Origin of the sequence: Methylobacterium crusticola, assembly GCF_003574465.1 — a bacterium.
Classification (GTDB): Bacteria; Pseudomonadota; Alphaproteobacteria; order Rhizobiales; family Beijerinckiaceae; genus Methylobacterium; species Methylobacterium crusticola.
The window spans coordinates 1-55,395 of the sequence record NZ_QOWC01000015.1; the positions used below are offsets into that span (position 1 = coordinate 1).

Below are 55,395 nucleotides of genomic sequence, written 5' to 3' on the forward strand. Positions count from 1 at the left end.
GGCCGTTCGGGCGAGACTGATCGGGGATCCGAGCTAACGCGCAACTGCCATTTGGCACCTTCCGGCTGAACCGCCGCTACCCACCCCGAGCGGTCATTCCTCTGAGAGAAGTGGGGCCGGCCCCACGACTACCCGATGGTGGCAGCCACCTACGCCGCCTCCCGCTCCGAACTCGCCAAGAGCATTGGTCTCGGCCAGAGCCGCCAGCAGGCCGCGGCGAAGAATGCTGCTCGCGATCCCAAGGTGGTGGAGAGGAAGCCAGCGGGTCGCGGGCGGCCTCGTAAGGGTGGGGCAGCCCCGGAGAAGTAGGGGTACCCACCCGGGGGTATTCGCCGGGCAGCCCTCGCGGGCAACTTGCGGCACCTCCAACTCCATCAAGGTCGCTTCAAAATGTCCGGGCCTTGCGCCTCAGGGCACGATCGCCACGTCACGGCGCGCGTCGTCGATGACAGTCTCTGAACGGTTCTCTCTGGATCCCTGTGCAACGGCGAGTGGGCCGGAGGGTGTGCCCACCGGGAGCTCGCGCGCACCTTCGGGTAGGAAGCCTGCGGTGGGGCAGAAGACCGTGCCGCGCCCGTGGGGAGTGTCGTTTGTTTCGGGTATACCCGGGCGAGACGGTGGCGTGAGACATCGAATGTGGTCAGGTGCCGAACACAGGTCGGTCCCGCAGCACCTCCTCAGGTCCTCATCTGGACCTGTACGAGACACAGCGTCGGCGCCACGCCGTTTTCGCTCGATGCGACAGTCGAGTTCATGCAGCTTTGGGCGCGAACCCTCAATGGGAGTCTCGTATGGTCGCGCTGCTTCGTCGACTTCCGCTCCTCCTTGTTCTCCTGTGCTCCGCTCCGCAACACCTCCACGCCCAGACCGTGCCGGCGCAGATCGCCCCCACAGGCACTCTGCGCGTCGGTGTCTACCCGGGAAGCCCCCTGTCGATGGTCCGCGACAAGGCAACCGGTGAGGCGCGAGGCATGAGCGTCGAGCTTGGAGACGAGGCGGCGCGTCAACTCGGACTGCCGGTCCGGCGGATCGAGTATCGCACCGTCGCCGAGATCGTAGCCGCGATCTCCGCTGGAGAGGTGGATTTCACGGTGAGCAACGCCTCACCCGCCCGGGCCAAGGAAGTCGACTTCAGCCCGACCGTGCTGTCCCTCGAACTCGGCTATCTCGTTCCCGACGGCTCTGCCTTGGCGTCCGCCGTGGACATCGATCGGGCCGGCATTCGGGTCGGGGTCACGAGAGGAAGCACGTCTGAGCGCACGCTTCCGGACATCCTCAAGAACGCTCGCATCGTGACCGTACCCGCAGTCGGCGAGGTCGGGTCGATGTTCGAGCGTGGAGCGATCGATGCCTACGCGACCAACAAGCCGATCCTCTTTGAGACCGCGGACACGATCCCGAAATCCCGCGTCCTGCCGGGCCGCTGGGGTGTCGAGCATGTCGCGATCGCTATCCCGAGGGGGCAGGTGCTGGCGATGAGTTGGCTGCGAGAGTTCGTCGAGAAGGCGCGTTCCGGCGGTCTGATTGCCCGCATGGCGGAGCGAGCAGGGCTCAGGGGTGCCGCGATGGAGTAGTCGGGATCCGAGCTGCGCGTTGCAAATCGCCTGGTCGCGTCAGCATGTCAACAAACGACCGGTTTCCTGACACCCCTGAGGCCCGCCTCAGTTGCCGCGCTTGACGCGAGAGCGCAGCACGACCGCCGATGTCAGGAAAACACGGAAGGAAAACGACTGCCAGGAATAACCCTGCTGCGGCGCGATCCTGACAGGCTCATCGGCTACAGGCGGACCTGGCTTCGCTCCGGCTCGGCCGTGACGACCTCGACGCCGAGCAGGGCCGTGAGCGCCAATGAGGCCGGATGTGCGCAAGGTCCCATGCCGCCGCCCGCGGGCTCATGCGGGGCTCCTCTCCCCACGAGGCTTGGTCGACAGGCGCTCGACGAGGGCATCGACGTGCGCCTGGGCGATCTCGTCGAGGTCGCAGCCCAGCATCCGCAACCGGCCGGCCTGGTGCACGACCAGCGCCCCGATCAGGAAAGCGAACAGGGCCGCCGTCTCGGCCCGCGCCGACCCGGCCTTGTCGACGCCCATGTCCCGCAGGCTCGCCTCCAGCACGCCCAGCGACGCCATGAGCCGCGCGTTCAGCTCGGCATCGAGCTCGCGGGAGAGGCCGCGGGGCCGTACCCCGTTCCAGAGATAGAGGCCGAGCGCGACCTCGTCGGGCCGGGCGCGATAGTAGTCCAGGAAGGCGAAGGCGCCGGCGCGCAGCGCCGCGTCCGGCTGCGCCTGGGCCCGGGCGGCCTCGGTCACGGCAGTCTCAAGCCGCGCCAGCGACTCGGCCAGGAGGGCGGCGTAGATCGCCTCTTTCGAGGGGAACAGCGGGTAGAGCGCGCCCGTGGTGCAGCCGCTCGCCGCCGCGATGGCGCGCATGGTCGCGCCGTCGAGGCCGACGCGGGCGAAGACCCGCCAGGCCCCCTCCAGAACAAGGCGGCGTCGCGTGTCGCGCAGGGCCGCCTCGCGCTCGTCGCGAGCCGCCCGGAGCGCCGCGTTCCCCTGTGTTCCGGTCACCTTCGCCTTGCCCTCCTGCCACGTCCGTATCATAGTGAGGTCAGCATAACAACGTTATGGGAGATCAGGATGGCCGTCTACGTCGAGAAGTCCGGTCCCGTGACGACGGTGATCAACGACCGCCCGAATGCTCGCAACGCGGGCGACCCCGAGACCGCCGACGCGCTCACCTCAGCCTTCCTCGCCTTCGAGGCCGACCCGGACGCCAGAGTCGCGGTGTTCTGGGGCGCGGGCGGCGCCTTCTGCGCGGGCTGGGACCTCAAATATGCCGCGACGCTGGCCGACCGCGACCGCTTCCAGGCCGAGATCGTGGAAGGGCTCGCCTTCCCCCCGGGCTCCGCGCCCTCACCGCGCGGTCCACTAGGTCCGTCGCGGCTCGAACTCTCCAAGCCCGTGATCGCGGCGGTCGAGGGCCCAGCAGTCGCCGGCGGCATGGAACTGGCCTTGTGGTGCGACGTGCGCGTCATGGCCGAGGACGCCTATTTCGGAGTCTACTGCCGGCGCTGGGGCATCCCGCTCCTCGACGGCGGCACGGTGCGCCTGCCGCGGCTCGTGGGCCAGGGCCGGGCGATGGAAATCATCCTGACAGGCCGCAAGGTGCCGGCCGAGGAGGCTTACCGCATCGGGCTGTGCGAGACGGTGGTGCCGAAGGGACAGGCGCGAACAGCCGCCGAAGCCATGGCGCAGGAGATTGCCCGTTTCCCGCAAGCAGCCGTTCGCGCCGACCGCGCCAACGTCCACGAGACGTATGGCCTCACCGTCCGCGAGGCGCTCAAGCGCGAATGGGCGAACGGCTTGGATGCGCACCACAAGGAAGGCGCGGAGGGGGCGGCGCGCTTCGCTTCCGGCAAGGGTCGGCACGGCGACTTTGCGAACATCGCATGACCGCGAGCGAGCTTGGCCGCTTTCGTGAGAGCCGTGCCCGTGGCGGCCAGGGGGTGAATGGCGAGCATCCGCGGGCCCGCCTGGCAGCAGGGCGGCGCACACCCTCGAACCGCGAGGCACAGGCTTTGATTGCCCAGCCCACCGCATCCCGACGACGCTCCACAACCAAACACTCCGACCGATTGCGGATCATCCGCCCCCGTCCGCACCGCACCCGCTTCGACGTCATTCAAGGGGTTGCCGCTTCGAACGATCGGGTGTGAGGTGCGCCCCTCGACGCCCCAAATCAGCTGGATGCAGACCGCACATGACTCAGGAACGGATCACCGTGGAAGCAACGGCTCCCGCACCGGTCGAGGTCGTCTGGCATGCCTACACGTCGCCGGATCAGATCACGCAGTGGAATTTCGCCTCGGACGACTGGCATTGCCCGACTGCGAGTGTCGATCTTCAGGAAGGCGGCAAGTTCACTTCGCGTATGGAGGCGAAGGACGGCAGCATGGGCTTCGATTTCGAGGGTGTCTACACCAAGATCGTCCCAAAAGAACGGATCGAATATGCGTTCGGGGATCGTAATGCGGTGGTCGAATTCATTCCGCTGGGCGACGCGACGAGCTTGAAGGTCTCGTTCGATCCCGAGAACCAGTTTCCCATCGAGCAGCAGCGCAGCGGATGGGAGGCCATTCTCAACAACTTCTGCAAGCATGTCGCGAGGCGCTGACCAGCGCCGACGCGCGGGCGAGGGGTCCGGCCGCGTCCCACCCCTTGCGGCCCCGGCGCGCAGGCACCAGGCGCTGGATCCGGGCTGCCGGGAGGCCGGCGCGCCGGGGCCGCCGGCGAGGGATCCGCGCGCCGCGTCCCGGGGCCGGTGGGGCGTTTCGACCCCGGGCGGGGGGCCGGGGCGCCGGGGCGATTGACGCGGGCGGGCGCGCCTGCCATCCGCGGGCGCCACATCGCGCCGCAACCGCGGCCGCCGCAGCGCCCGAGGCCGCATGACCGACCTGTTCGAGACGATCCGCCGCGTCCTGGTGCCGATCCACAAGGAGGGCTACCCCTTCATCGCGATCGGCATCGTGCTGACGGTGCTGGCCGGCAGCTTCGTGCAGTTCCTCGGCTGGGTCTTCCTGCTGCTCACCCTCTGGGTCTGCTACTTCTTCCGCGACCCCGAGCGGATCGTCCCGGTGGGCGAGGGCCTCGTGGTGTCGCCGGCCGACGGGCGGGTGAACCTGATCAGCACCGTGGTGCCGCCGGTCGAGCTCGACCTGCCGGCCGAGCCGATGCTGCGCATCTCGGTGTTCATGAACGTGTTCGACTGCCACGTGAACCGGGTGCCGGTGACGGGGCGGATCGGCCAGATCCACTACACGCCGGGCCTGTTCCTCAACGCCGAGCTCGACAAGGCGAGCGAGGACAACGAGCGCAACGGCCTCGTGATCGAGACGGTGCAGGGCGGCCGGGAGATCCGCGTCGGCGTGGTGCAGATCGCCGGCCTCGTGGCGCGGCGGATCGTCGACTGGGTCAAGGCCGGCGACGCCCTCGTGGTCGGCGACCGCTTCGGCCTGATCCGCTTCGGCTCGCGGGTCGACGTCTACCTGCCGGCCGAGACCCGGGTGCTGGTCGGCCTCGGCCAGAAGGCGGTGGCGGGCGAGACGGTGCTGGCCGACCTGCGCGGCACCGGGCCGGTGCGCCAGTTCCGGCGGGTGTGAGGGGAGGGCGGCATGGACGACCTCTTCCCGCCCTTCGCGCCCGAGCCGAACGAGCCGAAGCCGCGCCGGTTCAAGCCCGTGCCCGTCCGGATGATCATCCCCAACATGATCACCCTGATGGCGGTCTGCCTCGGCCTCACGGCCGTGCGGCTCGCCTTCGAGGGACGCTTCGAGCCCGCCGTCATCGCCATCGTGGTGGCGGCCGTGCTCGACGGCATCGACGGCCGGGTGGCGCGCCTGCTCAAGGGCACCTCGCGCTTCGGCGCCGAGCTCGACTCCCTCGCCGACTTCGTCAATTTCGGCTGTGCCCCGGCCCTCATCCTCTACAGCTTCACGCTGCACCACCTGAAGTCGCTCGGCTGGATCGTGGCGCTGATCTTCGCCATCGCGATGGCCCTCCGGCTCGCCCGCTTCAACGTGATGCTGGACGATCCCGACCGCCCGGAATGGCGGAAGGACTTCTTCGTCGGCATGCCGGCCCCGGCCGGGGCGCTCACGGTGCTGCTGCCGCTCTACCTGCACTTCCTGGGGCTCAACTTCGGGGCGGGCCTCGCCCCGGTGGCCCTCGCCTACATGCTGATGATCGCCCTCCTGGTCATCTCCACGGTGCCCACCTTCTCGGGCAAGACCATGGGCAAGCGCGTGCCGCGGGAGTACGTGCTGCCGATCTTCGTGGTGACGGTGGCGGGGTTCGGGCTGCTCATCAGCTTCCCGTTCGAGACCCTGGCGCTCCTCAGCCTGGCCTACCTGTGCGTGATCCCGCTCGGGGCAAACCAGTACCGCCGCCGCGCCAGGGCGGAGGCCGCCGCCGAGGTCGCGGCCGCGCCGGGAGAGACGCCGGCCGGGTAAGGCGCGCCGGCCCACGGCCCGGGCGGCGCCCGCACACGAAAAAGCCGGGCTGTGGCCCGGCTTCCATTCCACTGCTCCGAGGTGGCCCGGCCGCGGCCTCAGCCGAGATTCAGGCGGTCGACCAGGGTGCCGGCGCTGCGCAGCGTCTCGGGGATCGCGGCGAAATCGGCGTAGCCGGCCTCGCGCGCCATGGCGTCGAGGGCCTGCTCCTCGCTCTCCGCGCCACCGGTCCACAGAACGGCGCCCGTCGCGGGCTGCTTGATCTGATAGATGGCCATTAACCGTTCCCTCACCCTTCAGAACTCACGATCCGGTCATTAACGCACGCCGGACGCTGCAGGTTGCACCAGATCGGCCGTTGCGTGAAGCCCCCAATCGGGGTAGAGAATGAACGTTCATTCTCAGGAGGTGATTCGTGTCCGCCGTCCCCCTCCCGGCCCGCCTCGATCCCGCCGAGGAGCGCCGCGGCCGCATCCTCGACGCGGCCGAGCGCTGCTTCGTGCGCGGCGGCTTCCACCGCACCACGATGCAGGACGTGGCCGCCGAGGCGCAGATGAGCCCCGGCAACCTCTACCGCTACTTCCCCTCGAAGGACGCGATCGTGGCCGGCCTCGCGGAGCGGGACCGGGCCGCGGTGGCGGAGGATTTCTCCGCGCTCCCGGCGGGCGCCGACCTGTTCGGGGCCTTCGAGGCCCTCGCCCGGCGCCACCTCTGCGACACGCCCGCCGACAAGGCGGTGCTCTGCCTCGAGATGTGGTCCGAGGCCACCCGCAACCCCGCCATGGCGGCGATCTGCCGGGACTTCGAGCGGGAGATCAGCGGGCGTCTCGCCGGCATCTTCCGCGACGCGCGGGGGCCCGCCGCGGCCGGCCTCGACCCGGAGGCGCTCGCCCGCCTCGTTCTCGCCATGGCGGACGGCATCATGGTGCGGCGGGCGCTTGCCCCCGACGCCCCGCCCGGCCCGGCCGTCGACGCCCTCCTGGCGATCGTCGCGGCCGCCCTCGCCGGACGCTTCGACCCGACGGGCGCCGCTCCGTCCAACCGGGATACCGCCTGATGCCCCGCCTCTCCCGCCTCGCCGGCATCCTGGCCGCCCTCGCGCTGCCGCCCGGAGCGGCGCTCGCCGCCGAGGTGGCCGTGCCCCTCGCGGCGGCGGGGGCGCCGGCGCCCGCCGTCACCGTCGTGGTCGCGGCCGAGCGCGAGCTCGTCGAGCGCGCCGTCGTGACCGGCACCCTGGTGCCGCGCGACGAGATCCTGGTCGCGCCCGAGATCGAGGGCTGCCGCATCACGGAGCTCCTGGTGGAGGAGGGCGACCGGGTCGCCAAGGGCGCCGTGCTGGCGCGCCTCTCGCGCGAGCTGCTCGACACGCAGCTCGCCCAGAACGCCGCCGCCATCGCGCGGGCCGAGGGCGCGGTGGCGCAGGCCCAGAGCACCATCATCCAGGCCGAGGCCGCGCAGGTCGAGGCCTCCCTGTCCCTCGAGCGCGCCCGCACGCTGATGCGGTCGGGCAACTCCACCGAGGCGGTGCAGGAGCAGCGGGTCTCGGCGGCGCGCTCGGCCGAGGGGCGGCTCGCCGCCTCGCGCAACGGCCTCGCGATCGCGGAGGCCGACCTCGCCCAGGCCCGGGCCCAGCGCACGGAGCTCGACCTGAAGCTCGCCCGCACCGAGATCCGGGCGCCGCAGGCCGGCATCGTCAACCGTCGCACCGCCCGCGTCGGGGCCACCGCCACGGCCTCCGGCGAGCCGCTCTTCCGGCTGATCGCCCGCGGGGAGATCGAGCTGGAGGGCGAGGTGACGGAGACCGGCCTCGCGCGCCTGCGGGCCGGCGCCCCGGCGAGCCTCGACCTCGACACGGCCGAGGGCCCGGTGGCGGTGCCGGGACGCGTCCGGGTGGTGTACCCCGAGATCGACCGGGCAACGCGCCTCGGCAAGGTGCGCATCCGCCTCGAGGCCGATCCGCGCCTGCGCATCGGGGCCTTCGCCCGCGGCCAGGTCGAGGTGGCGCGCCGCACCGGCGTCGCGGTGCCGCTCGCCGCCGTGGTCTACGGCCCGGGCGGCGCCACCGTGCTGGTGGTGACGGGCGAGCGCGTCGAGGCGCGCGCGATCCGGACCGGCCTCTCGGCCGAGGGCTTCATCGAGATCCGCGACGGCGTCCGGGCCGGCGACGCCGTGGTGGCCCGGGCCGGGAGCTTCCTGCGGGACGGCGACCGGGTGCGGCCGATCTTTCCCGCCATGCAGGCCACCGCCGAGGCCGGGCGTCCCTGACGCCCCGCTCCCGGCCTCGAGGACCGAGCCCCACCGATGCGCCTGAACGTCTCCGCCTGGGCGATCCGCAAGCCGATCCCCTCGATCGTGCTGTTCCTGGTGCTCGGGCTCCTCGGCATCGTGAGCTTCCGCAGCCTGCCGATCACCCGCTTCCCCAACATCGACGTGCCGATCGTCGCCGTCACGGTGACGCAGGCCGGCGCCGCGCCCTCCGAGCTCCAGACCCAGGTCACGAAGTGGGTCGAGGACGCGGTGGCGGGCGTGAAGGGCGTCAAGCACATCACCTCCTCGATCACCGAGGGCACCTCCGCCACCACGATCGAGTTCCGGCTCGAGGTCAACACCGACCGGGCGGTGAACGACGTCAAGGACGCCATCTCCAAGATCCGGACGAACCTGCCCCGGACGATCGACGAGCCGATCATCAACCGGGTCGAGATCGCCGGGCTGCCCATCATGGTGTACGGTGCCTCGGCGCCCGCCATGACGCCCGAGGACCTGTCGTGGTTCGTCGACGACGTGGTGGCGCGCCAGATCCAGGGCCTGCGCGGCGTCGGCGGCGTCGAGCGCCTCGGCGGCGTCGCCCGCGAGGTCCGGGTGACGCTCCGGCCCGACCGCCTGCTCTCCCTCGGCATCACGGCGGCCGACGTCAACCGGCAGCTGCGCCTCACCAGCGCCGACATGGCCGGCGGCCGGGCCGAAGTCGGCGGCCAGGAGCAGTCGATCCGCACCCTCGCGGCCTCGGCCAGCCTCGACACCCTCGCGGCGACCTCCATCGTCCTGCCGGGGGGCCGCAAGGTGCGGCTCGACGAGCTCGCGACCCTGACCGACGGCGCCGAGGAGCCCCGCTCCTTCGCCCGCCTCAACGGCGAGCCCGTCGTCGCCTTCGCGATCTCGCGGGCGAGCGGGGCAAGCGACGCCTCCGTGGCCGAGGTCGTGGAGCGCAAGATCGCCGAGCTCGGCCGCGCCAATCCCGGCATCCACTTCGACCGCATCGACACCTCGGTCACCAACACGGTGGGCAACTACCACTCCGCCATGCACGGCCTGATGGAGGGCGCCGCCCTCGCGGTGCTGGTGGTGTTCCTGTTCCTGCGCGACTGGCGCGCCACGCTGATCGCCGCGGTGGCGCTGCCGCTCTCCGTGCTGCCGACCTTCTGGGCGATGAGCGCCCTCGGGTTCTCCCTCAACGCGGTCAGCCTGCTCGCCATCACGCTCGTCACCGGCATCCTGGTCGACGACGCCATCGTGGAGATCGAGAACATCGTCCGGCACGTCCGGCTCGGCAAGTCGCCCTACCGGGCCGCCATCGAGGGCGCCGACGAGATCGGCCTCGCCGTCATCGCCATCACGGCGACGCTGGTGGCGATCTTCGCGCCGGTGAGCTTCATGGGCGGCATCGCCGGCCAGTACTTCAAGCAGTTCGGCCTCACCATCGCCATGGCGGTGCTGATGTCGCTCCTGGTGGCGCGCCTCATCACCCCGATGATGGCGGCCTACTTCATGCGCGACCACGGCCACCGGCCGGAGCGCGAGGGGCCGGTGCTGCGGGCCTACAACCGCCTCGTGGTCTGGTCGGTGCGCCACAAGTACGTGACGCTGGTGGCGGGCCTCGCGCTGTTTGCCGGCTCCATCCTGTCGACGCGCCTCCTGCCCTCGGGCTTCCTGCCCAAGGAGGACGCCGCGCGCACCCTCCTCGTGGTGGAGCTGCCGCCGGGCGCGCGCCTCGACGACACCATCGCGGTCACCGACCGGGTCACGGCGCGCATCCGCACCCTGCCCGAGGTCTCCTCCGTCTTCGTCGACGGCGGCCGCCAGCTCCCGGGCAAGAAGGAGGTCCGGCTCGCGACCCTGACCATCAACCTGACGCCGAAGGCCGACCGGGCGCGCCGGCAGGCCGACGTCGAGGCGGCCATCATGGACGTCCTCAGGGACGAGCCCGACATCCGCTACTGGTCCCTGCGCGAGGGCGGGCAGCGCGACTTCACCCTGATCGTCGCCGGCGCCGACACCGCCCAGGTCACGGACGTGGCCGAGCGGATGCAGCGCGAGGTCGCGAGGCTGCCGAACCTCGTCAACGTGATGTCGACGGCGCCCCTCGACCGCACCGAGGTGCGCATCCGCCCCAAGCCCGGGGTCGCGGCCGACCTCGGCGTCTCCACGGACACCATCGCGGAGACCGTGCGGGTCGGCACCATCGGCGACATCGGCCCCAACCTCGCCAAGTTCAACGCCGCCGACCGCCAGATCCCGATCCGGGTGCAGTTCCCGGCGACGCTGCGCGGCGACCTGTCGGCGCTCGAGAACCTGAAGGTGCCGGCCAAGGGCGGGGCCTCGGTGCCGCTCTCGGCGGTGGCCGACATCAGCCTCGGCCGCGGGCCCACCGCCATCGACCGCTACGACCGCGCCGTGCGCGTCGCCCTCGAGGCCAACATGCAGGGCTCGGACGCCCTCGGCAGCCTGATCGAGCAGGCGATGGGCGTGCCGGCGGCCAGGAACCTGCCGCCCGGCGTCTCCCTGCGCCAGACCGGCGACGCCGAGGTCATGGCCGAGGTGTTCGAGGGCTTCGCGCTCGCCATGGGCGCCGGGCTGATGATGGTGCTCGGCGTGCTGATCCTGCTCTTCGGCTCGTTCCTCCAGCCGCTCACCATCCTGTTCTCGCTGCCGCTCTCCATCGGCGGCGCCATCCTGGGCCTCCTGGTCTGCAACCGGCCGATCTCGATGCCGGTGGTGATCGGGATCCTGATGCTGATGGGCGTGGTGACCAAGAACGCCATCATGCTGGTGGATTTCGCCGTCGAGGAGATGGCCCGCGGCGTCGACCGCATCACCGCCATCACGGAGGCCGGCCGCAAGCGCGCCCGGCCGATCGTCATGACCACCATCGCGATGGCGGCCGGCATGGTGCCGAGCGCCATGGCCCTCGGGATCGGCGGCGAGTTCCGCTCCCCGATGGCGATCGCGGTGATCTCGGGGCTGATCGTCTCGACGCTCCTGTCGCTGCTCTTCGTGCCGGCGATCTTCATCCTGATGGACGATCTCTCGCGCCTGTTCGGGCGCCTGCTCGGCCGCTTCCTCGGCGCCGTGGACGAGCCCGACCTGCCCGCGCCGACGCCGGCGCGTCCCGTGCTGGTGCCGCCGCGCGTGGCCGCGGAGTAGGGGGCACCCACCGGGCGGGCCTTACCGCCCGCGGCGGGCTCACGCCCCTCATGGATACCGCACGCCCGTCGCGGGCCGTCTGCGCGGAGCCTCTCCTCGCGGGGCAGCGCCCGCCGCTCGCCCGGCCCGGCGCGACCGGACCGGGAGTCCGGGCCGCCGTAACGCCAAGATTCGCGCGTCGCGGCCTGCGTCATTAATGGGAACCTTACGATGTTCCGGCAAATTGAGGAAAGCCTTGGAAACACCGAAGGTCACCACTCGCTTGATGAGGGTGTGGATCGGGTCGCGGGAGCACAACCGTGGCGAACGCGAAGGACGAACGAGCAGTGCCCCTGATCCAAACCCGCTGGGTCGACGTCAGCAAGCCGAACCTGATCCCCCGTCATCTCGGCTCCCACCTGCGCGCGATGTACGACCGGATGCCGGTGCAGCCGGCCGACGACCGCATCGCCGATCTCGTGCGCCAGCTGGACGCCGCCCTCGGGGGCGACGAGCCGCCCGAGGGCGCCTGAGCGGCGCGGGCTGACGCGGGCGGCGGCGGCGCTTACCGTCTCCCCGGCAATCCTCGCACGGGGCCGGCAGCCCTCAGCGTCCCCGCGAGGGGGCGTCCTCGGCCTGGAGGCCGCTCAGCGGCGCCGTGATCGTGCACACGACGCCCGTCGCCCGGTACTCGAGCGTCGCCGCGCCGTCGAAGTTGCTGGCGAGGCCGCGGCAGATCAGGCGCGTGCCGAAGCCCGTGCGGGTCGGGGCCGCCACCAGGGGACCTCCCGCCTCCGACCAGCACAGGTGCAGCCGGGTCTCGCCGTCGCCGGGGCGCAGCGACCAGACAACGGAGACCTGCCCGGTCGGCAGCGAGAGGGCGCCGTACTTGGCGGCGTTCGTCGCGAGCTCGTGCAGCATGAGCGACAGCGACAGGGCGCATTTCGGCCCGACCGCGAGGTCGGGCCCCTCGAGGAGGAAGCGCTCGGGCCGGTCCCGGTGCAACTCGACGGCGCTCGCGACGAGCGCCGTGAGGCCGGTGCTGCCGATCGCGCCGCCGAGGAGGAGGTCGTGCGAGCGCCCGAGGGCGACGAGGCGGGCGGCGAGCACGTTCCGCGCCGTCTCCACGTCGGTCGCCCCCCGCATGGTCTGGTTGGCGATGGATTGCACCATCGCCAGCGTGTTCCTCATCCGGTGGCTCAATTCGAGGTTCAGGACGCGCTGCTGCTCCTCGGCCTCGAGCCGCGCCACGGCGGCCCGGGCGCGGTCGGCCACGTTGCGCAGGAAGGCGACCTCCTCGGGCGCCCAGGCGTGCGGCACGCTCTTGAGCGCGAAGAACAGCGTGACGAAGCGGCCGCGCTCCAGGATCGGCATGTTGACGAGGGACACCACGTCGATGGCGGCCATGCGCGCCCGCTCGCCCTCCGTGCGCGGGTCCTGCCTGACGTCCTCGATGAGGACGGTCGTCCCGGCCTTGAGGTCGTCGACGTAGGAGCCGTACTCGCGCAGGTGGTGGAGCCCGGTCAGGCTCGTCAGGCCGGGCGCCGTCCATCCCTGCGCGACCGTGACGGTCTCGCGCTCGGGATCCACCGCGGCGTAGCCGGCGTGGGAGAGGTCGAGGGTGCGCCCGAGGATCTCCCCGACGATCGGCCCGATCGCGGCCGCGTCGCTCACGTCGCGCAGGCGGTCGCCCAGGGCGATCATCGCGGCGCGGCGGGTCTCGGTCCGCTTGCGGTCCGTGATGTCCAGGAACAGGCAGGTGAAGCGCTGCCCGGCATCCTTGCGCGCCCGCACCTCGAACCAGCGGTGCAGTTCCGGCACCTGGACCTCGAACAGCCGCGGCTCGCCCGTGTCGACGATGCGGGCGTAGGTGTCGATCAGCCAGAGCGGGATGTCGGGGACCAGGCTGCGCATCGTCCGGCCGATGCTGTCGACCGGCAGGCCCGACTGGGCCGCGAAGGCGGGATTGATCTCGAGGAAGCGGTAATCCACCGGCCGGCCCCCGGCGTCCCGCACGATCTCGCCGAGGAAGAAGCCCTCCTGCATGCCGGTGAACAGGTCGCGCCAGCGCTGCCCGCTGGCCACGACGTCCTGCTCGGCGGCCTTCTGCACCGTGATGTCGCGCGAGACGGACAGGAGCCTCTCCGGGCGTCCCTCGGCGTCGCGGATCGGCGTGACCTGCACGTCCCACCAGCGCAGGTGGCCCGCCATGGTGCGGGCCGTGCCCTGGAAGCGCCCGACGCCGCCCGCCTTCGCGGCCGCCACCGCCGCCCTGGCGTCGCGGTTGCCCTGCGCCTCCCAGAAGTCCGGCCAGGGGCAGCCCCGGATCGCGCTGAAGTCGCTGACCTCCATCACGCGCAGGCCGCCCTCGCTCATGAAGGTCAGGTTGGCGTCGAGGTCGAGCACTTTGATGCAGTCGTTGCTGCTGGCGAGCACGCCGCGCATGAACGCGGCATCGGCGCGCTGGCGCTCGGCCGCGAGGCGCTCCGCGGTGCGGTCGCGCAGGATCTTGATGAAGCCCTCGGGCGTGCCGTGCGCGTCGCGCAGCGGCATCATCTCGCCGCTCGCCCAGAAGGTGCTGCCGTCCCGGCGCTTGTGCCAGCGCTCGTCGCTGCCGCGCCCGTGCAGCAGGGCGGCGCCCATCTCCCGCTCGGCGACCCCGTCGGCCTCGTCCCGGCTGGTGAAGAACACGTTCGCGTGGCGGCCGATCATCTCGGCCTCGGTCCAGCCCAGGATGCGCTCGGCGCCCGCGCTCCAGCTCGTGACGTGGCCGGTGAGGTCCATCGCGATGATGCCGTAATCGACCGCGCTCTCCAGGATGGCGGCGTTGCGCCGGTCGCTCTCCCGGCGCTCCTTGAGGGCGCGGCGCAGCTCGAGCTGGGTCATGACCTGGCGCGCCAGGGTCCGCAGGGTGAGGGCCTGGACGGGCGTCAGCGCGTTGGGCTTGGTGTCGAGCACGCACAGCGTGCCGAGCGCCGTGCCGTCCGGGGTCTCCAGGGGCATGCCGGCGTAGAAGCGGATGTGCCGCTCGCCGGTGACGAGCGGGTTCCCGGCCGTGCGCGCGTCCTTGGTCGTGTCGGGGATGATGAACAGGTCGCGCTGCTCGACGGCGTGGGCGCAGATCGAGGAGGAGAGCGGCGTCTCGTTGCGGCCGAGCCCGGTCTCCGCCTTGAACCATTGCCGGTGGCCGTCGAGGAGGGAGATCAAGGCGACGGGCATGCCGCAGGCCGCGGAGGCGAGCGCCACGATGTCGTCGAAATCGGCCTCCCGGGGCGTGTCGAGGATGGCGTAGCGCGCCAGGGATTCCCGGCGGCGCCGGTCCTTCTCCTGGCCCGGGAACGTGAGGACCTTGCGTGTCATGGAAAGCCGCCCTCGCCGGGTTCGCGCACCGGGCCGGCGAGCAGGGGTGTCATGCGCCGAAAGACGCGATGCTGCAACCGCGGGCGCGCTCACCCGCGCCTGAGCAGGAACACGCCCTGCGCGCCGGCGAGGTTCCACACCCACCAGGGCAGGGCGAAGCGCATCGGGTTGCCCGCGGCGTCGAGGGCCGAGGCGCGCTCGATGCGGGCGCCGACCAGCCGGCACAGGCCGACGAAGTCCCGGATGGTGCAGTGGTGGATGTTGGGCGTCTCGTACCAGGCGTCCGGCAGGATGTCGGTCACCGGCATCCGGCCGCGCAGCAGCAGCTCGGTGCGCACGCGCCAGTGGCCGAAGTTCGGGAACGACACGATGGCGTGCCGGCCGATGCGCAGGAGCTGCTCGAGCACCACCTTCGGCTCGCGCGTCGCCTGGATGGTCTGCGACAGGATCACGTAGTCGAAGGCGTGGTCCGGGTAGGCGGCGAGGTCCGTGTCGGCGTCGCCCTGGATCACCGCGAGCCCCCGGGTGAGGCAGGCGTTGACGCCGCCCCGCGAGAGCTCGATGCCGCGCCCGTCCACGCCGCGCCGGTCGCGCAGGAGCGCGAGCAGCGAGCCGTCGCCGCAGCCGATGTCGAGGACCCGGGCGCCGGGCTCGACGAGCCCCAGCACCACGAGGTGGTCGACCCGGGCCTGGCCGAGGCCCGGCTCGTGCGGCAGGCCCGCCGGGGCGAGGTCCCCGTCGCCGTCCGCCTCGGCGGCGGGGGCGCTCACAGGCCCCGCTCCCGGGCGGCGGCCTCGATGAAGCCCTTGGCGGCCGCGAACATCGTCGGCTCGTGGAGCAGGAAGGCGTCGTGGCCCTTGTCGCTCTCCACCTCCACGAAGGCGACGGGCGCCGCCGCGGCGTTCAGCGCGTGCACGATCGCCCGGGAATCCGCGGTCGGGAACAGCCAGTCGGAGGTGAACGACATGAGGCAGAACCGGGTCTTGGTGCCCCGGAAGGCGTTGGCCAGCACCCCGCCGTGGTCGGCCGCGAGGTCGAAATAGTCCATCGCCCGGGTGAGGTAGAGGTAGGCGTTGGCGTCGAAGCGCTCCACGAAGGTGATGCCCTGGTGGCGCAGGTAGCTCTCGATCTGGAAGTCGGCGTCGAACGAGAAGGTCGGCGCGTCGCGGTCCTGGAGCCGGCGGCCGAACTTGCGGTGGAGGGCCGGCTCCGACAGGTAGGTGATGTGGGCGCCCATCCGGGCGACCCCGAGCCCCTTGGCGGGCCGCGTGCCGACGTCGAGGTAGCGCCCGCCGTGCCAGTTCGGATCGGCCAGGATCGCCTGCCGGCCGACCTCGTGGAAGGCGATGTTCTGGGCCGAGTGGCGCGCCCCGGTGGCGATGGGCATCGCGGAAAAGACCCGCTCGGGGTAGCTCGCCGCCCATTGCAGCACCTGCATCCCGCCCATGGAGCCGCCGATGCACAGGAAGAGGTCCCGGATGCCGAGGCGGTCGAGCAGCATCGCCTGCCCCCGCACCATGTCGCGGATGGTGACGAGGGGGAAGTCGAGGCCGTAGGGCCGGCCGGTCTCCGGGTTGATCGAGGCCGGGCCGGTGGTGCCCATGCAGGAGCCCACCACGTTGGCGCAGATCACGAAGTAGCGCTCGGTGTCGATGGGCTTGCCCGGGCCCACGAGGCTCTCCCACCAGCCCGGCTTGCCGGTGACCGGATGGGTGCTGGCGACGTGCTGGTCGCCCGTGAGCGCGTGGCAGACGAGCACGGCGTTGCGCCGGTCCGGGCTGAGCCGCCCCACGGTCTGGTAGGCGATCTGCCAGGGCGCCAGCGCCACGCCGGCATCCATCGCCAGGGGCTCGTCGGCGCCGAAGCGGGCGACGGGGCTCGTCGGCTCCACCGCCTGCGCGGCGGTCTCGACCCCGGCTCTGAGGAGAGGTGTGGCCATGCTGCTCGTGGGGGCTCGGGCGGGCCGCCTGCTTCCGCTGCGCGGCGGTCCGGGATGACGCGGGATGTCCGGCCAGCGGCTCGTTCTCCAAACCGGACCGACCGATAAAGCGGCCAAAAATTCCGCTTCTCCGGACGACAGAGGTAGGCCGTCGCCGCTGGCGCGTCAATCGAGGGAAGCCGAATCTCCCGCACGGCTGGCCGCGGGCGCGCCCCGGTCGTAAGAGTGCGAACCGTCCTCGCCCGACCCGAAGCTCGCCGCGCATGCCCGAATCGCCCGCCGACCTCGCCGCCCTCCGGGCCGACATCGACCGCATCGACGCGTCGATGCACGACCTCCTGATGGAGCGCGGCCGGATCATCGACCGGCTCATCGCCGTGAAGAAGACCTCGGCCTCCGGCTCGGCCTTCCGGCCCGGGCGCGAGGCCTCGATGATGCGGGCCATTGCCGAGCGCCATGCCGGGCTGCTGCCCCTCGACACCGTCGAGGGGATCTGGCGGGTCATCATCGCGACCTTCACGTACGTGCAGGCGCCGTTCGCGGTCCACGCCGACATCTCGGGCGGCGACGCGCCGATGCGCGACTCCGCCCGGTTCCACTTCGGCTTCACGGTGCCCTACCGGCCCCACCCGAGCGCCGCGGCGGTGATCGCCGCGGTCGCGGCCTCGCGGGGCGACCTCGGCATCTTCCGGCTCGACCAGGGCGTGACCGCGGGCGCGTGGTGGCGCTCCCTCGCGGGCCCGGGCCGCCCGAAGGTGATCGCCCGGCTGCCCTTCATCGAGCGGCCCGGGCACCCGGCCGGCACCCCGGTCTTCTGCGTCGCCCGGCCCCTCGACGACCCGGGCGCGGCGCAGCGCGACTGGGTGCTGTACGCCGCCCGCTTCGAGCGCTGGCACGAGGAGGCCGGCGACGCCGTGGAGGCCCTCGGGGCCGAAATCGTCGCGAGCGCGGGCGTCAGCGGCGGCCTGAGCCAGCTCCTGGCCCTGCCCGGCGCCGTGACGGCGGAGGTCGCCCGCGCCGCCCTGGCGGAGGCCGGCGCCCCGCCGGCGGCCTTCGACGAGATCGGCAGCCACGCGGCGCGGTTCCGGGTCCCCGCACCTTGAGGGCCCGGAGCATTTTCCCGCGAAGTGGCTCCCGGCTCGTCGGACAATGCGGCAACGACACCGACGCCTCGGGGCAGCGTCCGATCGCGGCGCGACCGGGCGCTGCTCCAGGCTCCATCAGCGTCGCCGTGCGAGGGGCCGCGTCCGACCCGTCCCAGACCGGCGCCGGTGCGTGATCACGGGACGGCGAGACCCTCGATCAGGGTCGCCGCCACGGCATCGATCATCGAGCCCTCGACCGCCCCGCCGGCCTTGCCCGGCACCTTGCCGTCGAGCAGCAGCATCGCGAGCCCGTGGACGAGCGACCACGCCGCGAGGGCGTGCGCGCCGTCGCGATCGGCGCGGATCCGGCCCGCGGCGACGCCGCGCGCGATCAGGTCGCGCAGGACCGCGAAGGCCTCCTCGCCCGCCGCCCTGAAGGCCGCGTCCTCGCAGGCGACCAACTCGCCGCTGAACATCAGCCGGTAGCGTGCCGGATGGGCCACCGCGAAGGCGACGTAGGCGCACCCCGTCGCGCGGATCCCCGCGCCGACGTCGCTCGCCTCGACCTCGCGCAGAGCCCCGCGCAGGGCGCCGGTCAACGCCCCGAACCCCCGCGCCGCCACCGCGGCCAGCAGAGCGCGCCGATCGGCGAAGTGATTGTAGGGCGCGTTGTGGCTGACGCCCGCCGCCCGCGCGACCTCGCGCAGGGTGAAGGTCCAGCCCGCCCGCTCTGTCATCAGGCGCTCGGCGGCAGCCAGCAGGGCGTCGCGCAGGTCGCCGTGATGGTAGCCGCGCGCGGGTGACGACGTGCTCACGCACCACCTCTACGGCCGCGATGTTGACGCCGTCCAGATCCCCCGGCATGTTGCTGGCGTCAACATCCCGGAGGGGTCCCGGCCATGAGCGCGATCCTGCGAGAGCGGACCTGTGCGGAGATGCCCGGCGACGTGGTCGTGTTCGCGATCGGCATGCGCATCAACACGCTCTGGAAGGTCTGGCGCTGGCTGCCGGTGCTGATGGAGATGCCGCCGATGCTGCGGGAGCAGGAGGCCGATCCGTCGATCGGGCTGCTGTCGAGCCGTCCGACCTTCGGGCTGCGCAACATCGGCGTCCTTCAGCATTGGCGCAGCGTCGAGGACTTGCACGCCTACGCTCACGCGGCGGGCGGCCTGCACTCCGCCGCCTGGAAGCGGTTCAACGCGCGGATCGGCGCGAACGGAGATGTCGGCATCTGGCACGAGACCTACGTCGTCCCGGCCGGACGCATGGAATCCATCTTCGTCAACATGCCGCGCTACGGCATGGGGCTCGCGGGCCAGGTGTTCCCCGCCCGGGGAGAGAGGGCCAGCGCGGCCGGGCGCCTGGCGCGGAGCAGAGCTTGACGGCGGGACGCCGGACCGTCCGCCGGCGTCCCGTCCGCGCACGTTCGCAAGGTCTGCGCGCGGGTCGCCCGGTCGAATGTCGACGGCGCATCCCGCGGAAATGGCATCGACGGCGTTCCGGCGCCATGGCCGCAGGACGAAAGGTTCCCGGGAGCAGACTAACCTCTATCGAGTACGAGAGGCTCGCCGATCGTTGAGCCGGGATGCTGGGTCGCTCTGGCGTACACGGCCCCGGAGGGCGCGAGTTCAGATCGGTTGCGCCCGCCAATGGTTGACTCGGGCGAGAAGACGACACATCGTGCACTGTGTCTCGGCGATGAGATTCAGTAATGCTATCGCGCCTGTACTGTTATCTCGGAGCCTTGGCGTTCTTTGCTGTCCCGACGGCTGCCGGCAGCCAGATGTCTTCCGGGCCCGAGGCGCTGGTGAGGGCCTTGATCGAGCGGGACCGCGACGCCAAGCTGGCAACCCTGCTTCCCGAGAGGCCGGACGACGACATGCGGCGGCATTTCACCGAGGCGTTCAACGCCTCGTGGGCGAACGCCATGTCCCACAGCAAGGATGAGCCCGTTCTCGACGGCGACATCATCACCGGCCGGCAGACCGTCACGCGTGTCATCATGAAGTCGGCTCATGCGGCTGAGACCGGCGACGTCGCGATGGTCAATACCAATGTCGTCTACTTCGATGAAGCTGGGTCCAGAAAGCCGCATAGGACGGTAGTCCGGTTCTTCCTGAAACGGGAAGCTGGCTTGTGGAAGGTGGACGACATCAGTTCCGGGGACGAACCCTCGATACGGACGTATTTCAAGACGTCCTATGGCCGCTGAGAACGGGGCGGATCATGCGAACAGCGATCGTCATTCTGGCTCTTGCATGGGTTCCCACATCGGCTCTCGCGGCGAGCCTGCCGCTTGACGATGGAGATTACACGCGCGGACAATGCAACAACGGATCGTCGGACTACCTCGAGTCCTTCGACATCCAGACGGTCAGCGAAGGCCCGCAGAGAGGCCGCCGCTTCCTCTATCCCGAAGCCGAAGGCCAGGAGGGGAGTTGTATCACGGGGACTATCAGCGTGTCGGGCGCGAGGTTTTTCGGGGCGGCGAAATGTGAGGGCGGCGGCTCGCGGATCCGCTACAGCACTGGGACTTACAGATTCTCACTCGATGTCCTGAACAAACGAAGTTTCATGTCGAAGGGAAGGAAGTATGTCTGGTGTGCCTCGCACCGTTAGGAAGGCTCGCCGGTTCGCTGCTCCATTCGGGCAACGCGCCCGCGCGACGACGTCGCCTTCGCGACGCCCCTCGGACCGCCCGCTTCCGGGCAGGGGCCGACTTCCGCCCTCGACCCCTCCCGGGCCGTCGCACGGCCGGGCGGGCTGTGTTCGGACCCGGGAGCCACGGCGGACGATGGGGACGCCGGTTGCGTCGCCGACGTTGCGACACGACCGGGACCGGGATCTGCGCCCCTCGGGCCGGCGCCGGGTCAGGACGCCTCCGGCAGCGACAGCCGCACCCGGCGGTTCTGCCTGCCCTTCTTCTCGATGGCGGTGACGAGGGCGGCGCCGATCTCGCCGGTGCGCCGCACGTGCGTGCCGCCGCAGGGCTGGAGGTCGAGCCCCGCGATCGCCACGAGGCGCACGCGCCCGCTGCCCATGGGCGGCTTCACCGACATCGTCTTGACGAGGCCCGGATCGGCCAGGAGCTCCGCGTCGGTGATCCAGCGCTCGGTGACGGCGGCGTCCGTCGCGATCATCGCCCGCAGCCGCGCGGTCACCGCCTCCCGGTCGAGCCCCGCATCCGGGATGTCGAAGTCGAGCCGGCCCTCGCCGTCGCCGACCGCCCCGCCGGTCACCGGGTAGGGCAGGGCGACCGAGAGCAGGTGCAGGGCGGTGTGGGCCCGCATCCGGGCGTAGCGCAGGGGCCAGTCGAGGACGAGCCGGACGGGCTCGCCGGGGGCGGGCAGGGCGGCGCCCGCCTCCGTCCGGTGCAGGACCGCGCGGTCGGGGCCGTAGCTCGCGTCGAGGATCGCCAGCGTGCGGCCGTCCTCCCGCACCAGGGTGCCGCGGTCGCCGGGCTGGCCGCCGCCGCGGGCGTAGAACAGGGTGCGGTCGAGCCGGAGGCCGGTTTCGTCCGCCGCGACGACGCGCGCGCCGACCTCGCGCAGGTAGGCGTCGTCGCGAAAGAGCAGCTCGGTCGTCATCGTGTCCCTGCGCCCGGGTGGTCCCAAGAGGGCGCGGAGCGTGCGCGAGACGGGGGCCGGCGTCGAGGCCGGATGCACCACACCTTAACCAATCGCGTTAGCGAAGCCGCAGCCGGCGGCCGGCTAGGCTACCCCGGAGCGCGAGGCCCGACCGCCCCCGATGATCGCCACCCCGACCTTCCCGGACCTCTCGGCCCTCGTCGTCGACGAGAGCCTCTACATCCGCCGCATCGTGCGCGACATGCTGATGCGGGTCGGGATCAAGCGCGTGCTCGAGGCTCCCGACGGCGCCGAGGCCCTCGGCGTGCTCGCCGAGAGCAAGCCCGACCTCGTGGTGCTGGACTGGGACCTCGCCATTCTGTCGGGCGAGGAGTTCATCCGCCTCGCCCGCACGCCCGCGACCTCGCCGGCCCCGACCGTGCCGATCATCCTGATGCTGGCCCAGCCGCGGCGCAACGTGATCGACCGGGCGATCAACCTCGGGGTCAACGAGATCATCGCCAAGCCGTTCTCGCCCAAGACCCTGTGGTCCCGGCTCGACGAGGTGATCAACCGCCCGCGGCCCTTCTCGCAGGTCAAGAGCCTGCTGCGGCCCCAGCCCCGCCTCGCCGCGGCCGCGGCGATCAAGAGCGTCGCCTGAGCCGTCCGGGCGCCGTCGCGGGCATCGGCCGGGACCGGGGCGGCTACGCGGCGGCGCCGGGCCGCGGGGGCGCCGGGACGGGGCGGGGCCGGGACGGGGCGGGGCCGCGGCGCCCGCGCGAGAATTCCGGTGCGTCGCGGCGGGCAAGCCGGCCGCGCGGCACGATCGCTGCTTTGCGTTCCGCCCGGAGCCACGTAAGCTCGCGTCATCATGGGAAAGCCCGCGGCCCTGCGAGGCGGGCGTGAGGGATGTCGGCAGCGCCGATGAGGGACGAGACGGCTGCCTCCGTGCCGGCGCGCGCCGCGGAACGGGCCGAGCCAGCGCGCGTCACCACCTCCCCGCCGCGCGAGCCCGCGGCGGCCGGGTATGCCGGCCCGCGCCGGGCCGAGCGGCGCGCCTACGCGGCCCTCGACCTCGGCACCAACAATTGCCGGCTGCTCATCGCCGAGCCGGCGCCCTACGGCTTCCGGGTCATCGACGCCTTCTCGCGCATCGTGCGCCTGGGCGAGGGCCTGGGCAGCACCGACCGCCTGAGCGAGGACGCCATCGAGCGCACCGTGGAGGCGCTCTCGGTCTGCCTCGCCAAGATGAAGTCCCGCGGCGTCGTGCGCGCCAAGACCATCGCCACCGAGGCCTGCCGGCTCGCCGTCAACGGCCCCGCCTTCGTGGAGCGGGTGCGCCGCGAGGTCGGGCTCACCCTCGACGTGGTCGACCGGCGCACCGAGGCCTACCTCGCCGTCACCGGCTGCGCGGCCCTCGCCGACCGGCACGCCGAGTCGGTGGTGATCTTCGACATCGGCGGCGGCTCCACGGAGATCGTCTGGCTCGACGGCAGCGCGGCCCTCGCCCGCAGCGCCGATCCGACCGTGCGCATCCGCGCCTGGGATTCCCTGCCGGTGGGCGTCGTCACCCTGGCGGAGCGCTACGGCGGCGCCGACGTCACCCGCCCGATCTTCGAGGGCATGGTGGAGGAGGTGGCCGGGCGGCTGACGAAGTTCGCCCTGACCGCGGGCGCGGCCGCGAGCGCGCCGCACTTCCACCTGCTCGGCACCTCCGGCACCGTGACGACCCTCGCCGCCATGCACCTGCGCCTGCCGCGCTACGACCGGCGCCGGATCGACGGGCTGTGGATGCAGGACCGCGAGGTGACGCAGGCCATCGACGGGCTCCTCGCCACCCGCCTCGCCGAGCGGGCGCAGAACCCCTGCATCGGCCGCGACCGGGCCGACCTCGTGCTCGCCGGCTGCGCCATCCTGGAGGCGATCCGCCGCGCCTTCCCGTCCGAGCGCCTGCGCATCGCCGACCGCGGCCTGCGCGAGGGCCTGCTCATGAACATGATGCGCGAGGACGGGGTCTGGCGCCGGGGCGGCCGGCCGGCCTGATCGGAGCCCGCCGGCCCGCGCCCGCGTCCCGGCGCCCCCGGGGCTTGCGTTCCGGGCCCGGCGGCGTCATCTGCCGGTCTTCTCTGCGCGGGGTGTTGGGCATCATGAGCGATCGTCGCGGCGGCGGCGCGCGGGGCGACCTGAAGCAGCGGGTCAAGACCGGGCGCGGGCGGACCGTCTCGTCCAAGCGCTGGCTGGAGCGCCAGCTCAACGACCCCTACGTGGCCCAGGCCAGGCGCGAGGGCTACCGCTCCCGCGCGGCCTACAAGCTCCTCGAGATCGACGACCGCTTCCGGCTGCTGCGGCCCGGCCAGCGGGTGATCGACCTCGGCGCCGCCCCGGGCGGCTGGTCGCAGGTGGCGGCCGCCCGGGTCGGCAGCCATCCCGGCGCCGGCGGGCCCCGGGGCCGGGTCGTCGGCATCGACCTCCTGGAGCTCGAGCCCATGCCGGGCGTCGACTTCGTCACCCTCGACTTCCTCGACCCGAGCGCGCCGGGCCTCCTCACCGAGATGCTGGGCGGGCCGGCCGACATCGTGATGTCCGACATGGCCGCCAACGCCACCGGCCACCGCAAGACCGACCACCTGCGCATCATGGGCCTCGCCGAGACCGCCGCCGCCTTCGCGCGCGAGGTCCTGGCCCCGGGCGGAGCCTACCTCGCCAAGGTGCTCCAGGGCGGCACCGAGGGCGGGCTGCTCGCCGACCTCAAGCGCGACTTCGCGGCCGTGCGCCACGTCAAGCCGGCGGCGAGCCGGGCGGATTCGAGCGAGCTCTACGTGCTGGCCACCGGCTACCGCGGCGCCGCCGGGGCCGGCGACGCGGGGCAGGAGGGCGACGCGCCGGGCGACGCGCCGGGCGACGGACCCGCCTGGCAGCCCTGAGGGCCTGGCGCCGTGCCGCCCGCCGCCGCGATCGCGCTCGCCCGCGCGCTCCTCGTCGCGGAGGGCTTCCTCGAGGTCGCCCGGGGCGCGCGCAGCGACAGCGTCTACCTGCGCGGGCCCGGCACCGGCGGGCAGGTCCGGGTCGCCGGCCACGCCCGCACCCCGCGCAGGCGCCGGCAATACCCGGAGGTCGTCGCGAGCCTGGTGATCACCGGGCCGCTCTCGGAGGCCGGCGTGCGGGCCCGGGTCGCCGCGACGCTGCGGGATTTCCGGGCGCGGCGGGGGAGGCCGGGCGCCGGCGCGGGGGCGCCGCCCGGCTGAGGGGCCGCGGCGCTCAGACGGCCCGCTTGGCGGCCTCCGCCACGAACTCCGCGATCGCCTCCACGAAGGGCTGCCCGTAGGCGTCGCGCTTGCGCTCGCCGACGCCGTGGACGGAGCGGAGCGCCCAGAGGTCCACGGGCTTGGCCCGCGCCATCTCGATCAGGGTGCGGTCGGGGAAGATCATGTAGGCGGCCACGCCCTCCTGGCGGGCGAGCGTCGCGCGCAGGCCCCGCAGGTGCTGGAACAGGGCCTCGTCGCCCTCCGACAGCCCGAGGGTGTCGTCCCGCTCGGCCGCGGCGCCGCGGCGGCGCTCCTTCGGGGGGCGGGGCTCGGGATCGGGGCGCAGCTGCACCGGCTCGCGGCCGAACAGGATCGCCTCCCCCTTCGGCGTCATGGCGAGGCCGCCGTAGCCGTCGGCGTTCTCCGCCACGGCGCCGGCGGCGAAGAGCTGGCGCAGGATCGAGCGCCAGGCCGCCACGGGCTTGTCCGCCCCGACCCCGAAGGTCTTGATCTGGCCGTGGCCGTTGCGGCGGATCTGGTCGCTCTCCTTGCCGTGGACGAGGTCGCAGATGTAGGCGGCCCCGAAGCGCTGGCCGGTGCGGACGATCGCCGACAGCACCTTCTGGGCCGCCACCGTGCCGTCGACGAGCGAGACGCCGCCCCGGCAGAGGTCGCAGCGGCCGCAGGCGGCGCTCTCCTCGCCGAAATAGCCGAGCAGCGACTGGCGCCGGCAGCTCGCGCCCTCGCAGAGCGCGATCATCGCCTCGAGCTTGCGGCGCTCGACCCGGCGCCGGTCGTCGGGCACCTCCTTCTCGTCGATCTGGCGGCGGCGCAGCGCCATGTCGTCGAGGCCGTAGAGCGTCAGGGTGTCGGCCGGCAGACCGTCGCGGCCGGCGCGGCCGATCTCCTGGTAGTAGCTCTCGATGGTGGAGGGCATGTCGGCGTGGCAGACGAAGCGCACGTCGGGCTTGTTGATGCCCATCCCGAACGCCACGGTGGCGACCACCACGACGCCGTCCTCCTGCAGGAAGACGTCCTGGTTGCGCATCCGCACGCCCTGGTCGAGGCCGGCATGGTAGGGCAGGGCGTTGAAGCCGTCGCCCTGCAGCATCTCGGCGAGCTGCTCGGTGCGCTTGCGCGACGAGCAGTAGACGATGCCGCTCTCGGCCTTGCGGGTCCGCAGGAAGCGCGAGAGCTGGCGCGTCGGCTGGTCCTTCGGCGCGAAGGTCAGGCGGATGTTCGGCCGGTCGAAGGAATGCACGAACAGCGCGGGCGGGCGCCCGCGGGGAAACAGCCGCTCGGAGATGTCGGCCCGGGTGGCGGCGTCGGCGGTGGCGGTGAGCGCCAGGGTCTGCACGTCGCCGAGCGCCTCGCGGGCGCGGGCGAGGTCGCGGTACTCGGGCCGGAAGTCGTGCCCCCATTGCGAGACGCAGTGCGCCTCGTCGACGGCGAGCCGCCGCACGCCCGCGCCCCGCAGGGCCTCGATCAGCCCCTCCATCAGGAGCCGCTCGGGCGAGACGAACAGCAGGCGCAGGCTGCCGGACCGGATGCCGCGCCAGGTCTCCCGGGCACTCGCCTCGCCGATCGTGGAGTTGAGCGTGGCGGCCGCGACGCCGAAGCCCTGCATCTGCTGCACCTGGTCGTGCATCAGGGCGATCAGCGGCGAGACCACGACGGTGAGCGACTGCTCCACCAGGGCGGGGAGCTGGTAGGTCATGGACTTGCCCGAGCCCGTCGGCATCACCGCGAAGACGTCGCGCCCGTCGAGCACCGCGCCGATGACCTCGGCCTGGCCCGGGCGGAAATCGTCGTAGCCGAAGGTCGTCCGGAGCGCGGCGCGGGCCTCGTCGAGGCGGTCAGTCATCGGGGTCTGCTTCGGCTCTGGCGGGAAGGGGTGCGGCGGCCCGCGAGTCGGCGGGCGGGAACGGGGACCGGTCGTGTCTACACGCAGGCCCCGATGGGGCTCAACCGTCCCCGCAGGGGCAGTTCGACCCGCTCGCCCCCCGGGCCCGCCGCGCCGGCGGGGAGGCGCCCCGGTGCGAGCCCGCATCCCCGGCGCCCGGAGCGCGGCCGGGCCGGCGGGTTGCCGGCGCGTCGCGACATCACATGGTCGAAAGTAGGTGCTTCGACCTAAGTGGAAATACGGCACTGTGTAAGCTTGATAGTAACTCAAACTCCTCCTACACCTCGCCCGTCGCAATACGCGGGGAAGTTTCATGCGGGTGTTAGTGGCCGGGGGTGCCGGCTTCATCGGTTCGCATCTCGTCGACCGCCTGCTGCGGCGGACCGACCTGGATGATCTGACCGTCGTCGACAATTTCTGGACGGGGCGCCGCGCCAATCTGCACCACATCGCCGACCCGCGCGTGCGGATCATCGAGTCGGACGTCGAGCGGCTCGCCGACCTCGGCCAGTTCGACGAGATCTACCACCTCGCCTCCCCGGCATCGCCGCCCTGGTACATGGCGGAGCCGATCCGGACCATCCGGGCCAACGTCCTCGGTGCGCTGCGGCTGCTCGACGCGCTGCGCCCCGGGGGCCTGTTCGGGTTCACCTCGACGTCCGAGGTCTACGGCGATCCCCACGTGACGCCCCAGCCCGAATCCTACCGCGGCTCCGTGGACTGCACCGGGCCGCGCTCCTCGTACGACGAGAGCAAGCGCTGCGTCGAGGCCATGCTGTTCGAGGCGCGGCGCGTGAACCGCGTGCGCATCAAGGTCGTTCGCCTCTTCAACGTCTTCGGCCCGCGCACCCGCCCGGACGACGGGCGGGCCGTCTCCAACTTCATCACCCAGGGCCTCAGGAAGCAGCCGATCACCATCTACGGCGACGGGTTGCAGACGCGGAGCTGGGGCTACGTCGACGACATAGTCGACGGGCTCGCGCGCTTCTTCTGGTTGCAGCCGAGCGAGTATCCCGGGCCGCTCAACATGGGCAACGACCGCGAGATCTCGGTCATCGACGTCGCGCGCTACGTCCAGCGCAGCTTTCCCGACAGCGCGATCGTGCACCTGCCGCCGGCGCCGCAGGATCCGACGAACCGCCGGCCCGACCTGACGCTCGCCTACCGCACGCTTCCGGGTTGGTCCTGCGCCGTGCCCTACGAGGTCGGGGTCGATCGCGCGATCGCCTGGTTCCGCGCCAACGAGCACTCCTTCATCGCGGATGCGGACGGCTACCTGCCGCCGGCCCCGGTGCTGGGCAGCGCGTGATGGCCCGGTCGCGGCGGCCCGCCTCAGATCGCCAGTCTCCCGGTCATCTGCCGGTAGGCGGCGAGCGTGGCCAGGGGACCGCTCTCCACGACGACGCCGTCCTCGATCACGACGCCCGCCTCGCAGGCCGCGAGCGTGCTCGCGCGGTGGCTCACGACGATGATCGTCATGCGCCGGCCGGTCGTGCGGATGAGCGTCATGATGCCCGTCTCCGACAGGCCGTCGACCGCGTTCGTCGCCTCGTCGAGGATGAGCAGCTCGGGCTTGCGGGCGAGCGCGCGGGCGAGCCCGATCCGCTGGCGCTGGCCACCCGAGAGGTTCAGGCCCCGGCCGCTGACCTTCGTGTCGTAGCCGTGCGGCAGCAGCCGGATGAAGTCGTGGGCGTCGGCGATCCTGGCGACCTCGGCGATCTCCGCCGCGCTGAGATCGGGCGCGCCGTACGCGATGTTCTCGGCGACCGTGCCCTCGATCAGGTCGATGTCCTGGCCGGCGAGGCCGATCCGGCCCCGCCACGAGGCCAGATCGATCGACGCGAGGGGGTGCCCGTCGACCAGGATGGCCCCGCTCGTCGGATCGAGCAGCCGGCAGATCAGGTTGACGATCGTTGACTTGCCGGACCCGGAGGCGCCGAGGATCGCCGTCGTCTGGCCGGCCGGGATGGTGAAGCTCGCCTGCGCGAGGGTGGGGCGCGCAGGCGCGCGGGACTCGTAGCGCAGTTCCACGTTCTCGAAGCGGATCGCCTGCTCGAGCCGCGTGAAGGGCCGGGTGCCCCGCGTCGCCGGCGCCGTGCGGCCCGCGTCGAGGAGCCACTCGACCTCCCCGACCGGCCCCGCCGACGCGGCCAGCTTGACGCGGGCTCCCTCCAGCATGGCGATATGGGGTTGCATCCGTTGCAGCAGGACCAGGAAGGTGACGAGGACCGGGACCGAGACGCCGCTCGCGTACAGGCCCGCGCCGAGGAGCAGCACCGCGAACAGCCCGGCCTGGAGCACCTCGTTCACCGGCCCGGCGCGCGCCGAGCGGGTGTCGATCTGGAGGATGATCCGGCGCACGGCCTCGGAGGCCTCGTCGAACCGCGCCTGCTCGCGCTGCTCCTGACCGAAGACGCGGATCAGGCGCCCCGCCAGGACGGACAGCAGCATGCGCTCGTGCAGCACCTGGTTGAGGTCCGACATCTGCCGGCTGAGCGCGTGGAGCGCGGTGAACATCCGCCAGCGCACCAGGCGGATGAGGATCATGCCGCCGGCGACGACGAGCGACAGCCGCCAGTCCACGATCAGGAGCAGCGTGGCGAAGATCGCGAGCGAGCCGACCGCCGCGACGGCCGAGAACAGGGCCCGGATCGCCTCGGACGCGCGCCACGACTCGGTGGTGATCACGTTCAGCAGCCGGGCCGAGTCCTCGGCCAGGAGGAACGGGTAGGCGACCGACAGCAGCTGCGCCGAGAGGGCCGACCGGATCCGGTGGCTGGCATGCCCGTCCACGGCGGCCGCGAACAGGTTTGTGACGTAGACGACGACGTTCTTGAGAACGATCAGGGAGAAGATGGTAGCCGTGAGCGTCACCAGGCGGGTTTCGGGCGAGAAGCGGTTGGCGAAGGTCGCCAGCACCTTGAGCGGCCCGCCCAGGGTCATGTCGTCGCCCGCCATGAGTGTCACGAGGAGCGGGATCAGGAGCCCTATCCCGATCCCCTCCAGCGCGGAGCCGGCCAGGCCCAGCACGGCGACGATCGGCACGGTCCAGGCGTAGCGACGCGCGATGCCGGCGAGCGGGCCATGCAGGTTGAAGGGGAGCAATGATCTCATGGGTGCGCCAGTCGCCACTCCGTCCAGGGACACGCCGATCCGGCCGACGGACGCGGCGTCCGTCACGGTCGTCGTCACCACCTATAACCACGCCCACTTCCTGAACGAAGCACTGGCGAGCGTCGCCGCCCAGACGCGGGCGCCGGAGGACGTGGTCGTCGTCGATGACGGCTCGAGCGACGACCCGACGGCCGTCGTCGCCCGGTGGCCGGGCGTGCGCCTGATCCGCCAGCCGAACCAGGGACTGTCGGCCGCGCGCAACACCGGGCTCGCGGCCGCGGCGACGACCCACGTCCTGTTCCTGGATGCGGACGACAGGCTGCGGGCGTCCGCCGTCGCCCAGGGCCTCGCCGCGTCCGCCCGCGCGCCGGACGCCGCCCTCGTGTACGGCGCCCACCAGATGATCGACCGGGACGGCGGGCGGATCGGGGAGGCCGTCTACCGGGCGGCGGGCGGCGATCCCGTCGCGGCGTTGCTGCACCACAACGTCATCGGGATGCACGCGACGGTGCTCTACCGCCGCGAGATCCTCGCCGCCGCGGGCGGCTTCGATCCCGCGCTGAGGCGATGCGAGGATTACGACGTCTACCTGCGCCTCGCCCACCGGCACGGCATCGCCTCGCATCCCGCGGTCGTGGCCGACTACCGGTGGCACGAGAGCAACATGTCGTACGATTTCGGTGCGATGCGGGACGCCGCCCTCGCGGTCCACGCCCGCTACCGGCCGGGGCCGGAGGCGGACCCGGCCTGGAGGCGGGCCTGGGCCGAGGGGCGCCGCTTCTGGCGCGGCTACTACGCGGAGCGGGCGCTGCGCTCGGGCGGGCTCTCGCTGCGGGGCCTCACCGCCGCCGCCCGCCTCGGGCCCGCCTGGACCGCGGGCGAGGTCGCCCGCCGGGCGGCCATCCGCCTCGGCGGCGCGGTCTCCGGCCGCGCGGGCTTCCGCCTGCGGCGCCGGCTCGTCGGCCGAGGCGCCCCCCCGATCGGCCGGATCGATTTCGGCGATTTCGGCACGCCCTGGCCGGTGAGCCCGGATTTCGGCTGGGACCGGGGGCTGCCGGTGGACCGGCACTACATCGAGCGCTTCCTCGAGGGGGCCGCCGCCGACATCCGGGGTCGGGTGCTCGAGATCGGCGACGACGCCTACTCGCGCCGGTTCGGCGGCAGCCGCATCGAGCGGCAGGACATCCTGCACGTCCAGGCGGGCCATCCCGGCGCGACGATCATCGGCGACCTCAGCCTCGCGGGGACGCTGCCGCGCGACGCCTTCGACTGCATCGTCCTGACCCAGACGCTCCACCTCATCTTCGACATGGGGAGAGCCTTGCGGCAGCTCCACGACGCGCTGAAGCCCGGCGGCGTGCTGCTGCTGACGGTGCCGGGGATCAGCCCGGTCGACCGCGGCGAGTGGAGCACGACGTGGTTCTGGTCGCTGACGCCCGCCGCGCTCGCGCGCCTGCTCGGGGACGCGTTCGGCCCCGGCGCGGCCCTCGTCGAGCATCACGGCAACGTCTACGCGGCGACGGCCTTCCTCCAGGGACTCGCCCTCTCCGAGGTCGACCCGCGCAAGCTCGACATCGTGGACGAAGCCTACCCGATGATCGTCTCCGCGCGGGCGCGGCGGGAGCGCTGAGATGGGGCGGCTCGGCTCACTCAAGCGACGTCTGCGCCGGTTCTGGCCGGGGCGGGCGGGCCCGCGGCCGGTGATCCTCATGTATCACCGCGTCGCCGACCTCCCCTACGATCCCTGGCAGCTCGCCGTCACGCCGGCGCATTTCGAGGCCCAGCTCGAGGAGATCCGGCGCACGCGCACGCCGCTGGACCTCGCGACCTTCGTGGCCCGGCTCGCCGCCGGCACGCTGCCGCGCGACGCGGTGGCGCTCAGCTTCGACGACGGCTACGTCGACAACCTGCGCGCCGCCGAGCCGCGGCTCGCCGCGGCCGGCATCCCGGCGACCCTGTTCCTCACGACCTCGGCCGTCGGCAGGCCGGAGCCGTTCTGGTGGGACGAGCTCGCCCACCTGATCCTGGACCGGACGGACGGAGCCGACCTCGACCTGACGGTCGCGGCGGAGCCCTGTCGCCTGCGCTTCGCAGAGCCCGAGCCGCCCGATCGCGACCGGCGCGGCTGGCGCGCGTGGGAGGCGGCGCGCACGCGGCGCGAGGCCGGCTACCAGGCGCTCTGGCGGCTGATCCGCGACGCGCCGCCCTCCGAGCGCGAGCGAGCCATGACGGTGCTGCGCACGGCCCTCGGCGGGGCCGGCCCCGCGCGGGCCGACGAGCGGGCGATGACGGCCGAGGAGGTGCGCGGGATGGCGCGGCGCGGCACCTTCGCGATCGGCGGCCACACGGTCAGCCACCCGGCCTTGCCGACGCTCGCTCCCGCCGCGCAGCGCCGGGAGATCGCGGACGGCAAGCTTGCCGCGGAGGCGCTGGCCGGGCGGCCGGTCGAGGGCTTCGCCTACCCGTACGGCGCGATGGACGAGAGCGCCCGGCGCGCGGTCGCCGAATCCGGCTTCGCGTGGGCCTGCTCGACCGTCGGCACGGCGGTGAGCGGCCGGCGGTTCGAGCGCTACGCCCTGCCGCGGATCGCGGCGCCCGACGGCGACGGCGGCGCGCTGGCGCGCGCCCTCGCCGCCGGCTGAGGGGCTCGCGCGGCGCGGGAGGGAGCGTGATCCCCCCCGCGTCCCGTCGCGGCCGGGCAACAGAGTGCCGAAGCTTGGACAATCGCTCCGGCTTGGTGTTATCTGCCCTCGGCGTGCCGAACGGAACAGAGCTGTGAAAACCGATGCCCGGTCTCCTGTCTATCCTGCGGACATAGTTTGATAGATGTCCTATAGTAATCTGCCTTCAGGCTTGTTTCCGTTTGTTTCCATAGTAGTGCCGGCCTATAACGCGGAACGATTCATTGCGCGCACGCTGGATTCTGCTCTCGCTCAGGATTACGCCTCGACGGAGATCATCGTGGTGGACGACGGCTCGACCGACCGGACGGCCGAGATCGTCGAGAGCTACAGGGCGGCCGACGCGCGCATCCGGCTGATCTCCACCGAGAACCAAGGCGTGGCGGCGGCGCGCAACACCGGCATCGCCGCGAGCCGAGGCAGCCTCGTCGCGTTCCTGGACGCGGACGACCTCTGGGCGCGCAACAAGCTCCGGTTGCAGGTCGGCGCGCTCCAGGACAACCCGGCGGCCGCTGCCGCCTACGTCTGGAGCATCGCCATCGACGAGGACGACGGCGTGATCGCGCCGCTGCCGAACTGGCAGTTCGACGGGTTCTCGTTGTGCCGGCATCTCCTGACATGGCCGGTCGGAAACGGCAGCGCGCTGCTGGTCAGAAAGGAGGCGGCGCTCGCCGTGCGCGGATACGATTCCGAGTACCGGCGGGTGAAGTGCGGAGGTGCGGAGGATCTGGACTTCGAATTGCGCCTCGCGGAGCTGTTCCAGATGGTCTGCGTGCCGCAGGTCCTGGTGGGGTACCGGAACTACCCGGGCAACATGTCGAGCGATCGGGAGCGCATGGCGCGCGCCGGCATCATGGTGATCGAGAGGGCCCTGGGGCGGAACCCGAACATACCGGCGCGCTACGCGAACTGGATCCGGGCGAAGGTCTTTCGCTACGCGGCCGAGAGCCTCCGCGACGAGCGCGCGCTGCGATCCGCCTACCACTACCTCGTGATGGTCTGGCTGGACGGTCGCCTGGGACTGGAACTGGCGGCCGGCTTCGGACGCAAGATCATCGGTCGCCTGAAGCGCCTGACGGCCGGGCGTGAGGCGCGCCTGACGGTCGCGCGTGCCCGCGACGGGATCGTCCCCGTTCCGTTCTCCGCCTGGATCGACGCCAATCGGGAGCGCGCCACCCGGCTGGAGCCCGACCGGCGCGTCGCGATGCTCGAGACCTGCGACCGCCGGCTCGGAGGGCGCCGCGATCCCCTCGCGCACGCGTCCCGGGAGCCCGGGCGCGAAGTGAGTGCGAGCCGGGGCGGCCACGCCGCTCCCTAGCGGCGCGCGGCCCGTCCCGCCGCCGCCGATGACGGCCGCGGCTCGACCTGCGGCCGCCGCGGCGCCGCCCGCCTCCCCGGCCGCAGCGGGAGCGCTCCCCGCCGCAGCGGATTCCGGCCCGGCGCGCGGGTGCGGGTCACGACATCGACGAGGCGGACTTCGCCTCCAGGGTGCTGCGGGCCTGCTCCATCGCGTCCTCGATCAACTCGTGGCGGTGCTCGGCCTCGCCCGAGAGGCCCACGGCCTCGCAGCGGCTCGTCAGGTTCGCCCGCAGGTCGTCCAGGGCCGCGACCTGCGCCTCGAGGCCGGGCAGCGTGGAAATGTAGGCGATGATCGTGCCGGCCGTCGTCCCGGCCTGTTCGACGTCGCCGCTCTGCACGAACTCGAAGAGGAGGCGGAGGCATTCTGCTCGGTCTGTCATGCCCGAGTGTCGCACGAGTCCGTGCCCGTTGCACGCGGGCCGCGCCGTGCACCTCTCCGTGACCGCCAGGATCCTCCTCCGGCGGGCGCCGCGCCGCGCCGTGGAGCCGTCAGGCTTCCAGGCGGGCCAGGACCCGGCGCACCTGCACGGCCGACCACTTGCCGCCGAAGGCCGTCGGGATGCAGCGGCCGTTGAGGCCCGCCGCGATCTCCCGCAGCGAGCGCGCGCCGCCCGCCCGGATCTCCGCCAGGACGGGCGCCAGGTCGGCCGCGCGGCTGTCCGCCTTCGCCCTCATGACCGCGCCGCCGTTCCACGGGGCCGTGACGATAGGAACCGGGTCCACCAACACCCTCCTGGTCAACCGGCCGGCAACGCGCAGCGGCCGCCCACGCGCCGGGCTCAGGCCCTGCGAGTAGCGGCCGCGGCAGGCCGGGGGCAAGTCGGTATTCCTTAATGAAGTGTAGCTATGACAAGAGATCTCGAGCTTGCTGCCATTCTGCAACACTGATGCGTACAGCTCAGCACCTCGCGCTCCGGGCTGCCGGCAGTCTCCGGATCTCCAGGATGTGTCGAGGCCAGTCCGGGTCGTGCGCCAGCGGCCTGCTGTGCTTTTCCAGCACTTTTCCGAACTTGGCTGGACAGTCTACGTTCCGCGGGCGTCCTGTGATCCCCCGGTCCCAGGTGTCCGGCTCCAGGCGGGCGACGCTCACCTCACGGCTCGCCTGGAGCCGCTATCCTGCCCGGCGGCCGCGCAGATCGGCAGCGTCGGCGAGCGGCGGGGCGATGCCGCTCAGGGAGGCGGCGGCGCCGGGGCAGACGATGCGGGCCGGCCTGCTGGGGGTCGTGATCACGGGCGGCGCCTCGGGGCGGCCGTGCCGGCCATCGGCGTTCCGGGTCAGGCCGGGGCGGCCTCCCGCGCGGGGCGGCGCCAGCGGGCCGGGCCGTCCCGGTGGATCGAGGTGCCGGCCGCGTCCACCGCCACCGTCACCGGCATGTCGGCGACGACGAATTCGTGGATCGCCTCCATGCCGAGGTCCGGGAAGGCGAGCACGCGCGCCGAGCGGACCGCCTTCGAGACGAGGTAGGCGGCCCCGCCCACCGCGATGAGGTAGGCGCAGCCGTTGCGCGCGATGGTCTCGACGGCGGCCGGCCCCCGCTCGGCCTTGCCCACCATGACGAGGAGGCCGGTCCGCGGCAGCAGCGGCTCGAGGAACGTGTCCATCCGGGTCGACGTCGTCGGCCCGGCCGGGCCGACGGCCTCGTCGCCGACGGCGTCCACGGGGCCGACGTAGTAGATCGCCCGGTCGCGCAGATCCACCGGCAGCGGCTCCCCGGCCTCCAGCATCCGGGTGAGGCGCAGGTGGGCGGCGTCGCGCCCGGTCAGGAGCCTCCCGGAGAGGAGCAGCGTCTCGCCCGCCCGCCAAGTGGCGACCTCCTGGCGGGTCAGCCGGTCGAGGTCGACGGGCCGCCCCGCCGGCCCGGCCGCGCTGATCGCGGCGGGCCAGAGGTCGAGGGGCGGCGGCGCGAAGGCCGCGGGGCCGCTGCCGTCGAGCACGAAGTGCACGTGGCGGTCGGCGGCGCATTGCGGGATCAGGGCGACCGGCAGCGAGGCGGCGTGGGTCGGGAAGGTCCTGAGCTTCACGTCGAGCACGGTGGTGAGCCCGCCGAGCCCCTGCGCGCCGATGCCGAGGGCGTTGATCCGGTCGCACAGCGCCAGGCGCAGTTCCTCCTCCGGGGAGGCGGGCCCGCGGGCGCGGATCTCCGGCAGGTCGATCGGGTCGAGGAGGGAGAGCTTGGCGAGGGTCATGGCCTTGTCGGGCGAGCCGCCGACGCCGAGGCCGACGAGGCCCGGCGGGCACCAGCCCGCGCCCAGCCCCTCGACGGTCCTCACCACCCAGTCGGCCACCGAGTCGCTCGGGTTGAGGACCGCGAACCTGGCCTTGTTCTCCGAGCCGCCGCCCTTGGCGGCGACGTGGACCTCGAGGGCGTCTCCCGCCACCATCTCGACGTGGAGCATGGCCGGCGTGTTGTCGCCGGTGTTGCGGCGCGCGAAGAGCGGGTCGCGGACCACCGAGGCGCGCAAGGGATTGCGCTCCGTGCGCCAGGCCTGCCGGACGCCCTCGTCCACGATCTCCTGGAGGGAGCGCGCCGAGGCGATGCGGGCGCCGAGCCCGATCCGGACGAAGACCTGCGCGGTGCCGGTGTCCTGGCAGATCGGCCGCCGGCCGAACGCTGCCATGCGGGAATTGACCAGGATCTGCGCCATGGCGTCCCGGGCCGCCGGGCTCTCCTCGCGCCGCCACGCCTGCGTGAGGTTCCGGACGTAATCCTCCGGGTGGTAGTACGAGATGAACTGCAGGGCGTCCGCGATCGAGACGACCAGATCCTCTTCGCGAATGGTTGCCAACGCGCCCTCCTCTCGAGCGATGGTCCGACGACGTGGAAACCGGGCCCTTGCGGGGATCGCGGCCGGGACGAGGACCCGGCGACGAAACACGGACCGGGAGCCGCGCCCTCCGGTCGAGCGCCGCGGCAGGTCTCGCGTCGTGACGCACCCCGCGCGCCGAAGACGCGCTCCCGCGCGCTGGACCGGCGTCCTCGTCGGCGGGGCGCGCTTCAGCGCGCGCCTCAGCGCGCGCGCAGGTAGCCGAGCATCGTGCTCGCGTCGGAGACCTGGAGGCCCACGCCCGGCGGGTCGTCGCGGAAGCCCGGCTCCGCGAACAGCCTGCGGATCGCGCCGTCCTCCACGTGCATCGCGTAGCGCCAGCTCCGCATGCCCATGCCCTGCTGGCCGCGCTTGACGAGCATGCCCATCTGGCGCGTGAAGTCGCCGTTGCCGTCGGGCAGCATGAACACCTTCCGGATGTCCCGGCTCCTCGCCCACTGGTACATGACGAAGGCGTCGTTCACCGACAGGCAGATCACCTGGTCGATGGCGAGCGCCGCGAAGTCGTCGGCGTGCTGCTCGTAGCCCGGGAGATGCTCGTCGGAGCAGGCGGGCGTGAAGGCGCCCGGCACCGCGAACAGCACGATGTTCCTGCCGCCGAAGATCTCGGCGGAGGCGAGGCTCTTCCACTCGAAGGGATTGGGGCCGCCCAAGCTGTCGTTCCTGACGCGGATGTGGAAGATCACGTTGGGAACGGAGGCGGGCTGCATGAAGATGGACCTCGCGGCACGGTCGGCGCGGAGCGGGACGCCCGATCCTAGCTGCGTGGTTCGATCGCCGCCACGCCGGAAATCGGGGCGGATCCCGGCGAGAGGGCATGCGGGCCGGAGGGTACGTGATGAAGGGGGGCTCGCACGCACCTTCGGCTCGACGTTCGCACCTCCGGGCCTGAGCCTGCGGTGGGACGCAGCCGTCATACCGCACGCGAGGATTGCGGGGCACGGGGCAGATCACGTAGGCGGCCGTGGAACGGCGCAGCGCCCGGACGGCCGCCTGCCCCGGGGCGCGGGCTCAGCGCACGCCGGCGCCGGCCGCCGCGGCCGCGTGCGCGAGCGCCGCGGTCAGCGGCGAGGGGTCGCCGGCCCGGAACGCGACACCGAGGGTGAGGCTCGGCGCCGGCCCGGTCAGCCGGCGGTACACCGCCATGGGCCGGCGGAAATGCTGGACGTCGGACGCGATGAACCCGACGCCGAGATCGCAGGCCGCGAGCGCCACGATGGATTGCGCCGGGAACGCCTCCGTGACGGCCTCGGGGCTGAACCCCGCCTCGCCGCACATGGTCAGGATGCCGTCGTACAGGCGCGGCCCGATCCGCCGCGGGAACAGGATGAACCGCTCCCGCGAGAGGTCGGCCAGGGCCAGGTCCTCCTTCCCGGCCAGGGGGTTGCGGTGCGACAGCACGAGGTCGAACGGGGTTCGGGCGATCTCCCGGCAGACGAGCGCCTCGTCGACGAGCGGCGGGTGGAGGATCCCGACCTGGATCTCGCCCTCGCGCAGGGCCTCCTCCTGCTCGAAGGTCGTCATCTCGCGGGGCACGAGGCGCACCTGCGGCTGAAGCCGCGCGAACTCCGCCACGATCTCCGGGAAGACGATGTAGAGCGCCGGTGCCGTGACCCCCACGACGATCTCGCCGATCTCGCCGTGCTCGATCCGGCGGGCGAGCTCGGCCGCGCGGTCCATCTGTCCGACGATGCGGCGGGCCTCGGTCAGGAAGGCCTCGCCGGCCCGGGTGAGCGAGACGCTCCGCTTGGTGCGGTACAGGAGCTTCGCCCCGAGCTGCTCCTCGAGCTGGCGCAGCTGCTGGCTCATCGCCGGCTGGGTCACCCGGCAGCGGCGGGCCGCGCGGTCGAAATGGAGCTCCTCGCCGAGCGCGATGAAGGAGGTGAGCCGCCGTCGGTCCATGGCGGGTGATAAGGTTTCCTTCTTACACGATCAAGATTAATCATTGGACTTGGGTCCGCGGCGGGCGTCCTCTCCGGCCAGGGAGAACGCCGTCGTGAAGATCATCATGATCGGCGAGGCCGCGAACCACCAGGGCACGCTGCGAGCCTCGCTGAGGGACCCGATCGAGATCGTGACGCTGCCGCGGGAGGCGGCGTCGGACGCCGCGCTGGACGGGGTCGTGGCGGGCGAGGACGTCGTCGTGTCGCTGCGCTTCCAGCGGGCCGGGCCGGGCCCCGCCTTCCGGCTCCTGCACGTGCCGGGCGCGGGCCTCGACGGGATCCACCTGCCGTCGCTCGCTCCCAGCTGCGCGGTCTGCAACGTCTACGAGCACGAGATCCCGATCGCCGAGTACGTGCTGGCGGCGATGCTCGAGTGGCGGATCGGGCTCGCCGCGATGCGGCGGAGCTTCACCCCGGAGACGTGGTCGGACCTCTACCGGAACCGTGCGCCGCACGGCGAGCTCCACGGCCGCACGCTCGGCATCCTCGGCTTCGGCCGGATCGGGCGCGCCATCGCGACCCGGGCGCGCGCCTTCGGCATGCGCGTCCTCGCGCTCAGCGCCTCCGCGTCCGACCCCGACGGCCTCGCCGACGCGGTCCTCGCGCCCGAAGGCCTGTCCCGGCTGCTCGCGGAGGCGGATTTCGTCGTGATCGCCTGCCCGCTGACGGAGGCGACGCGCGGCCTGATCGACGCCGACGCCATCGGCCGGATGAAGCCGGACGCCGTGCTCATCAACGTGTCCCGCGCCGAGGTCGCCGACGAGGAGGCGCTCTACCGCGCGCTCCGCGAGCGCCGCATCGGCGGCGCCGTCCTGGACGTCTGGTACCGCTACCCGGCGGGCAGCACCGAGGTCGTGCCCCCGGCCCGCCGGCCGTTCCACGCCCTGCCGAACGTCCTGGCGACCCCGCATTCCTCCGCCTGGACGGAGGCGCTGCCGCGGCGCCGCTACGCGGTGATCGCCGAGAACGTGCGCCGGCTCTCGGCCGGCGAGCCGCTCCTCAACGTCGTCCGCCCGGCGGCCTGAGCCGCCCTCCCGCAGCCCCCTGGCCGAGCCCCGCCATGTCGTTTCCGATCAAGATCACCGGCGTGAAGACCGTCGTCGTCAATGCCGAGCTGCGCAACTGGATCTTCGTCAAGGTCGAGACCGACCAGGACGGCCTCTACGGCTGGGGCGAGGCATCGCTGAACTGGAAGACGCGGGCGGTCACCGGCACGGTGGAGGACCTGACGCCGCTGGTCCTGGGGCAGGATCCCCGGGACATCGAGCACATCCTGCGCATCCTCAACAAGCACAGCTACTACCGCCTCGGCATCGTCGGCGCGACGGCGATCAGCGGCATCGAGCACGCGCTCTGGGACATTTTCGGGAAGAGCGTCGGCCTGCCCGTCTGGCGGCTGATCGGCGGCAGGACCCGCGACAAGGTCCGGGTCTACACGCATCTCGGCCTCGGCGACATGCGGTCGGTCTACGAGACCTTCGACGAGGGCGCGCTGCGCGACAAGGCGCTCGCCGTGGTCGAGAAGGGCTACGACGCGCTCAAGGTCGTGTTCATCCCCTACTCGGGCTTCTCGGTCGACATCCCGTCCCGGCGCCACGTCGGGCGCCTCATGCGCGTCCTGCGCGAGGCCGTGGGCGACCGGGTCGACATCATGATCGATTTCCACGGGCGCCCGGCCTCGATCGCGGCCGCGCTGCAATTCATCGAGGAGCTGGCGCCCTACGCGCCGATGTTCTGCGAGGAGCCGGTGCTGCCGGGCGACACGGAGGCGCTGCGCCTCGTGACGGAGCGCGCCGGCTGCCCCATCGCCTCGGGCGAGCGCCTGATCGGCTTCAAGGAGTTCGAGCCGCTGTTCCGGCAGAACGCGCTGCACATCGTCCAGCCGGACCTGAACCACACCGGCGGCATCCTGGAGGGCAAGCGGATCGCCGCGGCGGCCGAGCAGGCCTTCATGGGCGTGGCGCCCCACAACCCCAACGGGCCGATCGCGGGCGCGGCGGCCCTCCACTTCGACGTCTCGACCCCGAACTTCGTGATCCAGGAGGAGATGAGCGGCGCCGTGCCCTGGTACGACGACGTCGTGTCCGTGCCGATGCGGCGCACCGGCAGCTACTGGGCCGTGCCGGAGGCCCCGGGCCTCGGGGTCGAGATCAACGAGGCGGAGGCGGCCAAGCACCCCTTCGTGCAGGAGCCGTTCCACACCCAGGGCGCCGTCCTGCCCGACGGCACCATCGCGGATTGGTGAGCGAGACGATGGCGAGATCCCCCTTCCGCCTGCCGGGCGGCGTCTACAACGCGGTGCCGCCCCGCATCGTCTTCGGGCCGGGCGCGGTGGCCGAGGTCGCCGACGCGGTGGCGCGGCACGGGGCGAGGCGCGCCCTCGTCCTGTCCACCCCGGGCCGCGGCGCCCTCGCGGAGCGGGTCCGCGACCTCCTCGGCGCGGCTTGCGTCGGGATCCTGCCGGAGGCGGTCTCGCAGGTCCCGATCGAGCTCGCCCGGCGCGGCCGGGAGCGCGCCCGGGCGATGGGGGCCGACTGCCTCGTCACGGTCGGCGGCGGCGCCGCGATCGGGCTCGGCAAGGGCATCGCCCTCGAGCTGCCCCTGCCGATCGTGGCGATCCCGACCACCTACTCGGGCTCGGAGATGACGGGGTTCTGCGGGATCACGATCGACGGCGTGAAGCGGATGCACGCGAGCCTCAACATGCTCGCCGGCACGGTGATCTACGATCCGGAGCTGTCGCTGCCGCTGCCCCTCGACGTCAGCGCGGCGAGCGCCCTGAACGCCCTCGCCCACTGCATCGACGGGATCTACGTCCCGACGGTGAGCCCGGTCATGGCGCTCGCGGCCGTGGAGGGGGCGCGCGTGCTGATGGAGGCCCTCCCGCGCGTCTCGGCCGATCCGGGCGACCTCGCGGCGCGCACCGACCTCCTCTACGGCGCCTACCTGGGCGGCGCCGCGCTCACCGGCGGCTTCGCGCTCCAGCACGGGGTGGCCCACGTGCTGGGCGGCAGCTTCGGGATCGCGCACGGCCTGTCGCACGCCCTCGTCCTGCCCCACGTCGCGGCCTACAACCAGCGCTTCGCCGCGCCGCAGCTCGCGCCGCTCGCCGCCACGGTCGGCGACGGCAATCTCGGCGGCGCCATCTTCGACATCCTGGTGGAGGCCGGGCTCCCGACGAGCCTGCGGGAGATCGGCCTCCCGCGGGAGAGCCTGGAGCGCGCCGCGGCCATCACCGTGGAGACGGACAACGGGCTCAACCCGGCGCCGGTCACGATCGAGGCCGTCCGCCGGATCCTGGACGACGCTCACGAGGGCCGGCGGCCGGCGTGAGGCCGCTGCGCGAGGCACCCGACGATCCGACACCGACACAGGATGGGAGGAGACCCGTGAAGAACCAGAGTCTAGGGCCGTCGCGGCGCGCGATCGTGCTGGCGCTCGGCGCCGCCGGCGTCCCGGCCCCGTTCGTGTCCCGGGCCCGGGCGGCCGAGTACGACTGGAAGTTCGGGCACGGCTTCCCGGCCAGCCATCCGGTCCACGTCTTCGCCCTCGAGGCCGCCGCGACGATCAAGCAGGACACCGGGGGCCGCGTCGACATCAAGGTCTACCCGAACAGCCAGCTCGGCGGCGACAGCGATCTCCTGAGCCAGGTCCGCTCGGGCGGGGTCGACTTCTTCAGCACCGGCGGCCTGATCTTCGCCACCCTGGTGCCGATCGCCGCCATCAACGGGACGGGCTTCGCCTTCACCGGCTACGACGCCGTCTGGCCGGCGATGGACGGCGGGCTCGGCGCCCACGTCCGCAAGGGCTTCGACAAGGTCGGCCTGCACGCCTTCGAGACGATCTGGAACAACGGCTTCCGCCAGATCACGTCCGGCAAGGGCCCGGTGCGGAGTCCGGCGGACCTCGCGAACTTCAAGATCCGGGTCCCCGTGAGCCAGGTCTACGTCTCGCTGTTCAAGGCCCTCGGCGCCTCGCCGGCGAGCATCAACCTCGCGGAGGTGTACACGGCGCTGCAGACGCGCATCGTCGACGGGCAGGAGAACCCGCTCGTCGTCGCCGAGACCGCGAAGTTCTACGAGGTCCAGAAGTTCTGCTCGCTCACGAACCACGTCTGGGACGGCTCCTGGATCGTGACCAGCGCGCGGACCTGGCGGGGGGTGCCCGACGACCTCAAGGCGATCGTGTCGCGGGGCTTCAACGAGACGGCGCCCCGGCAGCGCGAGGCGGTGACCGCCCTCAACCGGCAGCTCGAGGAGACCCTGAAGGGCAGGGGACTCGCCGTGAACGCGACGGAGCCCGAGCCCTTCCGCGAGGCGCTGCGCAAGGCGGGCTACTACGCGGAATGGAAGGGGCGCTACGGCGAGGAGGCCTGGTCCCTGCTCGAGGGCGCGGTCGGGCGCCTGGCCTGACGGAGCCCGGCGCCGGAGCGCCGGCCGAGGTCCGGTGACCGTCCTCGCCGCGAGGACCCGCCCCCTTCGTCCGTGCCGCGATCCCCGGGGAGACGACGGCCCCCGGGGCGAGGGGGGCGGGCCGCTCAGGCGATGCGTCCCTCCGCCACCGCGACGACGTCCGCCCGGTCGCTCAGCTCCGCGAACAGCGCCGGGTCGGCCCCGGTCATCCAGACCTGGCCCGGCAGGGCCGCGAGGGCGTCGAACAGGCCGGCGCGGCGGCGGGGGTCGAGATGGGCCGCGACCTCGTCGAGGAGCACCAGGGGCGGGAGCCCGCTCATGCCGGCGACGAGGCGGGCGTGGGCGAGGACGAGGCCGATCAGCAGGGCCTTCTGCTCGCCCGTCGAGGCGGTGGCGGCGGGCACGTCCTTGGGGCCGTGGCGCACCACGAGGTCCGAGGCCTGGGGGCCGGCGAGCGTGCGCCCGGCGGCGCGGTCGCGGAACCGGTTCTGGCGCAGGGTGGCGCGGAAGCGGTCCTCGGCGTCGACCGCCGGCCACACCGCCACGAGGTCGTCGATGTCGCCCTCGAGCCGCACCCCGGCCCACGGGAAGGGCGAGGCCTCGTCGCGGGTCGACAGGATGAGCTGGTCGAGGCGCTCCACGGTCTCGCGTCGGGCAAGCGCCACCGCGACCGCGAGCTCCGCCACCTCGCGCTCGACGGCGTCGAGCCAGGGCCCGTCGTCGGGCCGCTCCTCGAGGAGGCGGTTGCGCGAGCGCAGCGCCCGCTCGAGGGCGCTCACCCGGGCGCCGTGGCCGGCATCGACCGCGAGCACGAGGCGGTCGAGGAAGCGGCGGCGCTCGCCCGCGGCCCCCCGGAACAGCGCGTCGAGGTCGGGCGTGAGCCAGACCACCCGCAGGTGCTCGGCGAAGGCGGTGGGTGAGGGCGCCGTGGCGCCGTCGATGCGGCAGAGCCGGCCGCTGCGGGCGTCCTCGCGCCCCCGCGGCGGCTCCCAGGCGGTGCCGACCCGGTGCTCGCCGTGGGGGCCGCTGAGCGAGAGCGAGACCGCGAAGCCGCCGGCCCCGCCCTCCCGGGCCATCACGGAGAAGTCGGCCCGGCGCAGGCCCCGGCCCGGCGCGAACAGCGACAGCGCCTCCAGGATGTTGGTCTTGCCGGCCCCGTTCTCGCCGACCAGCGCCACGAACCGGCGGCCGGCCGCGAGGTCGAGGTCGAGGTCGGCGTGGTTGCGGAAGTCCCGGGCGATCAGGCGGGTGACGCGCAGGAGCGGGGGGGCGCTCACGGCCTTGCCGCGCCGGCGGCGCGCGGCGGGCCGCGACCTCGGTCGGGGCCCGTCACACCCGCATCGGCATCAGCACGTAGAGCGCCGGCGCGCCCTCCTTGTCCTGGATCACCGTCGGGGAGCCGGGATCGGCGAGGCGGAACAGGGCGGTGTCGCCGTCGAGCTGGGCCGTGATGTCGAGGAGGTAGCGGGCGTTGAAGCCGATATCGAGGGGGCCGGCCTCGTAGTCGACGTCGAGCTCCTCGGTGGCGCTGCCGGAATCCGGGTTGTTGACCGAGAGCGAGAGGCGCCCGTCGGTCATCGCGAGCTTCACGGCCCGGCCGCGCTCCGACGAGATCGTCGAGACCCGGTCCACCGCCCGGGCGAACTGGTCGCGTTCCACCGTCAGGCGCTTGTCGTTGCCCGTCGGGATCACCCGCTGGTAGTCCGGGAAGGTGCCGTCGATGAGCTTCGAGATCAGGGTGACGCCGGACGAGAAGCTGAAGCGCACCTTGGCGGAGGAGATCTCCACCCCGACGCTCTCGCCGCCGTCCTCGACGAGCTTCTGGATCTCCGCCACGGCCTTGCGCGGCACGATGATCCCCGGCATGCCGGCGCTGCCCTCCGGCGCCGGCATCTCGACGCGGGCGAGGCGGTGGCCGTCGGTCGCGACGGCGCGCAGCTTCAGCCCGCCCTCCGCCTCGATGGTGTGGAAGAAGATGCCGTTGAGGTAGTAGCGCGTCTCCTCGGTCGAGATCGCGAACTGGGTCTTGTCGATCAGCCGCTTCAGCTCGGCGGCCTGGAGCTGGAAGCCGTGCGGCAGCTCGCCGGCGGCGAGGTCGGGGAAGTCCGCCTCCGACAGGGCGCCGAGGGAGAAGCGCGAGCGCCCGGAGCGGATCTGCATCTGGCCGGTGTCGCCGGTGGTCTCGAGGGAGACCTGGGCGCCGTCCGGCAGCTTGCGCACGATGTCGTAGATGACGTGGGCCGGCACCGTGATGGCGCCGCCGTCGGCGACGTCGGCGGGAATGGTCTCGGTCACCTCGATGTCGAGGTCGGTGGCCTTGAGCTGAAGCCCCTCGGGCCCGGAGCGCAGCAGCACGTTCGACAGGATCGGGATCGTGTTGCGCCGTTCCACGACGCGGTGGACGTGGCCGAGCGACCGAAGAAGGGCCGCGCGCTCGACGGTGACTCTCATCAGGGTGATCCGTGTCTCACAAGACCGGCCCCCGGGGGCCGGCACCACATCGCTCGTCCCGGGCGTCCGCACGGGAGGGGAACATTGGCGAAGGCGCTCCCCGAAGGCAAGCAGGGGCTCGCGCGGATGCGCGGGACCCCGGCCGCCGGGCCGTCCGCCGCGAGGCGCGGGGTCAGTCCTGGAGCATGCGCTTGAGGAGCTCGACCTCGTCGCAGAGCGCCGTGTCCTCGCCGATCGCCTTCTCGATCTTGCGCACCGCGTGCAGGACCGTGGTGTGGTCGCGCCCGCCGAAGCGCCGCCCGATCTCCGGCAGGGAGCGCAGCGTCAGCACCTTCGAGAGGTACATCGCGATCTGCCGCGGCTTGACCACCGCGGCGGTGCGGCGCTCGGACAGGATGTCGGAGCGCGAGACGTTGTAGCGGCTCGCGACCAGCTTCTGGATGTCCTCGATCTTCACCCGCTTCGGCTCGCGGTTCTTCACGAGGTCGCGGATCGCCGTCTCGGCGGTGTCGAGGGTCACGGGCGCGCCCGTGAGGGTGGCGTGCGCCAGGAGCCGGTTGACCGCGCCCTCGAGGTCGCGGCCGTTGGCGGTGATCGCCTTGGCGACGTACTCGGCCACGGCCGGACCCACCTCGAAGCCCGGATGCGTCGCCCGCACGGCCTCGAGGCGCGATTGCAGGATCGAGGCCCGCAGGGCCTCGTCGAGCGCCCCGATCTCCACCACGAGCCCGCCGGCGAGGCGCGAGCGCACCCGCTCGTCGAGGCTCTCGAGCTCGGTCGGCGGCCGGTCGGCCGCCGCCACCACCTGGCGCCCGGCATCGATGAGGGCGTTGAGCGTGTGGCCGAACTCCGCCTGGATCGAGCGGCCCTGGATGAACTGCACGTCGTCGAGGATCAGGACGTCGATGGCCCGCAGCCGCTCCTTGAACGCCAGGGCGCTCTGGGTCTTCAGGGCGTTGACGAAGCCGTACATGAAGCGGTCGGCGGTCAGGTAGATGACCCGCCGGCCGGCCGCCTTCACGGCGTGCCCGATGCCGTGCAGGAGGTGGGTCTTGCCGAGGCCGACGCCGGCGTGGAAGTAGAGCGGGTTGTAGAGCGCGGGACCGCCGTCGTGGCGGGCGATGCGCTCGGCCGCCGCGTGGGCGAGGGCGTTCGAGCGCCCGACCACGAAACTGTCGAAGGTCAGGCGGACGTCGAGCGGCGCGCCGCCGAGATCGCCCGCCGTCTCGGACGGGCGGCCCGCCCGCTCGGGCTCGGCCGCGTCGTGCGCCGGGTGGCTGTGGCTCGGCGCCGGACGCACGGCCTGAGGCGGCTTCGGCGCCGGCGCGCCGGCCCGCGGCGGCGCCATGGGCCCGCGCACGCCGACCTCGATGCTCCCGATCCCGTCCGCCTCGCTGCGGAAGGTGGCGAGCACCCGGTCGAGGTAGTGCGACTCGATCCAGCTCTTGAGGAAGCGGGTCGGGACCGTCAGCCGCGCGACCCCGCCCGCGACCTCCTGCAGTTCCAGGCGGGCAAACCAGCTCGCGAACACGTCCTCGCCGAGCTCCGCCCGCAGGCGGCGCTTCACGCGCTGCCAGGCGGCCGCGATCTCGCCCCCGCTCCCGGTCGTCACGCCCCTTGCGGGTTCGACCCCTTCCGCCAAGCCGCCATCCACACGCATGACTGGTCCTCTCTCGTGCCGGTGGCAGTCGCCCGCTGCCGGCCCGTACGCCGATACGCTCCTCCCCACCGCGCTCGAACGGGAGCGCGGCAGGCCGTGTCGAAGACCCCGAAGTCAAGCGCTCCGGGATGCTTTTCCCGCGGTTGCCACGGGTCTATCAACAACAAGTCTCGTTTCTGTTAAGGCGGGAGCCTTCCCGAATTCCGCCAGGCATCCCCGGTGGTTGACGCGCACGAGGGCGGCATCGCCCGCGCGGTCGCGGCCGGTTCGGAACGAGGCTCGAGGCTGGTTGAGGGTCGTCCGCGTGTGCGGCGGACGACCCGAATCTACGCCGCCGCCGCGAAGCTTCGCAACAGGAACGATGGGCCGGATGGTGAACCGATCGTTGCGGGCGCGCGCCGCCCACGCCCGGCCCACAGGTTGTCCCGGCGCAAGGTCCTGGAATCGTGAACGATCCGTCGCCGCGTCGGCGCAGCGCCGCGCGGACCGCGAGGCGGCTCAGGGGCTTGTCGAGAGCGGGGAGCGCGCCGGGGACATGCCGGTGGACAGCGGCGGGGCGGGCCGCGGGGGCTTGACTCGGCGGCGAGGGCGCGAGCGCGCCTCAGCGGTGCCGCCGTCCCGGATTGAACGGTCCGCGGGACCGGATCACGGCGCAAGGGGCCGGTTCGACGGTCTCGGCGGGGGCCGACCCCCACGGGGCCTCGGGCCCGGCGGGCGGGGAGCGGGTGCGAGCGGAGGGGCGGGGCGTCGGGGTGGAACCGCCTCGCTCCCGCGTGGTGATTGCCGCCCCCGCGTCGCGGGGGCGGCCGGAGCGCGCCGGAGCCGGCCGCGGCGCCCGTCAGTTCGGCGCCTGGGCCTGCCCGCTGCCGCCCTTGGGCGCCTTGTTGGCGTTGTGGTGGCCGACCGCGCAGCCCGCGGCGGCGCCGGCCTTGCCGTGCCCGACGGCCTTTCCGGCGAGTCCGCCCACGACGGCGCCCTTGATGCAGCCCTTGGCCTCGGCCGGGCCCGGTCCCGCGATGGCGGCCGCCGAGAGGGCGAGCCCGGCGGCGGCGAGGAGGCGGGCGAGGTTGGTGCGGGCGAGGTTCGTCATGACGGTCTCCGGGGAATGTGGTCCTCAACCCCGAGCCGCCGCCATCCGTTCCGGCCGGCCCCGGATGCGGGGCCCCCGCGCGCGACCCAGGGGCGCGGGGGCCGCCTGCGGGGACGCGTCCCGGCAAGGAAGCGTTGACGATTCGGGCCGTCGCGTCTATAGACCGCGGCTCGCGGACCTGCCGGCTCGTTCCGGCGGGTTCCCCGTGCTTCCAAGCGCCCTGACACGCGACGCCGCCACGGCCCCACCCGGGTCGGCCGGGCCTCGCCCCACGAGAATGAGGAACGCCGATGGCCAACACCGTGTCGGCCAAGAAGATGACCCGCAAGATCGCCAAGCGCACGGCGATCAACCGCTCGCGTCGCAGCCGCATGCGCACCTTCGTGCGCAAGGTCGAGGAGGCTCTCGCCTCGGGCGACGCCGCCACCGCCCTGACGGCTCTCCGGACCGCCGAGCCCGAGATCATGCGCGCGTCCCAGAAGGGCATCGTGCACAAGAACACCGCCTCGCGGAAGGTCTCGCGCCTGGCCGCCCGGGTGAAGCTGCTCCAGGCCTGAAGCCCGTTCCGGCTCACCCCGCGCCGCTCGACGAAGCCCGGCTCGCCGCCGGGCTTTTTCGCGTGGGCACTCCCCTAGCGGCGGCGCTCGCACAGGGTCTTGACGTAGGTGCTGGCGTCGCTGCTGCGGCCGGTGCCGGCGACGATCGAGGGCCCGAGCAGCAGGCATTCCTGGGGCGAGTGCGCCGGCGCCGTCATGACGTCTTGGGCCGTCTCCCGCGTGCAATCCTGCGACTGGATCGTGGAGGCGCAGATCAGCGCGACGACGAGGATGTCGGGCAAGGCGGCCTCCCGGGCACGAGAGCCCGGAGGTTTAGCGCCGGCCGGGCCGGCGCCAACCCGAGGCGCCCTGCGGTATAACGCGCCGGGGCGGGATCAGGGCGCCGCCCCGGACGCCGGCGCGGCCAGGCGCTCGACCAGGCGGCGGGCGACCTCGTCCTTGTCGAGGGTCGGCCAGGTCTCCACCGAGCCGTCGCGCCCGATCAGCAGCACCGTGTTGCGGTCGCCCCCCATCACCCCGGAGGCCGCCGAGACGTCGTTCGCGACGATGAGGTCGCAGCCCTTGCGGGCGATCTTGGCCCGCGCGTGGGCGAGCACGTCCGTGGTCTCGGCCGCGAAGCCGACCACCAGGGGCGGCCGCCCCGCGCTCCGCCGCGCCACGCTCGCCAGGATGTCGGGGTTCTCGACGAGGGCGAGGCCGGGCGGTCCCTCGGCCCCCTTCTTGAGCTTCTGCGAGCCCGCGGCGGCCGGCCGCCAGTCGGCGACGGCGGCGGCGAACACCGCGACGTCGGCCGGCAGCGCCGCCTCCACGGCCGCCAGCATCTCCCGGGCGGTCTCGACCCGCACCACCACGGCCCCGGGCGGGTCGGGCAGCGCCACGGGCCCGGAGACCAGGGTCACCCGGGCGCCGGCGGCGGCGGCGGCCGCCGCGATGGCGTGGCCCTGCTTGCCGGAGGACCGGTTGGCGAGGTAGCGGACCGGGTCGACCGGCTCGTGGGTCGGGCCCGAGGTCACGAGCACGTGGCGGCCGGCCAGGGGCCGGGGGCCGGCGCGGCGCTCGAGCAGGACCGCGAGGGCGTCGGCGATCTCGTGCGGCTCGGCCATCCGGCCCGGCCCGGTCTCCGCCTCCGCCATCGGGCCGCTGTTGGGGCCGACCACCGCGACGCCGTCGTCCCGCAGGGCGGCGAGGTTGCGCTGCGTCGCCGGGTGCAGCCACATCCGCACGTTCATCGCGGGGGCGATCAGGATCGGCAGCGTGGTGGCGAGCAGCACCGTCGAGGCGAGGTCGGGCGCGTGCCCGCCGGCCATGCGGGCCATCAGGTTGGCGGTCGCCGGCGCCACCACGACGGCGTCCGCGTCCCGGGCGAGCCTGATGTGGCCGATATCGGCCTCCTCGGCCCGGTCGAACAGGTCCGTATGGGCGCGCTCGCCCGAGAGCGCGGCGGCTGCGAGGGGCGTCACGAAGCCTTGCGCGCCCTCGGTCAGCACGCATCGCACCCGCGCGCCGCGCTCGCGCAGCCGCCGGATCAGGTCGAGCGCCTTGTAGGCCGCGATGCCGCCCCCGATCACGAGCAGCACGCGCCGGTCCGCCAGGGGAGGGGGGGCGTTCGCGGCGGGTGGGGTCATCGGCGGTCCTTCCATGCCCGGGATGCGGTCCCGGCTCTCCGCCGGGTCCTCCTCCAGGGCGCCAGGGGCGCCAGGGGCGCCCCGAGCGTCCCGGCCCGCCTCCCCGCCCCGGGGCGGCGGGGAGGCGGGTCCTCGCGCGCGCTACTTCGCCGCCGCCTTCACCAGCGGGCAGCCGCCCTCGGACATCGGCCGGAAGGCCTCGTCGCCCGGCACCGTGGCGACGAGCTTGTAGAGGTCCCACTCGCCCTTCGATTCCTGGGGCGTCTTCACCTGCATCAGGTACATGTCGTGGACCATGCGGCCGTCCTCGCGGACGCGGCCGCCCTTGGCGAACATGTCGTTGACGGGCATCTCCCGCATCTTGGCCACCACGGTCCTGGCCTCGTCGCTGCCGGCGGCCCGCACGGCCTTGAGGTAGTGGCCCACCGCCGAGTAGACGCCGGCCTGGTGCATCGTCGGCATCAGCCCGGCCTGGGCCTTGAAGCGCTCGCCGAAGGCCCGGGTCTCGGCGTCGCGGTCCCAGTAGAAGGCGGTGGTGAGCAGCAGCCCCTGCGCCACCGTGATGCCGAGGCTGTGCACGTCGTCGATGTTGACGAGGAGCGCCAGCAGCCGCTGCCCGCCTTGCGCGAGGCCGAACTCGTTGGCCTGCTTGATCGCGTTGATGGTGTCGCCGCCCGCGTTGGCGAAGGCCACCAGCTTGGCGCCGGAGGCCTGGGCCTGGAGCAGGAAGGACGAGAAGTCGGCGGTCGCGAACGGGGCGCGCACGGTCGACAGCACCTTGCCGCCGGAGCGCTTCACCTCCGCGATGGCGTCGCGCTCGAGGGCGTGGCCGAAGGCGTAGTCGGCGGTGACGAACGTCCAGGTGTCGTAGCCCTGCTTCACGGCGGCGCTGCCGGAGACGTGGGAGAGCGCGTAGGTGTCGTAGGTCCACTGGATGCCGGTCGGCGAGCAGGCCGTGCCGGTCAGGTCCGAGGTCCCGCCCCCCGAGACGATCAGGAGCTTGCCCTTCTCCTTGGCGATCTGCTGCACGGCGAGCGCCACCGAGGAGGTCGGCACGTCGAGGATCGCGTCCACGCCCTCGCGGTCGTACCATTGCCGGGCGATGTTGGAGCCGACGTCGGGCTTGTTCTGGTGGTCGGCGAAGATCACCTCGATGGGCTTGCCGTCGAGGGTGCCGCCGAAATCCTTCACCGCCATCTCGGCGGCGATCACCGAGCCCCGGCCGGTGGAATCGGCGTAGACGCTCGACATGTCGTTGAGGACGGCGATCCGGACCTTGCCGTCGCTGAGCTGCGGCTCGGCGGCGGCCGGGGCGGGCTGGGCGGCCGCCAGGGCGGCTCCCGCCAGGGCGGCGAGGCCGCCGAGGAGCGCGCCGCGGAGCCGGGCCGTCGTGCGGGGGGTGGCGTCGGTCATGGTCGGCGTGTCTCCCGGGTTCTTCTTGGTGGGCTGCGGGCCCTAGCGCAGGGCGAGGTAGAGCGCCGCCCCCGCGATGACCCAGAGCGCGAGGGTAGTCCAGACGGCGCGCCGCGTCTCGATGCGGATCCGGCGCTCCACGCGGGCGATCTCCCGCAGCCCGTCCTCGTCGAGGCGGATGAGCACGCGCTTGAAGCGCTGGGCGAGGTCGGGCACGTCCGCCACCACGTCCGCCAGGGTGAGGACGGCCCGGCCCGCCTGCTCGGTGCGGCCGAGCGGCCCGAGGTTGCGGGCGAGCCAGGTGCGCACCACCGGCTCGGCGGTGGTCCACATGTCGAGGCGCGGATCCAGGGAGCGGGCCACGCCCTCGACCACCACCATGGTCTTCTGGAGCATCACCAGCTCGGTCCGGGTGCTCATGTCGAACAGGGCCGTGACGTCGAACAGCAGGGTGAGCACCTTGGCCATCGAGATCTCGTCGGCCCGGCGCTGGTGGATGGGCTCCCCGATCGCCCGGATGGCCTGGGCGAAGTCGTCGACCGCGTGGTGGGACGGCACGTAGCCGGCCTCGAAATGCACCTCCGCCACCCGGCGGTAGTCGCGCAGGATGAACCCGAGCAGGATCTCGGCGAGGAAGCGGCGCTCCTTGAGGCCGAGGCGGCCCATGATGCCGAAATCCACCGCCGCGAGCCGGCCCGCCGGATCGACGAACAGGTTGCCGGGGTGCATGTCGGCGTGGAAGAAGCCGTCCCGGATGGCGTGGCGCAGGAAGGACTGGATCACCGTGCGCCCCAGGCCCGCCACGTCGTGGCCGGCGGCCACGATGTCGGCGCGGTCGTTGAGGCGGATGCCCTCGATCCACTCGCTCGCCAGCACGTCCCGGCCGGTCAGCTCCCAGAACGGCTGGGGCACCCGGAACTCGCTGTCGCCCTTGATGTTCTCGGCGAACTCCGAGAGCGCCGCGGCCTCGAGCCGCAGGTCCATCTCCATGGCGACCGAGCGCGCCAGGGTCTCGACCACCTCCCGCGGGCGCAGGCGCTCGGCCTCGGGCCGCAGCGCCTCCACCACGCGGGCCATGAAGCGCATGGCCTGGATGTCGCGGGCGAAGCGCTCGCGCACGCCCGGCCGCATGATCTTGACGGCGATCACGCGCTCGATCCCGTCGCGGTCGAGGACGTGGGCCTTGTGCACCTGCGCGATCGAGGCCGCCGCCACGGGCCCGCTGAAGGACAGGAAGAGCTCCCCGAGGGGCTTGCCCAGGGCGGCCTCGACGGTGGCCACCGCCACCTCCTGCGGGAAGGGCGGAACCCGGTCCTGGAGGCGCTCGAGGTCGCGGGCCGCCGCCATGCCGACGATGTCGGGGCGCGTCGCCAGGAACTGCCCGACCTTGACGTAGGAGGGGCCGAGCCGCGTCAGCGCCGCCGGCAGCCGGCCGGGCCCGAGGCCGGGCCGCTCCAGCTTGCGGCCGAGCGTCAGCACCAGGCGCAGGTGCGGCGGCAGCGCGGCGGCGTCCACGAAGGCGAGGCCGCCCTCGCGCGCCATGACCCAGCCGACATGGATGCCGCGGGCGAGGTGGACGAGCGCGCTCAGCACGGGCGGCGCTCTCCGGCGACCGATTTCCTCACGCGATCTTCCAGCCCGAGTGGATGGCGCAGATGCCGCCGCTGAGGGGCTTGTGCGTGACCCGGGCAAAGCCCGCCTCCTCGATCATCCGGGCGAAGGCGCCGGGCCGCGGGAAGCGGCGGATCGACTCGACGAGGTACTGGTAGGATTCCTTGTCGCCCGCCACCCACTCGCCCAGGCGCGGGATGACCCGGAACGAGTAGGCCTCGTAGATCCGGTCGAGCCCCGGCACGTCGACGTGCGAGAACTCGAGGCACAGGAAGCGGCCGCCCACGGCGAGCACCCGGTGGGCCTCGGCCAGCGCCGCCTCGATGCGCGGAACGTTCCGGATCCCGAACGCGATCGTGTAGGCGTCGAAGGCCCCGTCCGGCAGGGGCAGGGACTCGGCGTTGCCGGCCACGAAGTCGATCCGGTCGCCGCGGCCCGCGCCGGCGCGCTCGCGGCCGACCGCCAGCATCGCCTCGTTGATGTCGAGGACCGTCACGTGCGTGTCCGGGCCGCCGGCCTCCAGGGCCCGGAAGGCGACGTCGCCGGTGCCGCCCGCCACGTCGAGGAGGCGCAGGGGCCGGGTGCGGGAGGGGCGCAGGGTCGAGATCAGGGCGCTCTTCCAGGCCCGGTGCAGCCCGCCCGACATCAGGTCGTTCATCAGGTCGTAGCGCTTGGCGACCGAGCGGAAGACCTCGTTCACGCGGTCCTGCTTCTCGTCGAGGCGCACGCGCGCGTAGCCGAAATCGGTGCTGGTCTCGTCGCCGGCCATGCTCGGGTCCCTCGTCACGGTCGCCTCCATAGCGAAGGCGGGGCGAAATCACCATCTGGGGCGCTTCCTTCGCGGGTGCGGTTCTTACGCGCCGCCCCGCCCACGCGAGATCCCGCGCGACCCATGCCCGAGCTTCCCGAAGTCGAGACCGTGCGCCGGGGCCTCGAGCCCGCCCTCGTCGGCGCCCGCTTCACCCGGGTGGAGGTGCACCGCCCGAACCTGCGCTTCCCCTTCCCGCCGCGCTTCGCCGAGCGGCTGACCGGGCAGGCCGTCACGGCCCTGTCGCGCCGGGCGAAGTACCTCGTGGCGGACCTCTCCTCGGGCGAGGCCCTGATCATGCATCTCGGCATGAGCGGCCGCTTCGACGTGGCGCTGCCGGACGGCCGCACGGTCTCGCCGGGAGACTTCTACCTGGAGGGCGCACAGGGCCAGGCCAAGCACGACCACGTCCGCTTCGGGCTCTCGAACGGCGCCCGCGTGACCTACAACGACGTGCGCCGCTTCGGCTTCATGGACCTCGTGCCCGCCGCGGACCTCGCCACCTGCCGCCACTTCGCCGGCATGGGCATCGAGCCCCTGGGCAACGCGCTCTCGGGCGAGGCGATCGCCCGGCTGTTCTTCGGCAGGCGCACCCCCCTCAAGGCGGCGCTCCTCGACCAACGCCTGATCGCGGGCCTCGGCAACATCTACGTCTGCGAGGCCCTGCACCGGGCCCGCCTCCACCCGGAAGCCCCGGCCGGCTCCCTCGCCGACGCCGCCGGCCGGCCGACGAAGGCCGCCGGGCGCCTCGCCACGATCATCCGCGACGTCCTCACGGAGGCCGTCGCGGCCGGCGGCTCCACCCTGCGCGACTACGTCCACACCGACGGCAGCGCGGGCGCGTTCCAGCACACCTTCCGGGTCTACGACCGGGAGGGCCTCGCCTGCACGGCCCGGGGCTGCCGCGGCGTGGTGCGGCGGCTGGTCCAGTCGGGGCGCTCGACGTTCTACTGCGAGGTGTGCCAGCCGGGGTGAGCGTCCTGCCGCGGCAGCCCCGCGAGAGCCGCCCCCGGGCCCGCCGGGGCCCGGCGCGGGCGGCGGCTCACCCGTCGAGCTCCGGATACCTGCGGAACACGCCGCTCTCGTTGAACGCTTCGCGCCGCTCGCTCGCCAGGTAGGCGGCGATCCGCGGCCGCGCCGCCACGGCCTTGTGCAGCGCCACCACCTTCGGGGCGCGGGCGAGCGCCCGCTCGGTCGCCTTCGGGAAGGCGTAGGCGAGGCCCTCCACGAGCTGGAACAGGGACAGGTCGGCGTAGCTCGGCGCCGCGCCCACGAGCCAGCGCGGCCCGGCGGGGTTCGCCTCGAGCACGCGCTCGCACCAGGCGAGGTATTTCGGG

The 55,395-nt window shown here is 72.9% G+C and carries 51 protein-coding genes and 1 pseudogene (1 of these 52 only partly in view); 28 read left to right on the top strand and 24 right to left on the bottom strand.

What is annotated here, in order from left to right; translation table 11 throughout:
• Positions 1-105: 105 nt before the first annotated feature.
• Both DT057_RS11065 and DT057_RS11070 read left to right on the top strand, forming a co-directional pair.
• Positions 106-309, top strand: a pseudogene (locus DT057_RS11065) (MucR family transcriptional regulator); the annotation flags it as partial.
• A gap of 482 nt (positions 310-791) precedes the next feature.
• The gene (locus tag DT057_RS11070; RefSeq protein WP_128562159.1) at positions 792-1,574 is read left to right on the top strand and encodes a transporter substrate-binding domain-containing protein; all 783 of its coding nucleotides are present in this window, start codon (positions 792-794) and stop codon (positions 1,572-1,574) included.
• A 318-nt stretch (positions 1,575-1,892) separates the two neighbouring features.
• On the opposite strand, the gene DT057_RS11075 is transcribed toward DT057_RS11070, so the two are convergent.
• Entirely contained in the window at positions 1,893-2,567 is a 675-nt protein-coding gene (locus DT057_RS11075) for a TetR/AcrR family transcriptional regulator (protein WP_162501379.1), read from the bottom strand.
• A gap of 69 nt (positions 2,568-2,636) precedes the next feature.
• Between DT057_RS11075 and DT057_RS11080 the strand changes: the two genes are divergently transcribed.
• The 5 genes from DT057_RS11080 (at position 2,637) to pssA (ending at position 6,007) form a co-directional block, all read left to right on the top strand.
• Positions 2,637-3,452 carry a crotonase/enoyl-CoA hydratase family protein gene (locus DT057_RS11080; RefSeq protein WP_128562161.1) on the top strand — a complete coding sequence of 272 codons (816 nt, stop codon included), beginning with the start codon at positions 2,637-2,639 and terminating at the stop codon, positions 3,450-3,452.
• Complete coding sequence (locus DT057_RS36115; protein WP_203236247.1) at positions 3,449-3,715, top strand: hypothetical protein; 267 nt, start codon at positions 3,449-3,451, stop codon at positions 3,713-3,715. The genes DT057_RS11080 and DT057_RS36115 overlap by 4 nt, the downstream gene beginning before the upstream one ends.
• Before the next feature lie 44 nt (positions 3,716-3,759).
• Entirely contained in the window at positions 3,760-4,173 is a 414-nt protein-coding gene (locus DT057_RS11085) for an SRPBCC family protein (protein WP_128562162.1), read from the top strand.
• Positions 4,174-4,444: 271 nt separating this feature from the next.
• Entirely contained in the window at positions 4,445-5,158 is a 714-nt protein-coding gene (locus DT057_RS11090) for a phosphatidylserine decarboxylase (protein ID WP_128562163.1), read from the top strand.
• 12 nt (positions 5,159-5,170) lie between these two features.
• Positions 5,171-6,007 carry a CDP-diacylglycerol--serine O-phosphatidyltransferase gene (gene pssA / locus DT057_RS11095; protein WP_128562164.1) on the top strand — a complete coding sequence of 279 codons (837 nt, stop codon included), beginning with the start codon at positions 5,171-5,173 and terminating at the stop codon, positions 6,005-6,007.
• 98 nt (positions 6,008-6,105) lie between these two features.
• Here the strand turns inward: pssA and DT057_RS11100 are convergent, their stop codons facing one another.
• Positions 6,106-6,285 carry a hypothetical protein gene (locus tag DT057_RS11100; RefSeq protein ID WP_128562165.1) on the bottom strand — a complete coding sequence of 60 codons (180 nt, stop codon included), beginning with the start codon at positions 6,283-6,285 and terminating at the stop codon, positions 6,106-6,108.
• Between the two features lie 137 nt (positions 6,286-6,422).
• Here DT057_RS11100 and DT057_RS11105 point away from each other — a divergent pair, with 137 nt between their 5' ends.
• The 4 genes from DT057_RS11105 to DT057_RS11120 all read left to right on the top strand — a co-directional run bounded on the left by DT057_RS11105 (position 6,423) and on the right by DT057_RS11120 (position 11,943).
• Positions 6,423-7,064 carry a TetR/AcrR family transcriptional regulator gene (locus DT057_RS11105; protein WP_238313369.1) on the top strand — a complete coding sequence of 214 codons (642 nt, stop codon included), beginning with the start codon at positions 6,423-6,425 and terminating at the stop codon, positions 7,062-7,064.
• On the top strand, positions 7,064-8,272 hold the full coding sequence (locus tag DT057_RS11110; protein WP_128562166.1) for an efflux RND transporter periplasmic adaptor subunit: 1,209 nt from the start codon (positions 7,064-7,066) through the stop codon (positions 8,270-8,272). The genes DT057_RS11105 and DT057_RS11110 overlap by 1 nt, the downstream gene beginning before the upstream one ends.
• A 36-nt stretch (positions 8,273-8,308) precedes the next feature.
• Positions 8,309-11,431: an efflux RND transporter permease subunit gene (locus tag DT057_RS11115; RefSeq protein WP_128562167.1), complete on the top strand. Its 3,123-nt coding sequence runs from the start codon at positions 8,309-8,311 to the stop codon at positions 11,429-11,431.
• Positions 11,432-11,730: 299 nt separating this feature from the next.
• Positions 11,731-11,943, top strand: a complete 213-nt coding sequence (locus DT057_RS11120; protein WP_128562168.1) for a NepR family anti-sigma factor — start codon at positions 11,731-11,733, stop codon at positions 11,941-11,943.
• 73 nt (positions 11,944-12,016) lie between these two features.
• Here DT057_RS11120 and DT057_RS11125 read toward each other — a convergent pair whose 3' ends face one another.
• The 3 genes from DT057_RS11125 to metX all read right to left on the bottom strand — a co-directional run bounded on the left by DT057_RS11125 (position 12,017) and on the right by metX (position 16,709).
• On the bottom strand, positions 12,017-14,770 hold the full coding sequence (locus tag DT057_RS11125; protein WP_128562169.1) for a PAS domain-containing protein: 2,754 nt from the start codon (positions 14,768-14,770) through the stop codon (positions 12,017-12,019).
• 89 nt (positions 14,771-14,859) lie between these two features.
• Positions 14,860-15,486 (bottom strand): methionine biosynthesis protein MetW, encoded by a 627-nt coding sequence (gene metW, locus DT057_RS11130; protein ID WP_238313436.1) that lies wholly within the window; start codon positions 15,484-15,486, stop codon positions 14,860-14,862.
• Positions 15,487-15,536: 50 nt separating this feature from the next.
• Positions 15,537-16,709 carry a homoserine O-acetyltransferase MetX gene (metX, locus tag DT057_RS11135; RefSeq protein ID WP_128562171.1) on the bottom strand — a complete coding sequence of 391 codons (1,173 nt, stop codon included), beginning with the start codon at positions 16,707-16,709 and terminating at the stop codon, positions 15,537-15,539.
• Positions 16,710-16,972: 263 nt separating this feature from the next.
• Here metX and DT057_RS11140 point away from each other — a divergent pair, with 263 nt between their 5' ends.
• Positions 16,973-17,812, top strand: coding sequence for a chorismate mutase (locus DT057_RS11140; RefSeq protein WP_128562172.1), 840 nt, complete (start codon positions 16,973-16,975; stop codon positions 17,810-17,812).
• A gap of 176 nt (positions 17,813-17,988) precedes the next feature.
• Here the strand turns inward: DT057_RS11140 and DT057_RS11145 are convergent, their stop codons facing one another.
• Positions 17,989-18,609 (bottom strand): TetR/AcrR family transcriptional regulator, encoded by a 621-nt coding sequence (locus tag DT057_RS11145; RefSeq protein WP_128562173.1) that lies wholly within the window; start codon positions 18,607-18,609, stop codon positions 17,989-17,991.
• Positions 18,610-18,693: 84 nt separating this feature from the next.
• Here DT057_RS11145 and DT057_RS11150 point away from each other — a divergent pair, with 84 nt between their 5' ends.
• Together DT057_RS11150 and DT057_RS11155 are read left to right on the top strand one after the other, a co-directional pair.
• On the top strand, positions 18,694-19,176 hold the full coding sequence (locus tag DT057_RS11150) for a DUF4188 domain-containing protein (protein WP_128562174.1): 483 nt from the start codon (positions 18,694-18,696) through the stop codon (positions 19,174-19,176).
• Between the two features lie 362 nt (positions 19,177-19,538).
• Positions 19,539-20,006, top strand: coding sequence for a YqhG/Tai3 family protein (locus DT057_RS11155; RefSeq protein WP_162501380.1), 468 nt, complete (start codon positions 19,539-19,541; stop codon positions 20,004-20,006).
• A 658-nt stretch (positions 20,007-20,664) separates the two neighbouring features.
• On the opposite strand, the gene DT057_RS11160 is transcribed toward DT057_RS11155, so the two are convergent.
• Positions 20,665-21,381: an alanyl-tRNA editing protein gene (locus tag DT057_RS11160; RefSeq protein WP_128562176.1), complete on the bottom strand. Its 717-nt coding sequence runs from the start codon at positions 21,379-21,381 to the stop codon at positions 20,665-20,667.
• A 160-nt stretch (positions 21,382-21,541) separates the two neighbouring features.
• Between DT057_RS11160 and DT057_RS11165 the strand changes: the two genes are divergently transcribed.
• The 4 genes from DT057_RS11165 to DT057_RS11185 all read left to right on the top strand — a co-directional run bounded on the left by DT057_RS11165 (position 21,542) and on the right by DT057_RS11185 (position 24,605).
• Positions 21,542-22,021: a response regulator gene (locus DT057_RS11165; RefSeq protein WP_128562177.1), complete on the top strand. Its 480-nt coding sequence runs from the start codon at positions 21,542-21,544 to the stop codon at positions 22,019-22,021.
• A 263-nt stretch (positions 22,022-22,284) separates the two neighbouring features.
• A complete protein-coding gene (locus tag DT057_RS11175) occupies positions 22,285-23,403 on the top strand; it encodes a Ppx/GppA phosphatase family protein (protein WP_128562179.1) in 1,119 nt (372 codons plus the stop codon).
• A 104-nt stretch (positions 23,404-23,507) separates the two neighbouring features.
• On the top strand, positions 23,508-24,284 hold the full coding sequence (locus DT057_RS11180) for an RlmE family RNA methyltransferase (RefSeq protein WP_128562180.1): 777 nt from the start codon (positions 23,508-23,510) through the stop codon (positions 24,282-24,284).
• A 12-nt stretch (positions 24,285-24,296) separates the two neighbouring features.
• Positions 24,297-24,605 carry a hypothetical protein gene (locus DT057_RS11185; protein ID WP_128562181.1) on the top strand — a complete coding sequence of 103 codons (309 nt, stop codon included), beginning with the start codon at positions 24,297-24,299 and terminating at the stop codon, positions 24,603-24,605.
• 13 nt (positions 24,606-24,618) lie between these two features.
• Here DT057_RS11185 and recQ read toward each other — a convergent pair whose 3' ends face one another.
• Positions 24,619-26,469 carry a DNA helicase RecQ gene (gene recQ, locus DT057_RS11190; protein WP_128562182.1) on the bottom strand — a complete coding sequence of 617 codons (1,851 nt, stop codon included), beginning with the start codon at positions 26,467-26,469 and terminating at the stop codon, positions 24,619-24,621.
• A 352-nt stretch (positions 26,470-26,821) separates the two neighbouring features.
• Here recQ and DT057_RS11195 point away from each other — a divergent pair, with 352 nt between their 5' ends.
• Positions 26,822-27,817, top strand: a complete 996-nt coding sequence (locus DT057_RS11195) for an NAD-dependent epimerase/dehydratase family protein (RefSeq protein WP_128562183.1) — start codon at positions 26,822-26,824, stop codon at positions 27,815-27,817.
• 23 nt (positions 27,818-27,840) lie between these two features.
• On the opposite strand, the gene DT057_RS11200 is transcribed toward DT057_RS11195, so the two are convergent.
• Positions 27,841-29,622, bottom strand: coding sequence for an ABC transporter ATP-binding protein (locus DT057_RS11200; protein WP_238313371.1), 1,782 nt, complete (start codon positions 29,620-29,622; stop codon positions 27,841-27,843).
• On the opposite strand from DT057_RS11200, the gene DT057_RS11205 reads away from it, so the two are divergent.
• The 3 genes from DT057_RS11205 to DT057_RS11215 all read left to right on the top strand — a co-directional run bounded on the left by DT057_RS11205 (position 29,621) and on the right by DT057_RS11215 (position 33,621).
• A complete protein-coding gene (locus DT057_RS11205; RefSeq protein WP_128562184.1) occupies positions 29,621-31,252 on the top strand; it encodes a glycosyltransferase in 1,632 nt (543 codons plus the stop codon). The genes DT057_RS11200 and DT057_RS11205 overlap by 2 nt on opposite strands.
• Before the next feature lie 79 nt (positions 31,253-31,331).
• Complete coding sequence (locus tag DT057_RS11210; RefSeq protein ID WP_238313373.1) at positions 31,332-32,264, top strand: polysaccharide deacetylase family protein; 933 nt, start codon at positions 31,332-31,334, stop codon at positions 32,262-32,264.
• Between the two features lie 184 nt (positions 32,265-32,448).
• Positions 32,449-33,621, top strand: a complete 1,173-nt coding sequence (locus DT057_RS11215; protein WP_128562186.1) for a glycosyltransferase family 2 protein — start codon at positions 32,449-32,451, stop codon at positions 33,619-33,621.
• Positions 33,622-33,757: 136 nt separating this feature from the next.
• Here the strand turns inward: DT057_RS11215 and DT057_RS11220 are convergent, their stop codons facing one another.
• The 5 genes from DT057_RS11220 to DT057_RS11240 form a co-directional block, all read right to left on the bottom strand.
• Positions 33,758-34,042: a hypothetical protein gene (locus DT057_RS11220; RefSeq protein ID WP_128562187.1), complete on the bottom strand. Its 285-nt coding sequence runs from the start codon at positions 34,040-34,042 to the stop codon at positions 33,758-33,760.
• Between the two features lie 109 nt (positions 34,043-34,151).
• Complete coding sequence (locus DT057_RS11225) at positions 34,152-34,385, bottom strand: resolvase (protein WP_128562188.1); 234 nt, start codon at positions 34,383-34,385, stop codon at positions 34,152-34,154.
• Between the two features lie 552 nt (positions 34,386-34,937).
• On the bottom strand, positions 34,938-36,449 hold the full coding sequence (locus DT057_RS11230; protein ID WP_128562189.1) for a fumarate hydratase: 1,512 nt from the start codon (positions 36,447-36,449) through the stop codon (positions 34,938-34,940).
• Positions 36,450-36,670: 221 nt separating this feature from the next.
• Entirely contained in the window at positions 36,671-37,198 is a 528-nt protein-coding gene (locus tag DT057_RS11235; protein WP_128562190.1) for a peroxiredoxin, read from the bottom strand.
• Positions 37,199-37,499: 301 nt separating this feature from the next.
• On the bottom strand, positions 37,500-38,390 hold the full coding sequence (locus DT057_RS11240) for a LysR family transcriptional regulator (RefSeq protein ID WP_128562191.1): 891 nt from the start codon (positions 38,388-38,390) through the stop codon (positions 37,500-37,502).
• A 94-nt stretch (positions 38,391-38,484) separates the two neighbouring features.
• Here DT057_RS11240 and DT057_RS11245 point away from each other — a divergent pair, with 94 nt between their 5' ends.
• From DT057_RS11245 to DT057_RS11260, 4 genes are read left to right on the top strand one after another with little or no spacing between them, the layout of a single operon-like run.
• The gene (locus tag DT057_RS11245) at positions 38,485-39,456 is read left to right on the top strand and encodes a 2-hydroxyacid dehydrogenase (protein WP_128562192.1); all 972 of its coding nucleotides are present in this window, start codon (positions 38,485-38,487) and stop codon (positions 39,454-39,456) included.
• A gap of 35 nt (positions 39,457-39,491) precedes the next feature.
• Positions 39,492-40,676: an enolase C-terminal domain-like protein gene (locus tag DT057_RS11250; protein WP_238313375.1), complete on the top strand. Its 1,185-nt coding sequence runs from the start codon at positions 39,492-39,494 to the stop codon at positions 40,674-40,676.
• Positions 40,677-40,684: 8 nt separating this feature from the next.
• Positions 40,685-41,764, top strand: coding sequence for a maleylacetate reductase (locus DT057_RS11255; RefSeq protein WP_128562193.1), 1,080 nt, complete (start codon positions 40,685-40,687; stop codon positions 41,762-41,764).
• 56 nt (positions 41,765-41,820) lie between these two features.
• Entirely contained in the window at positions 41,821-42,843 is a 1,023-nt protein-coding gene (locus tag DT057_RS11260) for a TRAP transporter substrate-binding protein (protein WP_128562194.1), read from the top strand.
• 125 nt (positions 42,844-42,968) lie between these two features.
• Here the strand turns inward: DT057_RS11260 and recF are convergent, their stop codons facing one another.
• The 4 genes from recF to DT057_RS11280 all read right to left on the bottom strand — a co-directional run bounded on the left by recF (position 42,969) and on the right by DT057_RS11280 (position 48,044).
• Positions 42,969-44,120 carry a DNA replication/repair protein RecF gene (gene recF, locus DT057_RS11265; RefSeq protein WP_128562195.1) on the bottom strand — a complete coding sequence of 384 codons (1,152 nt, stop codon included), beginning with the start codon at positions 44,118-44,120 and terminating at the stop codon, positions 42,969-42,971.
• A 52-nt stretch (positions 44,121-44,172) separates the two neighbouring features.
• On the bottom strand, positions 44,173-45,294 hold the full coding sequence (dnaN, locus tag DT057_RS11270; RefSeq protein WP_128562196.1) for a DNA polymerase III subunit beta: 1,122 nt from the start codon (positions 45,292-45,294) through the stop codon (positions 44,173-44,175).
• Between the two features lie 172 nt (positions 45,295-45,466).
• Positions 45,467-46,954 carry a chromosomal replication initiator protein DnaA gene (gene dnaA, locus DT057_RS11275; protein WP_128562197.1) on the bottom strand — a complete coding sequence of 496 codons (1,488 nt, stop codon included), beginning with the start codon at positions 46,952-46,954 and terminating at the stop codon, positions 45,467-45,469.
• 838 nt (positions 46,955-47,792) lie between these two features.
• Positions 47,793-48,044 (bottom strand): hypothetical protein, encoded by a 252-nt coding sequence (locus DT057_RS11280; protein WP_128562198.1) that lies wholly within the window; start codon positions 48,042-48,044, stop codon positions 47,793-47,795.
• 290 nt (positions 48,045-48,334) lie between these two features.
• Between DT057_RS11280 and rpsT the strand changes: the two genes are divergently transcribed.
• Positions 48,335-48,601, top strand: coding sequence for a 30S ribosomal protein S20 (rpsT, locus tag DT057_RS11285; RefSeq protein WP_128562199.1), 267 nt, complete (start codon positions 48,335-48,337; stop codon positions 48,599-48,601).
• A 74-nt stretch (positions 48,602-48,675) separates the two neighbouring features.
• On the opposite strand, the gene DT057_RS11290 is transcribed toward rpsT, so the two are convergent.
• The 5 genes from DT057_RS11290 to ubiE form a co-directional block, all read right to left on the bottom strand.
• On the bottom strand, positions 48,676-48,882 hold the full coding sequence (locus tag DT057_RS11290; RefSeq protein ID WP_128562200.1) for a hypothetical protein: 207 nt from the start codon (positions 48,880-48,882) through the stop codon (positions 48,676-48,678).
• 93 nt (positions 48,883-48,975) lie between these two features.
• Complete coding sequence (gene coaBC / locus DT057_RS11295) at positions 48,976-50,241, bottom strand: bifunctional phosphopantothenoylcysteine decarboxylase/phosphopantothenate--cysteine ligase CoaBC (protein ID WP_407068096.1); 1,266 nt, start codon at positions 50,239-50,241, stop codon at positions 48,976-48,978.
• A gap of 126 nt (positions 50,242-50,367) precedes the next feature.
• A complete protein-coding gene (locus tag DT057_RS11300) occupies positions 50,368-51,639 on the bottom strand; it encodes an ABC transporter substrate-binding protein (RefSeq protein ID WP_128562202.1) in 1,272 nt (423 codons plus the stop codon).
• 42 nt (positions 51,640-51,681) lie between these two features.
• Entirely contained in the window at positions 51,682-53,232 is a 1,551-nt protein-coding gene (gene ubiB, locus DT057_RS11305; protein ID WP_128562203.1) for a 2-polyprenylphenol 6-hydroxylase, read from the bottom strand.
• Positions 53,233-53,260: 28 nt separating this feature from the next.
• Positions 53,261-54,019 carry a bifunctional demethylmenaquinone methyltransferase/2-methoxy-6-polyprenyl-1,4-benzoquinol methylase UbiE gene (gene ubiE / locus DT057_RS11310; protein ID WP_128562220.1) on the bottom strand — a complete coding sequence of 253 codons (759 nt, stop codon included), beginning with the start codon at positions 54,017-54,019 and terminating at the stop codon, positions 53,261-53,263.
• A gap of 123 nt (positions 54,020-54,142) precedes the next feature.
• Here ubiE and mutM point away from each other — a divergent pair, with 123 nt between their 5' ends.
• On the top strand, positions 54,143-55,033 hold the full coding sequence (gene mutM / locus DT057_RS11315; RefSeq protein ID WP_128562204.1) for a bifunctional DNA-formamidopyrimidine glycosylase/DNA-(apurinic or apyrimidinic site) lyase: 891 nt from the start codon (positions 54,143-54,145) through the stop codon (positions 55,031-55,033).
• A gap of 67 nt (positions 55,034-55,100) precedes the next feature.
• Here mutM and DT057_RS11320 read toward each other — a convergent pair whose 3' ends face one another.
• A protein-coding gene (locus DT057_RS11320; protein WP_128562205.1) for a glutathione S-transferase crosses the window boundary here: on the bottom strand, positions 55,101-55,395 show its end. The gene runs 413 nt beyond the window's last position; the window shows 295 of its 708 coding nt (coding positions 414-708); its start codon lies off the right edge, out of view; it ends in the stop codon at positions 55,101-55,103.

What these genes read in the sequence shown, in the direction of transcription:
- DT057_RS11070 (WP_128562159.1), top strand. Translation starts at nt 792, where the DNA reads ATGGTCGCGCTGCTTCGTCGACTTCCGCTCCTCCTTGTTCTCCTGTGC.
- DT057_RS11080 (WP_128562161.1), top strand. Translation starts at nt 2,637, where the DNA reads ATGGCCGTCTACGTCGAGAAGTCCGGTCCCGTGACGACGGTGATCAAC.
- DT057_RS36115 (WP_203236247.1), top strand. Translation starts at nt 3,449, where the DNA reads ATGACCGCGAGCGAGCTTGGCCGCTTTCGTGAGAGCCGTGCCCGTGGC.
- DT057_RS11085 (WP_128562162.1), top strand. Translation starts at nt 3,760, where the DNA reads ATGACTCAGGAACGGATCACCGTGGAAGCAACGGCTCCCGCACCGGTC.
- DT057_RS11090 (WP_128562163.1), top strand. Translation starts at nt 4,445, where the DNA reads ATGACCGACCTGTTCGAGACGATCCGCCGCGTCCTGGTGCCGATCCAC.
- pssA (WP_128562164.1), top strand. Translation starts at nt 5,171, where the DNA reads ATGGACGACCTCTTCCCGCCCTTCGCGCCCGAGCCGAACGAGCCGAAG.
- DT057_RS11100 (WP_128562165.1), bottom strand. Translation starts at nt 6,285, where the DNA reads ATGGCCATCTATCAGATCAAGCAGCCCGCGACGGGCGCCGTTCTGTGG.
- DT057_RS11110 (WP_128562166.1), top strand. Translation starts at nt 7,064, where the DNA reads ATGCCCCGCCTCTCCCGCCTCGCCGGCATCCTGGCCGCCCTCGCGCTG.
- DT057_RS11115 (WP_128562167.1), top strand. Translation starts at nt 8,309, where the DNA reads ATGCGCCTGAACGTCTCCGCCTGGGCGATCCGCAAGCCGATCCCCTCG.
- DT057_RS11125 (WP_128562169.1), bottom strand. Translation starts at nt 14,770, where the DNA reads ATGACACGCAAGGTCCTCACGTTCCCGGGCCAGGAGAAGGACCGGCGC.
- metX (WP_128562171.1), bottom strand. Translation starts at nt 16,709, where the DNA reads ATGGCCACACCTCTCCTCAGAGCCGGGGTCGAGACCGCCGCGCAGGCG.
- DT057_RS11140 (WP_128562172.1), top strand. Translation starts at nt 16,973, where the DNA reads ATGCCCGAATCGCCCGCCGACCTCGCCGCCCTCCGGGCCGACATCGAC.
- DT057_RS11150 (WP_128562174.1), top strand. Translation starts at nt 18,694, where the DNA reads ATGAGCGCGATCCTGCGAGAGCGGACCTGTGCGGAGATGCCCGGCGAC.
- DT057_RS11160 (WP_128562176.1), bottom strand. Translation starts at nt 21,381, where the DNA reads ATGACGACCGAGCTGCTCTTTCGCGACGACGCCTACCTGCGCGAGGTC.
- DT057_RS11165 (WP_128562177.1), top strand. Translation starts at nt 21,542, where the DNA reads ATGATCGCCACCCCGACCTTCCCGGACCTCTCGGCCCTCGTCGTCGAC.
- DT057_RS11175 (WP_128562179.1), top strand. Translation starts at nt 22,285, where the DNA reads ATGAGGGACGAGACGGCTGCCTCCGTGCCGGCGCGCGCCGCGGAACGG.
- DT057_RS11180 (WP_128562180.1), top strand. Translation starts at nt 23,508, where the DNA reads ATGAGCGATCGTCGCGGCGGCGGCGCGCGGGGCGACCTGAAGCAGCGG.
- recQ (WP_128562182.1), bottom strand. Translation starts at nt 26,469, where the DNA reads ATGACTGACCGCCTCGACGAGGCCCGCGCCGCGCTCCGGACGACCTTC.
- DT057_RS11195 (WP_128562183.1), top strand. Translation starts at nt 26,822, where the DNA reads ATGCGGGTGTTAGTGGCCGGGGGTGCCGGCTTCATCGGTTCGCATCTC.
- DT057_RS11205 (WP_128562184.1), top strand. Translation starts at nt 29,621, where the DNA reads ATGGGTGCGCCAGTCGCCACTCCGTCCAGGGACACGCCGATCCGGCCG.
- DT057_RS11200 (WP_238313371.1), bottom strand. Translation starts at nt 29,622, where the DNA reads ATGAGATCATTGCTCCCCTTCAACCTGCATGGCCCGCTCGCCGGCATC.
- DT057_RS11210 (WP_238313373.1), top strand. Translation starts at nt 31,332, where the DNA reads ATGTATCACCGCGTCGCCGACCTCCCCTACGATCCCTGGCAGCTCGCC.
- DT057_RS11215 (WP_128562186.1), top strand. Translation starts at nt 32,449, where the DNA reads ATGTCCTATAGTAATCTGCCTTCAGGCTTGTTTCCGTTTGTTTCCATA.
- DT057_RS11220 (WP_128562187.1), bottom strand. Translation starts at nt 34,042, where the DNA reads ATGACAGACCGAGCAGAATGCCTCCGCCTCCTCTTCGAGTTCGTGCAG.
- DT057_RS11235 (WP_128562190.1), bottom strand. Translation starts at nt 37,198, where the DNA reads ATGCAGCCCGCCTCCGTTCCCAACGTGATCTTCCACATCCGCGTCAGG.
- DT057_RS11240 (WP_128562191.1), bottom strand. Translation starts at nt 38,390, where the DNA reads ATGGACCGACGGCGGCTCACCTCCTTCATCGCGCTCGGCGAGGAGCTC.
- DT057_RS11250 (WP_238313375.1), top strand. Translation starts at nt 39,492, where the DNA reads ATGTCGTTTCCGATCAAGATCACCGGCGTGAAGACCGTCGTCGTCAAT.
- DT057_RS11255 (WP_128562193.1), top strand. Translation starts at nt 40,685, where the DNA reads ATGGCGAGATCCCCCTTCCGCCTGCCGGGCGGCGTCTACAACGCGGTG.
- dnaN (WP_128562196.1), bottom strand. Translation starts at nt 45,294, where the DNA reads ATGAGAGTCACCGTCGAGCGCGCGGCCCTTCTTCGGTCGCTCGGCCAC.
- dnaA (WP_128562197.1), bottom strand. Translation starts at nt 46,954, where the DNA reads ATGCGTGTGGATGGCGGCTTGGCGGAAGGGGTCGAACCCGCAAGGGGC.
- DT057_RS11280 (WP_128562198.1), bottom strand. Translation starts at nt 48,044, where the DNA reads ATGACGAACCTCGCCCGCACCAACCTCGCCCGCCTCCTCGCCGCCGCC.
- rpsT (WP_128562199.1), top strand. Translation starts at nt 48,335, where the DNA reads ATGGCCAACACCGTGTCGGCCAAGAAGATGACCCGCAAGATCGCCAAG.
- coaBC (WP_407068096.1), bottom strand. Translation starts at nt 50,241, where the DNA reads ATGGAAGGACCGCCGATGACCCCACCCGCCGCGAACGCCCCCCCTCCC.
- DT057_RS11300 (WP_128562202.1), bottom strand. Translation starts at nt 51,639, where the DNA reads ATGACCGACGCCACCCCCCGCACGACGGCCCGGCTCCGCGGCGCGCTC.
- ubiE (WP_128562220.1), bottom strand. Translation starts at nt 54,019, where the DNA reads ATGGCCGGCGACGAGACCAGCACCGATTTCGGCTACGCGCGCGTGCGC.
- mutM (WP_128562204.1), top strand. Translation starts at nt 54,143, where the DNA reads ATGCCCGAGCTTCCCGAAGTCGAGACCGTGCGCCGGGGCCTCGAGCCC.